This window comes from Bacillus cereus group sp. MYBK101-2, from assembly GCF_051918845.1.
Classification (GTDB): domain Bacteria; phylum Bacillota; class Bacilli; order Bacillales; family Bacillaceae_G; genus Bacillus_A; species Bacillus_A paranthracis.
The window spans coordinates 632572-688626 of sequence record NZ_JBQAIE010000002.1; the positions used below are offsets into that span (position 1 = coordinate 632572).

The following is a 56055-nucleotide window of genomic DNA, read 5'->3' on the forward strand; positions in this document are numbered from 1 at the left end:
TCCATCGCTATTGCGTTCGTACTAAGATAGGGGAACTGAAATGAATATGGAATTATGGGCGGCGACGTTTTTTGCGTTTTGCCGCATTACTTCATTTTTATATTTTTTACCGTTTTTCTCTGGTCGATCTATTCCAGCGATGGCGAAGGTTACATTTGGACTTGCTCTATCCATTACAGTGGCCGATCAAGTTGATGTTTCTCACATTAAGACAGTTTGGGACGTTGCAGCTTATGCAGGTACGCAAATTGTAATTGGATTATCACTTTCAAAAATTGTAGAAATGCTGTGGAACATTCCGAAAATGGCCGGGCATATTTTAGACTTTGATATCGGTTTATCACAAGCAAGTTTGTTTGATGTAAATGCAGGTTCACAGTCTACTTTACTATCAACCATTTTTGATATATTTTTTCTCATTATTTTTATTTCACTTGGCGGCATTAATTATTTCGTTGCCACGATTTTAAAGTCGTTTCAATATACAGAGGCGATTTCAAAATTGTTGACGACTAGTTTTTTAGATAGTCTACTTGCAACGTTATTATTTGCGATTACATCAGCGGTTGAAATTGCTCTTCCGCTCATGGGAAGTTTGTTCATCATTAACTTTGTTTTAATTTTAATCGCAAAAAACGCTCCGCAATTAAACGTTTTTATGAATGCGTACGTTATTAAAATTACGTGTGGTATTTTGTTTATTGCAATGAGTGTACCGATGCTCGGTTATGTGTTTAAAAATATGACGGATGTATTGCTTGAGGAATATACGAAACTATTTAACTTTTTCTTAACGAAGTAGGGGGACGCGCATGGCAAAGGATAATAAAACAGAAAAGGCCACCCCGCAGAAGCGTAAAAAATCGCGTGAAGAAGGGAATATTGCCCGGAGTAAAGATTTAAATAATTTATTTTCCATACTTGTATTAGCAGTTGTCGTTTACTTTTTTGGAGATTGGCTCGGGTTTGAGATTGCCAATTCCGTATCGGTGCTGTTTGATCAAATTGGAAAAAATACAGATTCAACCGAGTATTTTTATATGATGGGGATGTTACTACTAAAAGTATCAGCACCGATATTAATACTCGTATACGCTTTTCATTTATTCAATTATATGATTCAAGTCGGTTTCTTATTTTCTTCTAAAGTTATTAAGCCGAAAGCGTCACGTATTAACCCAAAAAACTATTTTACAAGATTGTTTAGTCGTAAAAGTTTAGTAGATATTTTGAAATCACTGTTTTATATGGGATTAATCGGTTACGTTGCTTACGTTCTCTTTAAAAAGAATTTAGAGAAAATCGTGAGTATGATTGGATTTAATTGGACTGCGTCACTTACTGAAATTATAAGACAAATTAAATTTATCTTTTTAGCTATTTTAATTATATTAATTGTTCTTTCTATTATTGATTTCATTTATCAAAAGTGGGAGTACGAACAAGATATTAAGATGAAAAAAGAAGAAGTAAAACAAGAGCATAAAGATAATGAAGGGGACCCGCAAGTAAAGGGAAAACGAAAAAACTTTATGCATGCGATTTTGCAAGGAACAATTGCGAAGAAGATGGATGGTGCAACGTTTATTGTAAATAACCCGACTCATATTTCAGTCGTACTTCGGTACAATAAACACATCGATGCAGCACCAATTGTCGTTGCAAAAGGGGAAGATGAACTCGCATTATATATACGAACACTTGCCCGTGAACAAGAAATACCGATGGTGGAAAACCGTCCACTTGCTCGTTCTTTATATTATCAAGTCGAGGAAGATGAGACGATTCCAGAAGATTTATACGTAGCTGTAATTGAAGTTATGCGCTATTTAATTCAAACGAACGAACTTGAAGTATAATAGCGCGTTTGGAGGAGATCTCTTTGTTTAAGATAGATTCTGCAAGAACCTATTTTTCTATCTTTTTAGCAGCGTCATTCGTAGTGGCGCTCTTAATTCCACTTCCACCATTTATACTTGATATCATTATCGTTTTTCTACTAAGTATGTCAGTGCTTATTTATATGCGAGCGACAAGTATTAACGAGTGGGATGAATTAAAGTCATTTCCGACGATGTTGTTATTAATCGGGATTTTCCGTGTATCGATTAACGTATCGACGACGCGAGCGATTTTGACAAACGGAAATGCCGGACATGTTATTGAAGAGTTCGGTCAATTCGTAATTGGCGGGAACTTATTAATTGGTATCGTTATTTTTACAGTATTAATCATATTCCAGTTTATCGTTGCAAACGGTGCATCTCGTACAGCTGAAGTTGCAGCTCGTTTTACACTTGATTCTTTACCAGGGAAACAAATGTCGATCGATGCTGATTTAAACCAGCGTATTATTTCAGAAAAAGATGCACAAGCAAAACGAAAAAAATTAAATATGGAAACAGAGTTTTACGGAGCGATGGACGGTGCTGGAAAGTTCATTAAAGGGGACGTTATTTTCGGGATCGTCATTTTATTCGTAAACATTATTTTCGGTTTAATTGTTGGTATGATGCAGCAGGGCATGAGCTTTGGTGAAGCAGCTCTTCATTACACACAGTTAACTGTCGGTGACGGGATTGTAAACCAAATTGGATCGCTTATGCTTGCGATTTCAACTGGTATTATCGTAACTCGTGTATTTGACGGTTCACCGGATACAGTAACGGAAGGTATCTTTAAAGAGTTATTAGCGCATGAAGTCGTTGTATATGCGCTTGGTGGTTTATTTATCGCAATGGGTATTTTTACTCCGCTACCATTTCTACCGTTCGCACTCGTTGGTGGAACAATTATCTTCTTAGGAATTCGAAATAAAAACCGAATGAAGAAAGAAAAAGAAGATGAGCTTCAAAAAGAATTAGAAATGATTCAAGGCGAAGATGAGCAACTGCAACAAGTGGAAGATTCATTTGGCGTATTTACAGATAAATATCCAATTATTGTAGAACTCGGCTTAGATTTAGCAGCACTTGTAAAGCAGAAAATTAACGGGGAAACAGCTCGTGATAAAGTTGTTCTTATGAGGAAGTCGATTATTACTGACCTTGGTATTAACGTTCCTGGAATTAACTTTAAAGATAATACGAGTTTTAGACCACGCGGACGATACATTATTCGTATTAAAGGTGCGAAGGCAGCTGAAGGAGTTTTAAAATCAGGTTATTTATTAGCACTGAAAACACCGAATGTAATGGCCGATTTAGATGCAGAACCAGCGAAAGATCCAATTTTTGGCGAGGATGGATATTGGATTTTAGAGCATATGGTACAAGATGCACAAATGAAAGGCTATCAAGTATTAGAGCCACTTAGCATATTAATTACACATTTAGATGTTGTCGTTAGACGTAATCTTCATGAGTTAATTCAGCGTCAACATGTAAAAGACTTAATTAACTCACTTGAAAATGATAACGGCGTTTTATTAGAAGAGATTAAGAAGAAAGAAATTGATTTATCACTCGTTCAAAATGTTATTAAACAATTGCTAAAAGAAGGTATTTCTATTCGTGATTTACCAACTATTATTGAAGGTATTATTGACGGAAAAGAAATTTATCAAAATCATGTTGACGGTGTAACGTCATTCGTCCGTGAATGTATTTCAAAAGTGATTTGTGAAAATGCGAAAAATCCTGACGGGAAAATATATGCGGCGCTCTTCTCAGATTCAATTGAGTTAGATGCAGACGTTGTGAACAATTCTTATCAAGGTTATTTATTAAACTGGGATTTAGATTTAGAAACGCGAGTCGTTGAGCAAGTACAACGCGTATTGAAACAAGCGAGGTTAATGGGAAGAGAACCAGTATTATTAACGCGTAGAAAAGATTTCAGGTTTGCGATTGTAAGACTTCTTGAGCGTTATCAAGTAGAAGCGCAAGTACTTTGTATTAGTGAATTAGCACCAGAAATTGTTGTAGATCAAATTGCCTATATTGAATAGTAGGGGGTGAAGTAATGGAAAGTACAGAAAAGAAAGAAGCGTTAATGCGAATAAAAGCAGCTTCGAAAAATGAATTGTATCGAAAGTTATTTGACCAATATGGTACAGATTATTATTACGTTGTCGATGAAAGTGTAAAACGAAATATCCCGTTTTTTTGGAAAAAGAATTATGAAATGTTAGTTGCTTTTCCAGAGGATAAACAGGAAGAAGTGAACGAAGGAACAGCGCAATTTCATGAACAGTTAATGGATGTTGTGAATGACCCTTCAGAACAAATTGTGAAGGCGAACGGAATTCAATCGGTACTGCACAATTTAGAAAACGTGACGACTCCTATGTCATATGCGGCGATGCAAACAGGAAATAGTGAAGAATGGGCAAGAAAGAAAGAGAAGCTATTAAAGCTGTTTGAAAAAGGTATCGTCGTTGTGAGACAGACGGAAGAAACGAAAGTAACGAAAAAGCAAAAAGCTGTGAAAAAAGTCGTTCCTGTCAAGAAAGAAGAAGTGGTTGTAAAAAAAGAAAAGCAAGAATCTGTACCATTTATTATTCAAAAAGTAATTCGCATGCTAGAACAAAACGATGTAGAACAATACTTCATTCACGCATATGCTGAAAAGTTAAAAGTGAAGTTTGAAAGTGCAACGATGATTACAGAAGAAGAAGTAATCGAATATATATTGGAAGATATGAGCTCTCATTTCAATACGGAAAATGTATTTGAAAAAGAAGTACAAACAATTGCATTAATCGGTCCAACTGGTGTTGGAAAAACGACGACACTTGCGAAAATGGCGTGGCAATTTCACGGTATGAAAAAAACGGTTGGTTTTATTACGACAGACCATTCGCGCATTGGGACAGTACAGCAACTGCAAGATTACGTAAAGACAATTGGATTTGAAGTAATCGCTGTGCGTGATGAAGCTGCAATGACAAGAGCGCTTACGTATTTTAAAGAAGAAGCGCGCGTCGATTATATTTTAATTGATACAGCTGGGAAAAATTATCGTGCGTCAGAAACTGTGGAAGAAATGATTGAAACGATGGGACAAGTAGAGCCAGATTATATTTGTTTAACGTTATCAGCTTCGATGAAAAGTAAAGACATGATCGAAATCATTACGAACTTTAAAGATATTCATATTGATGGTATCGTCTTTACGAAATTTGATGAAACGGCAAGTAGTGGTGAATTGTTGAAAATTCCAGCAGTATCATCAGCTCCTATTGTATTAATGACAGACGGACAAGACGTAAAGAAAAACATACATATCGCTACAGCGGAACATTTAGCGAAACAAATGTTGCAAACATCATAGAAAAGAGGTGAAGGATAAGGCAACTGCCTTATTCAAACGAGTATGAACGGTCTTTATATAGGTTCTATGGGTATGATGAATTACATGCAGCGTATTAATGTTCATTCAAATAACGTTGCAAATGCCCAAACGACAGGATTTAAAGCAGAAAATATGACTTCAAAAGTATTTGATGTACAAGACACATATCGCCGCGGAGATGGTGCTGTAACAAATATCGGTTCGGTCGATTACGCTGTAGTACCAGCCGCAACGCATGTGAACTTAGTGCAAGGAAATATACAAATGACAAATAGTGCTACAGATTTCTTTTTAGATGACGGTGCAAACGGTACAACATCATTTTTCGTTACATCTAAAAACGATGAAACGTTTTTAACGAGAGATGGTAGTTTTACAATAAATAGTGATCGTTACTTGCAAACATCATCTGGTGCCTATGTTATGGATGTAAATAATGAACGTGTTCGTATTCCAGAAGGAGCGAAGATCGCTGTACAAGCAGATGGTACATTATATGATGAGGGAACACAAAATAATATTGCTCGCCTGCAAACAAAAACGGTAGATGCAGAAGCGAATTCTCGTCTAATGCAAAGAGAGAACAAAAGCTTTACACTAGCAGAAGGAAACATTGCTGATTTACCGAACGGAACAGGATTAGTGAAAAATCATATGCTAGAAAATTCAAATGTAGATATGACGAAAGAGATGGCAGATCTTATGACGGATCAAAGAATGATTTCAGCGTCACAACGTGTTATGACTTCATTTGATAAAATTTATGAAAAAGAAGCGAATGAAATATTGAGATAGGAGGCTCCTAATAAAGGAGTCTTTTATTAGTTTTAAATTTCAGAATTATCAATTGACTTTATAGAGCTTCTTTTTTATATTAGTAGGTATAATTATAACTACTAAAGAGGTGAGAGTATGACAACGGCATTATATTTAGAAGATGCATACAAAACGAGTTGCGAAACAGAAGTGATAAAAGTAGAAGGGAATAAAGTATTTGTAAAAGAAACAGTTTTTTATCCAACTGGTGGAGGGCAGGAATGTGATACGGGTGTCATTGTACAAGACGGGTCTGTATTTGAAGTTCAAAAAGTAAAGAAGGAGCAGGGAGAAATAGTTCACTATATAAAAGATGGAGCTCAAGTAAAATTAGGTCCCGTTAAATTAGAGATTAATTGGGAAAGACGTCATAATTTAATGCGGCATCATTCTTTACTGCATCTTATCGGAGCTGTCGTTTATGAAAAGTATGGAGCTCTATGCACTGGAAATCAAATTTACCCTGATAAAGCACGTATCGATTTTAATGAGTTACAAGAGTTATCGAGCGTGGAAGTAGAAGAAATTGTTAAGGAAGTGAATAAACTTATTAAACAAAATAAAGAAATTTCTACTCGTTATATGAGCCGCGAAGAAGCAGAAAATGCTGTAGGAATGATTAAGACCGCAATAAACCTCCTGCCAACTACTATACAAGAAATCCGCATTGTTACAATTGAAAATTTAGACGAACAAGCTTGTGGAGGCACACATGTGAAAAATACGAGTGAAATAGGAACACTTGTTATTGATAAAGTAAAAAGTAAAGGGAAACAAAATCGTCGCTTTGAAGTTAGAGCGATTTAGATTGTGAGGAGTACTAATGGATGAAATTATAAAGGAATTACAAAAATTAGGTTTTTCCCAGTACGAATGTAAAGCGTATATTGGATTACTAAAACATTCCCCAGTAACTGGGTATGAAGTGAGTAAACAAACAGGAGTACCTCGTTCTATGATTTACGAGGTACTCGGTAAGTTAATGGACAAAGGAGCGGTACATATTGTACCTTCTGAACCAGTGAAATATGTACCAGTACCAGCTACAGAATTAATGAATCGAATGCGAAAAGACTTTGAAAAGTCCTTTGAATTTTTAGACCAGAAATTAAATGGTTTAGAACAAGAGCGACAAATAGATGTAATTTCGCATATTCGCTCAAATGATCGTGTTTTAAAAGAAATATGCAATATAATTAATAGAGCGAAGGAAGAGTTATGGATTTCTGTATGGGAAGATCAAGTGCATGAAATTGAGCCGTACATTCATCAAAAGGAAGAGGAAGGTGTACATATATTTTCCATCTTATTTGGCGCTCCAGAAACAAAAATAGGAGCGACGTTTCACCATAATTATATGACGCCCCACGTTGTTGAAAAGAGAATGGGTGGTCATTTAACTGTAATCGCGCGTGACGGGGAAGAAGTATTAATTGCGAACTTCACAAATGATAGCACTTCGTGGGCTGTTACAACGTATGACCCAGCATTAGTTCTCGTTGCTACAGAGTATGTGCGGCACGATATTATGGTTGAAGAAATCACGAAGGAATTTGGAGCTGATAAGTTAGATACGTTATGGCGTGAAAATATAGATTTAGTTCATGTTGTAACAGGAAAACGAACTTTAGAAGGACTGGAGGATGATAAGGATGAGTAAAGCTGAGGCACATGTAGCTTTGCAAAGCGATGATACATTTCAGCAAGGAGTAAAAGATTGTTTACCAACTGTATTTGGTTATTTGAGCATCGGTATAGCAGCTGGCGTAATTGCAAAAACAGCTGGTTTCTCCATCATTGAAATTGCGTTTATGTCCACTTTAATTTATGCAGGTTCTGCCCAATTTATATTAGCTGGTATGTATGCAGCTGGTGCTCCTGCTTCCGCAATTATTTTTACTGTATTTTTTGTTAACTTACGCCACCTTCTTATGAGTGCTGCACTTGCGCCGTACTTTACGAAACTGCCTCTATTTAAAAACTTACTAATCGGTTCGCAAATTACAGATGAAACGTTCGGAGTTGCAGTACAGCATGCAGCGCAAAAAGGATATTTAGGCGAAAGATGGATGATTGGGCTAAATGTAACGGCTTATTTAAACTGGATTCTTGCTACTATTATCGGTGGGCTATTTGGTGAGTGGATACCAGATCCGCATACGTACGGGATGGATTATGCATTACCAGCGATGTTTATCGGGTTATTTGTACTTCAGCTTATAAGTAGTAAACCGAAGCTAGCAATTCATCTTACTGTTGCAATTATAGCGATTATACTTGCATACGTTTCACACTTATTTATGCCAGATAGTATAGCGGTTATTATCGCAACATTACTAGCTGCGACGATTGGAGTGGTGATTGAAAAATGGAAATGAGATTAGACGTAATATTACTTTTATTAGCAGCAGGAGCTGTTACACTCGTGCCACGTATTTTACCTCTACTCGTATTTAGCAAACTACAAATTCCAGACTGGGGTTTAAAATGGTTAAATTATATACCAATTGCGATATTAGCAGCACTTTTAGCACAAGTTTTATTTATGCATGAGACGATGCAGTGGGATTACCTGATCGCAGCAATTCCAACATTTCTTGTAGCGATATATACTCGTAGTTTATTAGGTACAGTATTAACGGGAGTGATTGTGATTATTTTGTTACGTTTCTTTTTCTAAAAAGGATTACGCTCATATAATAGCGAAAAGTGTAATAACATGAAAAATATAGGGGTGGTGTTATGATACTTTTAACGATAGGAGCAATTTTATTAACGTTGTTTATTTTCTTTATTATCGGCTTTATTACGTTTATGATGTTTGTTGATAGGGCGACACCTCAAATTTATTACACACCTTGTGAATCAGTGACAGTGAAATCTAAAGGTAAACATAAAAGGAAGAAAAGTTGAAAGTTGGCTTTTCTTCCTTTTGTTTTATCTGATTTTTCTGTATAATTTAAGTTAGTTATTTAACTAACTTAAAGGGTGGTTATAGAAATGGCAAAACCGAATGTTGTTAATAAAGAGAAGTTACTGGAAGCAGCAAAAAAAATTATTGCAGAGCATGGGATGGAAAAGTTGACATTAAAAGCAGTTGCAGAGAGTGCTCAAGTTACACAAGGTACCGTATATTATCATTTTAAAACGAAAGATCAATTATTACTGGAAGTAACTGAATCGTTTTGTAAAGCGTCGTGGGAACAAATAGGAAAGGATGTACAGTTAGAAAAGGCTTTGCAGTCTGCCGAAAGTAGATGTGTGAAAGATTCAATGTATCATCATTTGTTTTTTCAATTAGTAGCTAGTGGATTACAAAATGATGCGATGAAAAATAAAATTGGTGGATTGTTACATTATGAAAACCAACAATTAACAAGAGTGTTAAATAAAAATATAGGAGGTACAATGACATCTCAAATTTCAACTGAAACGTGGAGTGTTTTATGTAATGCATTAATTGATGGATTGGCCTTGCAAGCCTTATTCAATCCATCTTTTTCTAGCGACAAAGTATATGGTGAGTTGCACCTGTTATTGGAAAAGTTCATAGAGCTACAAAAGGGAGGTAATGGTAATGAATAATAAACTTTGGCTCACTATTTTATTTTCTATCGGCGTTTGGTTTTTTGCCTCAGCGTTCTTCATTATTTTCGGTTCTTCTGTTTTATTAGAATACACTTCAAATAGATTTCTTCTACAATTGACGTTTCTTGAATTAGCAACAGCGATAGCTTTATACTTTGTAATGTGGTTATACAAAAGACTAGATACTACAAAATATGCAGTAATTAAGTTAGGTATATGCGGTACAGCAATCGGTTTAATTTTAGATACTTACATTTTATATAATTCTTCTAATCTATTCTCACAATTCTCCTCACAGCAAATTATATCATTTACCATTTGGATGGTGATTGCTTACGCTCTTTATTTAATAATTCCTTTCGTTATGGAACGAAAAAAACTGTTATAAAGAGGATTTTTATCCTCTTTATAACAGTCACATCCCCGAAAGAACTAACAACAATAACCCAAATAAAAAACTAATAAAGGAAAGAAAACCGATACATATGGAGAACACACGGTTGTTTCTCCATTCGCGCCAGAAAGTGATAAAACCTAATATACAAAGGAAAAACCAAATAGGAAGAAATAGGAACTCGCTAATTTTCTCGGGAAGTAACGCATAAAAAGTTGATAAATATAAAATCCAATTTGTAAAAAATAAAATGCAAACGATAATAGATTGTAAGTAGGGACGTTTGGAAAAATCCCCCTTTTTTACAGTTGCTAAAATAATAGTTAGCGCTGAGAAAAAGGCAATGAATATGAAAATAAGTAAGAGTAATGTAAGTGTCATTTACATCTCCTTTATAAGAGTGTTTTTTACAAGAAATGAATCTATTAAATTATATGCTTGTTTTGTAGAGTGCCCGTTATATTTTTCAGTGTACGGATTTAGAAAACCATGTTCACCGGGTAGTTGCTGTATTTCTAATAAAGGGTTCTTTTGTTGCTGCAACGATTGAATGAAAGAGGATACTGAAAAACTAGCTTCTTTTTCAGGGAATATAAGTAAGGTAGCACATGTTGGTTTCATATGAATATAGTCACGTATACGGGAACCGTAGCATCCGATAATAAAATCTATGTTCGGATTGTTACTACATAGCCATGAGATGGTAGCACCAACACTAAAGCCGATAAGTCCAATATGTGTGTAACGACTAGAAAGATGAGTAATGAATGTTTCAATTTGCTTTTTTCCATCTTCAAATCCAATATGATTCATAAAAAAATGATATGCTTTTTCTTCATCACTATAAGGAAATGCATGTTGTGATTGTAGCAGATTAGGACAGAATACATCTATATGAGATGAAGTGAAGTGGTCAGTAACATGATGCATATGATCGTTCACACCATATATTTCATGAACAGCAATGAGAGCTAATTTTTTCTTCATATCTACAAAGTACCTCTATGAAACTTAAATTCTTTCTCAACAAGGCAGATACGTAGGTGGAAGTTTTCGTACCATTGCTCACGACCTCTTTTTTTCGCTTCTTTATGTAAGACGTTCTGTTTCCAATTTTCAATTGCTTCAAGTGATTCCCAATAAGAAATTGTGATTCCAAGCCCTGCATGATCTCGCGCACTTTCTACACCTAGAAATCCAGGTTGCTGCTTTGCGAGTTCCTCCATTTTATCGGCAACTGTACTATAATCTGCTGTATCATTAGATAAATTGGAAGTGAATATAACTGCATAATAAGAATTGTTTTTTTCTACATTAGATGCCATTATTTTTCCCCCTTAATGTATAGTGTGAATAATTAATCCATAGTTTGTATTTTAGCAGGTCACAAAAAGAAAAGAAGTAGAAAATTCTTATTTTTTCAGCTTCTGTAAAATAGAAGATAGAGGAAATGTATAATAAGTAATCTAAAAAAAGAAAAATGCCACTTCAAAAAAAATGAAGTGGCATTTCTTATATTTCCTCTAGGCTATTAACTGGAACTGTTAATTCGCGTCCTGGGTTTTTTACTTCATATATGCGGGCGGTTTCATTGCTCTCGTCGACGTGTTGAATCATAACAGGCATGCCTTGAAAACTAACATTCGCTTGCTCTGCTGACACAGAAAGCTCTTTTGCACGTTGAATATTCATTTATATTCCTCCCATCATTATTATCTTTGCTAAAAAAGAGGAATAATATACCATTTCGAGACATTCTTAAAGTTTTTGTATTATTTGTAATGTTTCTTTAATAAATGAAGAGAAGATCGAATCAGGATAGCTATCTATTGTTTGAACGGCTTCTTTTGCCTCTTTTAAGGCAGATTTTTTATCTTGAAGTTCTATATAGCAAAGGGCACGATAAGATCCAGCTGTTAATAACCACGATTGATCAAGTGGATGACTCATATAATCTGGTATGGTAGCGTGTTTTAATGCTTCCAAAGCTTCCTTATAACGTTTTAAACCATACAAAGATTTTCCTTTTTCAAGATAATACAGTCCGTCGTCTTGGAAAATTGGATCATTTTTTAGTTTTTCTCGAAATTGTTCTAGATGTTCTAATGCGATTGTATATTCATTCGTAATAGTGTTGTAGTAATAAGCTTTTAATATATCTATATTTGCAGCGGATAAAGTATCTTCTGTAAAAATGGCAAATTGCTCCGATTTTTTTATGTAATATAAATATTGTTCTTTATCAGTTGTGATGATTTTTTGATAAGATAAAATGCGATAAAATTCATCTGTTTTATAATACACTTGATGTTTTTTTGAAAATGCAAGTGCATCTAAAATGACTTTTTCACATTTTTCATAATTGCCATATGCGAGTAAAATAATTGCTTCTTTTAAGTATAGTTGTATATGTGTAATAAGATCCATTTCTAAATTCTTCGCTTTATATTCATCACGAATTGTGGCGATCATCTGTAAACATTCTTTATATTTTTTCTGCTTGAAGAGCATATAGTAAAACAGTAGTTTCGTTTCAGTACTTTCGCGATACAAAGTATATTTTTCAAATATAGAAACAGCTGCTTCAACGTAATATTCAATATTATAATCGTTCATAATAGCCGCTCCAGTTATGAACTGTTTATATAAACGTGCTGTATTTAAAGTTGGAGGTAAATCTGTTTGAACGATAGGTAGTAAAGTTTTGTATACTTCGTCGCCATTTGCCTTTATTAGTGGCTCCATTTTTTGAATGAGTTCTACAATTTTTCCTTCATCTTCTTCTAATAAAAAGCTCGGTTCACATTCAAGTTTTTCTGCAATATATTGTAACGTTTTCATAGAAGGTGTAGCTTTTCCATTTTCAATTTGACTAAGCATACTTTTTGTCAATTCTGAACCTGCTAGTTCAGTTTGTGTAAGTTTTTTTTCTTTACGTAATGCTTTAATTTTTTCGCCGAGAGTTGCCATATTGTAGCTCCTTTATAATCAAAAAGTTAAATACAATTAAACTTTTTTGTTGTAATAATTGGAAAGTTGATTATATAATAAGTTTAACACAATTTAACTTTTAAGGGGAGAGTGTCAGAATGGAAGATGTAAGTATAGATCAAAATGATTCAAGAATGAAGATTGCAACGAGAAATATCATTTTAATGATGATTGGAAAAATGACGTCTTTATTAGGCGCAGGTATTTATACGTTCGCAATGGGGTTATACGTATTAAAGACAACTGGTTCAGGGATGGGGTTTGCTACTACGCTCGTTTGCGGATCACTTCCAAGGATGATTTGTGGGCCGATTGCGGGTGCTGTAGCTGACCGTGTGAATCGAAAATGGCTTGTCATTGGTACTGATTTATTAAGTAGTTTAACGATGCTTATCATGTTTATCCTTGCTACTATATTTGGACCATCACTTCTTTTTATTTATATTTCAGCAGCATTATTATCAATTTGTGCAAGTTTTTATTCTGTTGCATTAACTTCGTCTATTCCTAATTTAGTAGATGAGGGGCGTATTCAAAAAGCGAGTGCTTTAAATCAAACGGCAGCTTCTTTATCAAATATTTTAGGACCAATTATTGGCGGAGTAATATTTGGTTTCTTTTCAATTCAGTCGTTCTTTTTGTTAAATAGTATTACGTTCTTTTTAGCGGTTATTTTGCAATTGTTTATTGTATTTGATTTATATAAAAAAGAAGTGGCTGAGAGTAAAGAGCATTTCTTGACGAGTATAAAAGAAGGTTTTTCATATGTAAAACGACAACATGAAATATATGGTTTAATGAAAATAGCATTGTGGGTAAACTTTTTTGCTTGTGGGCTAACCGTTGCACTGCCATACATTATCATACGTACATTGCATTTATCTTCAAAGCAACTCGGAACTGTAGAGGGAATGTTAGCAGTCGGAATGCTAATGGGTGCGATTACTTTATCAGTGCGTAAAGAAGTGAATAATCCGTTTCGTTCTATTTATACTGGACTGTTTTTGTTTGCAGGTTTAAGTTTATGTACAGTATTCCCGTTGTTAGTTACCATTCCAAAAGTAGCAAGTTTTATTTACTATATTGCTTTCATGATGTTAACTGGTATAGCAATTATGGTTGTCAATATTCCGATGCAAGTACATATGCAAAAGACGACAGATCCGAGCTACTTAGGGCGTGTATTTGGCCTACTTGAAACAATTGCGACTGCAATCGCACCGCTCGGTATGATTGTATATGGATTATTGTTAGACATGTTGCCAACTAGCATTGTTATGATGACAATAGGCGGAGGTTTATTGTTAGTTGTATTAGTTGGAGTAAGGCAACATATGGCGAAAAAACAAGTGGATGTGTCGGCTTAAAAACAAGAACATAATAAAAATGACCAAATTAGTATTTTAGTTTTTGAAACTCTTTTTCATGTATGTTACAGTATAGTGAGCAGGCAAAGAAAAGGAGACAACAGCATGAAAAAATTAAGTTTTGTTATGCTTTTTCTATTAGTCGTAATGGCTGGATGTAGCAATTATGACACATATATTGAAACAGGTATGCAATCATTGAAAGATGAAAAATATAGTGATGCAACAATGTGGTTTGAAAAAGCAGAAAAAGAGAAATCAGGAAATGAAGCGAAATCATATAAAGAAATAGCCGAGAAAATGGATCACGGAGCAACGGCATTAAAAGACGGTAAGTATTTAGAAGCGAAAGACATTGCAAATGAAGTGTTACAAATGAAAAAAGACGATGCGCTTGAAACAGCTGTAACATCAAATGCCGAAAATATGCTTCAAAAAGCAAAAGATGTAGAAGAGAAAGTGAATGAAAGAGTAGCAAAGCGTAGAAAAGTAGAAGAAGAAGGAATTGATAAACTTATTAAAGCTGTCGATAGTATAGATGATGTGAAAGAAAAAGAGAAAAAAGTTTCAGAAGCATTAGATAAGGCTGAAGAGGCACAAGCAAAAATTGAAGCGAAGAAAAATAAATAGAGTTATAGCTTAAAAGACTGTCGTGTAAAGCGACAGTCTTTTAATTTTTTGTTGCATAAGAAGTGATGTTATGTAGTAAAAAAGAAATAATTTTAGAATTCCACCTGTCCTCATGATGAATCGTATAAATGTTACGTTGAAATTCAAATTCAGGGATCGGTATGTAGCGTAGTTCATTTCGTTGTACTTCTTGTTCAATAGCAAGTTTAGAAATAAAGGCAACCCCATTACCGTATTTTAAAATTTGTTTCATCGTTTCTAATGAATCTAATTCAATTTCTGATTGGAATGTAATGTTATGAGCTAACATCCATTTTGTAAGTAAATCTCTCGTTGTAGATGGATTACGATGTAGTAATATGCGTTCCTTTTCGATATCTTGTAATGATAGATTTTCTTTCTTTGAAAAATGATGTTCTTTGGAGAAAGCAAGAACAAGTGTATCAGGCATTACATTCGTCTGTTTTAAAGATGATTCATCAAACGGTGCTGCGGAAATTACATCGAGATCAATTTCATGATTTTGTAGCATCGTTCGAATTTCAGGAGCTGTTTTTACCATGAGTGTTATTTTTATATTTGGAAATTCACATTGAAATTGATATACAATTTCTGGTAAAAGATAAGTCGCTGGTACATAGCTAGCGCCAATTGTTATAGCGCCTTTATGAAAATCTTTAAACTCTTGCGTGACCCGTCTAGCCTCTTTCATAAGTGCATCTATTTTACAAGCATAATGATGCAACGCCTCACCAGCCTCTGTTAAGAAATACCTTCCCGAACGTAATTCGAATAAAGATACACCGAGTTCCTCTTCTAAGCTTTTTATATGGAATGTAATAGTAGGTTGTTTAACACCTAGTTTTTCTGCAACGATCGTAAGCTTTTTGTATTTCTTAATAAGCACTACAATTTCTAATTTTAAGAGATTCATTATGAATTGCCGCCTTTTTTATTTTAACTATAGAAAAAATCTATAGAAATAAATAGTTTATTAGAAGTTTTTTAATTTAATCTTTACAGTACATTAACATTCAGTATAAATCTTCCATATAGAATGAAAGCAGGTTAAGAGTGAGGGGAGAGAGGTGAAACGATGGATATTAAAATTAGTGGATTAGAAAAATCATTTGGAAAAGTACAAGCGTTAAAGTCGTTACAAATTGTTATGAAACAAGGTGAATTCACCACACTTTTAGGACCTTCTGGATGCGGGAAAACGACTTTACTTAGAATGATTGCAGGACTGGAAGAGCCAGATAAAGGTGAAATATATTTTGGAGATACGTGCATGTATTCTTCTTCTAAAAAAATAAAAACATCTCCTCATGAACGTAATATAGGTATGGTATTTCAAGATTTTGCTTTATGGCCACACATGACTGTATTTGAAAATGTTGCATTTGGTTTAAGAGCTACAAAGCAAACGAATCAATTACGGGAAAAAGTAGAAGAGGCAATAAAGCGAGTTCGCTTGCAAGGAATGGAGAAACGTTATCCGCATGAACTTTCTGGCGGACAGCAACAACGTGTCGCATTTGCGAGAGCGATTGTAACGAAGCCACATTTCATTTTGTTTGATGAACCGCTCAGTGCACTCGATGCAATTTTGCGAGAAGAAATGCGGTTAGAGCTTATGGATATCGTTCATTCCATTGGTTTAACGGCATTGTATGTAACCCACGATCAAACAGAAGCGATGTCAATGTCAGACCAAATTATTGTCATGAAACAAGGAGAAGTATTACAAAAAGGAACACCAGAAGATATTTATGTGAAGCCATCTCATGAATTTGTTGCAAAATTTGTTGGTAAGGCAAATTGGCTTGTAGAGGGGAAACAAATGGTTCGTCCAGAGCATGTGAGCTGGACAAAAAATGAAGTGTGTGAAATGTATACAGGTGAAATCCAGAACGTTACATATGTAGGAGAGCGTTATGAAGTGAAAGTAAATATGGGGACACTCGGAATATGGACAGCTTATCACAATAGTAAGCTAAGCATCGGAAAGCCAGTATCGTTATATGTACCGAAAAAATGTATTCACCATATAGGGGGAGAATCGTATGAAGAAATTCAGTTCGCTTAAGTCGTTATTTGTATGTACTTTATTATTTTCTGCCGTAGTAACAGGGTGTAGTTCAAAGACAGGTAATGCAGATGCAAAAAGTAAAACTACGAATGAAAAGAAGATTGTTGTATATAGTGCAGGACCAAAAGGATTAGCAGAAAAAATTCAAAAGGACTTTGAAAAGAAAACGGGTATAAAAGTGGAAATGTTTCAAGGAACAACAGGTAAAATTTTAGCGCGAATGGAAGCCGAAAAGAAAAATCCAGTCGTTGACGTAGTCGTACTTGCATCTTTACCAGCGATGGAAGGATTAAAAAAAGATGGACAAACGTTAGCTTATAAAGAAGCGAAACAAGCTGATAAGCTTCGTTCTGAATGGTCGGATGATAAAGGACATTATTTTGGATATAGTGCTTCAGCGTTAGGAATTGTGTATAACACAAAAAATGTGAAGACAGCGCCTGAAGATTGGAGCGATATAACAAAAGGAGAATGGAAAGGGAAAGTGAATCTTCCAGATCCAGCACTTTCAGGTTCAGCTTTAGACTTTGTGACAGGATATGTGAAAAAGAATGGAAAAGATGGATGGAATTTATTTGAACAGCTTAAGAAAAATGAAGTTACAGTAGCAGGGGCAAACCAAGAAGCGTTAGATCCAGTTGTAACAGGAGCAAAAGATATGGTCATTGCGGGTGTTGATTATATGACGTACAGTGCAAAAGCAAAGGGTGAACCAGTTGATATTGTTTATCCAAAAAGCGGAACAGTTATTAGTCCACGTGCAGCAGGTATTATGAAGGATAGTACAAATGTAAAAGGTGCAAAAGAGTTTATTGATTATTTATTATCAGATGATGTACAAAAACAAATTTCTAAAGCGTATTTATTACCCGGTAGAACAGATATAAAAGCGGAAAATAGACCGAATGTGGAAGAGATTCCAGTATTACATATTGATTGGAAAACAGTTGAGAAAGAACAAGATGAAATAGGAAAACAATTTAAGAAAGTATTTCAATAAGATGGTGATTACATGGTAAATCGATTTGGATCAGTAAGGCAAGTTGGGATGACGGTAGCGTTGTTACTTGTGGCGATGTTAATCGTCATTCCGCTTTTTCTCATTTTACTTTCTAGTGTATATGAAAATAGTAGTTGGAATTTTTTAAAGCCGTTTGAAGTGATGCAGAGTGGTGGATTAGCTGGAATTTTTCTGAATTCGATGCTTCTAGGTGTACTCGTAGTAATAGGGGCAACTATCTTTGCATTTCCACTAGCTTTCATTATGAGCAAAACAGATGTTGGAAAGCATAGCAAGTTAGATATTGTTTTTATGATTCCATTTATGACACCGCCGTATATTGGATCGATGGGCTGGATTTTGTTCATGCAACCGAACGGATATTTTGAACAGTTTTTTCCGATGCTAAAGACGGTTTCATCTTCGTTCTTTAGCTTAGGAGGTATGGTTTTAATTATGAGTCTGCATTTATTCCCATTTCTTTACTTCATGTTGAAGAATACATTACTTCAAATTGGGAGTAGTAAAGAAGAAGCGGCAGCAGTTCATGGCGGAAGCTTTTTCTATCGTTTAAGAAAAATAATATTACCGTTATTAGTATCAAGTTATGTAATGGGTGCTTTACTCATTTTCGTAAAGACGATTGCTGAATTTGGAACACCGGCTACATTTGGACGAAGAATCGGATTTCATGTGTTAACATCAGAGATTCATAAATTTATTTCGAGTTGGCCAATCGATTTTAGTAGTGCAACAGCATTATCTTCTTTATTACTTAGTGCATGTATGCTCATTTGGTATATGCAAAACGTATTAAATCGAAAGTATTCATATGCAATGGTTAGTGGAAAAGGTGTGAAATCTAAAAGGTACACTTTGTCTATATATGTGCGCGTTGTAGCATGGGTTTATGTAATTGGTTTATTAATCGTATCAATTGGAATCCCGTATTTTTCTATACTGATTGCTTCTTTGTCAAAATTAAGAGGCGGAGGCTTACAGTTACATAACTTTACAACGAGTCATTATGAAGCATTATTTACAATCGGATCTCCAGGATTAGAAGCTCTATGGAACAGTTTTCTTTTTTCACTTATAACAGCGATTATTGCTGTTATGATTGGCGTCTTTTTAGCACTTATGATTCGAAAGGGGAAAAAGTCCTCTGAAAAATGGCTGGATATGTGCGGTATGTTACCGAACATGGTACCAGGAATCGTAATGGTTGTAGGGCTTATTTTATTTTGGAATTCCCCCTATATGCCCCTGTCCATTTACAATACACCAGTCATGGTAATCGTAACGTACGTTGTTCTTTTTTTACCTTATACAGTGCAGTATGTAAAAGCATCGCTCGGGCAAATTGATGATTCTCTCGTGCAGGCAGGAAGTATTTTTTCTGGGAATTATATGTATATTTTTAGAAAAATAATATTCCCTCTTATCATCCCGGGTATTCTTGCCGGATGGGCGATGACATTTACAATCTCGATAAGGGAGTTAGTAGCATCGCTTCTCGTACTACCTCCATCGGTAGAAACGTCAGCAACATTTATTTTTGCTCAATTTGAACAAGGAGAAGTATCTATTGGAATGGCGATGGCTGTCGTTTCAGTTGGACTTACAACACTATGTTTATTACTTCTGCAGCATATGGAGCACAAACGAAAAGGGGTAGCATGATGAGGGTAGAAGTGTGGGGAGGAGCGGGAGAATACGGTCGTTCCTGCTATTTCGTAAAAAATAAAGAGACAAAAATATTATTTGATTGTGGTATTAATCGGTCATATGAGGATAGTTATCCAAAAATAGAACGAGAAGTTGTACCGTTTTTAGATGCAGTATTTTTGTCACATATTCATGAAGATCATACGATGGGCTTACCTTTATTAGCGAAGTATGGATATAAGAAAAAAATCTGGACAACTCGTTATACGAAGGAGCAACTCCCAGCTTACTATGAAAAATGGAGAAACTACAATTTGGCGCAAGGATGGCATGTACCTTATACCGACCAAAATGTAAAAGATTTAAATTATGTATATATTGATGAGATTAGCAATCCGAATGAATGGGTACAGATTACTCCTACATTGCGTTTTCAATGGGGGTATAGTGGGCATGTATTAGGAGCTGTTTGGTTTTTAGTGGATATGAGTCATACATATGTATTCTATTCTGGCGATTACTCAGCAGAGTCTAACATACTACGAGCGAATTTACCTGAGAAGTTGCACGGCGATATAAAAGTCGCAATCGTAGATGCCGCTTATCATACTGATGATGTTTCGCAACATGAACGAATAAACGAACTATGTACAGAAATTGAACGCGCCGCCGGGAATAAAGGGATAACATTACTACCATTGCCCCCCCTTGGTAGGGCGCAAGATATCGTATTGTATTTATATAAAAAATATAAAGAACTCCCTATTATAGTAGATCAAGAAATTTTGGATGGATTTCAACAGATGTTCGCATATAAAGATTGGATCAAAAATAATGAAGAACTTGAAGAGCTAATGGAGAGTTTAAAAAGAAACATAATAGTTATGGATGATGACGGCGGTGCGCAACATAGTTATGGAATAGTTGTAATGAGTGATGCGAATATGCAAACGAAGCGAGCACAGTTATATTATGAACAACTTCGGCATGAAAAGCGAAATTCTATTATCTTTACTGGACATATTGCGAAAGGGAGTTTTGCAGAAAAAGTTTTGAAGGAACGTGTAGGTAAAGAATGTAGGGTGAAGCGAGTTCCATATAAAGTTCACCAAAGTATAAGAGATGTGAAAGAGATGTTAAATACATTATCACCAGAACATACGGTGTTAGTACACGCTTTGAAAGAGGATACGGATCGATTACAGAAAAAGCTTAGCACCGCAGGGTATGAAAATGTATATTCACTTACTATGGAACGAATAGAAGTCATTTGAAATGTAAAGGGGATAGGTATATGAAAAGCGTATTTGTATTCGTAAGTATTTTCTTTTGTTGTTTCCTTTATAACGTTAAGGAAGGATTTGCCGCTAGTCCAATGACACCTAGTTTTGAAGTGAAGTTATTATTAAAGCCAGAACAAGTACTAGGTCCTAACAAAGAGATGAAGCAAGATGTACTAGAGCATTTCCAGGCTGGTACAAATTATGAAAGAATACAAGTACAGTTTTTAGATACTGCAAATAAAAATTTAAGTAATGAAGGCTGGTTTGCCAGAATACGAAAGAAAGAATTTAGTAAAGATTTTGAGCTAACATATAAAAAAAGATATCCTATTCCAAATGGTGTAATTCAAGATGCACTAGAAGTAGCTAAAAAAGAAGGATTCGATAGTAATACGGATAGTTATGAGGCGGAAATAGACTGGGGATTTGAAAAGAAAACGTTAAGTATTTCAAATAAGAAAAGTTACAGTGCGAAAGGATATGGAGTACTTGATTTACCAAACGAAAAAGCTGCTCAAAACATGTTAGTAGAAAAGTTACCGGGGAAAATGAACAAATGGTTGTATACGAATTGGGGAGAAGAGATGTTAAGGGATTCCCGTATTTACGGTCCGGTATTAATGAAAAGGTATACAGGGGAGTTTGAAAATAGTAAAACGAATATTGAAGTTTGGCCACTAAGTAATACAGGGAAAATAGAAGATGATTTCGTAATAGAAGTGTCGTTTAAAACAAATGAGGAAAGTATAGCAAAAGAAAAAAGAGAATTATTAATGAAGAGTTTAGAACAAAAAGGATGGCTGTTACCAAAAGATAGTTTGAAGACAGAGCTTATTTTTCAGTAAATAGTAAAAAGGAATCCATATGCCATGGATTCCTTTTTATATATGAGTATTAAGCTAAATCAGCTGACACGAACATATCACTATTTTGAAGGTTTTTAGAGCGTAAACTATAAGCAACGACCTTCTTTTTATATTGCTTTACAACATCAACATGCTCTTCATGACTATAAATATAAAATGTAAAATCTTTTTTGCCGCGTTTTGCATTAATAATTAGAGGCGTACCCTCATTATGTGGCGGTGCGTAATAGCGATCTAAAAATAAACCTTCGTTAAAATCATGAATAATTTTGGATTTTTGTTCGCCTTCTAAGTTATTTCCATTGATTGTAACAGTCGCATTCTCTTCTTCCAGTTGCGGATGTGTTTCGTACTTGCTAATAATGGATTCAATAACAGTGTTAGGAAGGCTCGAAACGATAATTTTAAATGCCCCAAATACAACTAACATAACAATAAACCAAGTCGTCATAGTATATCATCCCCTTTTTCCTATTAAATAATATAACTCATATGATAATAGTACATATGGTGAACTTTTGTATAATTTGTGAAAAATTTTCTTTTTTTGAACGTTTTTTAACAAATGGAGCTTTGTAAAGAATGAGAGGGAATATTTGGTATGATAAAAATGTAAAGACGTTATATATTTTATAAGGGGGTTATAAAATGGGAAAATTAGATGGTAAGGTCGCTTTTGTTACAGGAGCTGCGATGGGGAACGGAGCTGGAATTGCACATGTATTTGCAGAGCTAGGGGCGAAAGTATTACTTGTTGATATTTCAGAGACAGTTCATGAAACTGCCAAAAATATCGTAAGTAAAGGGTTAGATGCTGCGAGTTATGTAGTCGATGTAGCTGATATGAATGCTGTTAAAGAAGTAGTGAAAGATGCATATGAGAAGTACGGAAAGATTGATGTGTTAGTAAATAACGCCGGTGTTATTCGACTTGCAAATTTTTTAGATATGTCAGATGAAATGCGTGATTTTCAATTTCAAGTAAATATTAATGGGGTATGGAATTTTTCTAAAGCGGTATTGCCATATATGATTGAGAAAAGTTACGGAAAGATTGTGAATATGTCTTCTGTAACAGGAACATTGGTTGCTGATGAAGGTGAAACTGCATATGCAACGACGAAAGCAGCAATTTGGGGATTTACAAAAGCATTAGCACGAGAAGTTGCAAAACATCATATTACTGTAAACGCAATTTGTCCAGGTTACATTATGACACCAATGGCAGAGCAAATAGCAAATGAATCTGATCCAAATGAGCCGAGTAATGTAATCGATGGAATTGCTTCAGGTGTTCCTTTAGGACGTTTAGGGAAAATTGAAGAAGTAGGTCAGTTAGCAGGTTTTTTAGCATCCGATGAATCAAGCTACATAACAGGTACACACATTGTCATTGATGGTGGTAGCACATTGCCAGAAACAGTTTCAGTCGGTGTAAAGTAAAAGGACTATGAATGAGAGTTTTAGTTCTTTCAATTATAACGCTAGAAGGAATCAGAAAGAGATTTCTTCTAGTATTATAATGTTATGTACTATTATTAGAAAAATCAATTTTGTTACAAAAAGTTGAAATCGAAGTATTTTAAAAGAAAAAGGTTTATAATAAAAATATAACTAATAACCACATTACTAATTATAAGGAAGTGTAACTATGAGTACTGTAGCAATCGTATATGGTATTATTCTTTCCACAATTATTGTTTTGTTTTTTGTTGGGGTTTCACGTTATATTCATAAATGGAAAGAAGGCGTTGCGAAATTAAATCACATTGAAGAAGAACTTAGTGATTTAATGTTACATCATGGTAAGTAAAAAGTTTATTTTTAGCTAAATAATGTGAAGGATATCACAAAGCATGTTCTCATTATGAGGCATGTTTTTTTGTTATGTGAATGATAGGCACATTCATACATTTTTTCCATACGATACAGTGTGAAAGCCGAAATGTTCGGAGTGGAAAAGAGGGATAAAATGAGTAGTTCAGGTTATGTTCCAGATAATAAAAATTTAAAGAAAAGTTCAGGAACTCCAAATCTTTTTTTTGATTCAAGAAAAAATATCTTTTTTAAGAGGGATGAGAAAAACGTTGCATATGAAGTTACGTCAACGCAGTTACCAGCGATGATAGGTGGAGCATTTGTTGATTTATTTATGACAAAAGGACATATGCGAGAACCGCATTGGCATCCGAATGCGTGGGAATTGGATGTTGTTGTATCAGGAGAAGCAGTTACATCCATCTTAAATCCGGAAACGAATCAATTGCAAAATTATCATGTAAAAGCGGGGCAAACTGTCTTTATTCCAATGGGATGGTGGCATTGGATCACAGCGGTAACAGAAGAAGTACACTTACATTTGTTCTTTAATAACGATCAGTTTGAAACAGCAGAAGGATCAGACATACTTAGATTAACACCGCCAGAAGTATTTCAAGCTGCATACGGTGTAAGTGCAGAAAAATTAGAGAAGGACCTTTCGCCAATTAAGGAGTCAGTTGTAATTGGTCCCCCTAACTTAAATCGAATAAAAGGTGTTAAAGAAAGTGGCGACTCAAATATAGTCGTTACGTTAAATGGGCAAATAACTTCATGTGAAATAGAATAACTCTTCCTTTTTAGGAAGAGTTATTCTATTTTGTATAATTTTGTAATTAGATTCGTTATAATTATAATATAGAAGGGAATATATGAGAGGGGGTATATTGTGAACATATTAAAAATTATAGGAATTGTTGCAGGATTCATTATAGTTCTAATGCAAATACAACATATTTGTTAGATAAGCTTGGAATAGAAAGAGTAAATGAAAGTATAAAAGAGTTAGAGCTTACCAGTCATGACAAGTTCTCTTCATATACTGCTTCATTATATATGAGAGGGTATGTAGAAAAAGAGCTTCATGAGCCAGAAAATCAATCGTTAGAAAAGATACGTAACATGTCACAGGATGAGTATAATCAACATGTGTTACAAATACATGAATGGATGAAAGACGAAGAAGAATGGAAAAAGCGGGATATCCCATTAAAGGTAGATATGGAATTTCAGCGAATTTGGTCAGATCGATTAGTGGGTGCAAATGCTAAAGATTATATGAGTATAATGGAAAAGATAAATAGTAGAAAGTATTTTCCAAAATCAATGCAAGAAGAAATCGAGAACATTTTCAAAGGAACAGTTAAAAATAATAAGTTCGAATATGCTGGTCAAAAAGGTGGTTCTACCGCATTCGTATTGACAAAAAGCTTGTATACTACAGATAAGAAAGGGAATAAAGTAGAAGCTGTCATTATGTTTAACGATATAGAAGATCAAATTGCATATCAAAAGTTGAGAAATAATGTAGACTATTTTATTCGAGATATTATAACAAGTGAGGAGTTTAGAAATAAATTATAATAGAATAATTTTATTATGTAAACAAGATGCTATTAAAGGTAGGTGTTAAGATGAGGTTGAAGGAGTATATGCTTGAAACGTTTCCAAATTTAGAACTTAGACCACCTAGAATACGACAGAAATAAAATTGATAAAGTATTTAATTGAATGTAGTCTATTTTAAATGAGGGAAATACCATATGGGGTGTTTCCTTTTTATTAATATGAAAATCAACATTTAAATTTGGCGGCACTTATTGTAAAAGTAAAGGGATTTGATGATAATGTATTGAATTTGGGTAGAAACGGAAAAAGGAGATGAATAAATGACAACAATATATTTCGTTCGCCATGCCCATTCTACCTATACAAAAGAAGAACGGGAGCGACCTTTATCTGAAAAAGGGCACTTAGATGCAGAGAATGTAACACGCTTACTAAAAGATAAACATATTGATGTTGTGATTTCTAGCCCGTACAAAAGAGCAATTCAAACTGTACAAGGAATTGCGAATACATATGATGTATCGATACAAATAGAAGAAGATTTACGAGAAAGGTTATTAAGTTCAGAGCCGGTAGCAGATTTTAATGATGCTATCGAGAATGTGTGGGAAGATTGGAGTTTTGCATACGAAGGCGGAGAATCGAATGATGTAGCGCAAAGGCGTGCTGTAATATGTATTCAAAATATATTAAAAAAATATGAAGATAAGAATATTGTAATAGGAACTCATGGGAATATTATGGTATTACTTATGAATTATTTTGACTCGAAATATGATCTTCAGTTTTGGAAAACCCTTCATATGCCTGACGTGTATAAATTAACTTTTGATAATAATTGTTTCATTTCTGCTGAAAGAATACAGTCTACAGATTATCAGATAAATAATTTGTAAAAGTTTATCAAAAAAAGAGGAAAGAGAGAAGTTATTGTAGAAGTATGACTTTGTAACATAAAAAATATGTTAAAGGAGGCTGTTTACATGTTTGAGAAAGAGAAAGAAGGGCTTATTGAAGTTCACAACGTATATGAAATTGTACCACCAGATGGAACAATTATTGGTATGGCAACGGAAGAAGAAATGGAAATTGCTGCTGAACTAGAGCTGCAGTACTATGCCCATTCTCGTTTGTTAGAAGCAAATATTCAGTTAGACGGTTCCTCCTACAAAGAGTTACTTCAGGAGTTCCAGGAGTACGAAAGAAAATCAATGAGCTTTTGGCGAGCAATACATAAGCGTTTAGCTGTGCCATGGGCATGGGTATTACGTATTGACGTTGCGAATGGTCCTATATATGTAAGTAATGGGAATGCGTATTACGAAGAAATCGATGATGAAGAAGATTATGAATAGATAAGTAAGGAAGCAGCTTTAGTTGCTTCCTTTTTTTATTCGTACAGATTGAACAGCTTCAATAATAATATCTGGTCGATCATTTTCTATACCATGACCAGCATGTTCGGCAAGTATATATTGGCTGTTTATTGAGATTTGTAATTGTTCATGAATCAGTTCTTGCCACATTGCTTCAAGTTGTGTCGCTTCCTCTTTTTGCATGCCGTCCTCAGTCAACTGAGTAATAGAATATTGAGGGTCTCTACCGATAACGATTAAAGGTACTTCTATTGTTTTATAGAGTTCTTTTATTGAGCGAGCACAATTTTTCCACTCCGATAGTTCAGAAGCTGTTGCTTTATATAATGTAGGAGAGGTAGAAAATTCAATTTGCTGTCTTGATTGATCGGCTAGCATAGTCTTTAGTTCATTAGAAAGCATCTCTACATCCATTTTGGAGTAGGTATTATATTTTTGAAGCCACATATCATCCGAATCAGTCTGATCAGAAATTGGTAAATGAAGTTCATCTAATCTGTGTAAGTTCATAGAAGTAGAATCAACTAAAATAAGTGATTGTAGCTTATTTTCATATAACATCGCAAAATGTTGTGCACATAAACCTCCATAGGAATGACCGATTAGAATGATTGGTTCGTGAATATCTAGTTTTTGTAGTAACATATGAAGTTCTTTTGTTGTTTGTAATGTAGTACGTGAATGATTCCCTAGCTCACTTTTTCCGTAACCTGGGCGATGGTAGGAAACGACTGTAAAGTGCTGTGAAAGCTTTTCTATAATAGGAAGCCAATCATAAAATGAGCAAGTCATTCCGGTTTGAATGACTACAGTTTGTTTACTACTTCCTTTCATATATACTTCTATAGTTTGCCCCAATACCTCTACAAATTTATAAATAGTAAACCCTCCTAACTAAGATTGAAGTAATTTTTGACAAGCAAAAACGATACACCAAACACCTATACCGAGTAGGACAGATGTACTAAGTGTAAATGAATTTTTCAAACCAATATAGACGATAAATAATAGTAGTGCGGATGCAGGAAATCCATATAATACACCTATAGCAAATTGACTTAATTCTTGTTTGTTCCCGCCTTCGAAAGAAATCCAAAATAGGCTCAGTAAACTTACGAGAGGAAGGGCAGCAATAAACCCGCCAATCGTACTATAATGTTTAGCTACTTCAGTAATAACACCGATAATAAGTGCCGAAACGATTACTTTAACGAGGAAATGCATATTTTGCCTCCTTCGCTAATAATGAAAAAGCTTTTTCAATTAATTGTTGTTCTTCTTTTGATAACTGTGATTCTAATATTTTTATCTTTTCTTTATCTAGTAAAGTATGCTTTTCTAATACTTCAATTCCTTCTTTCGTTAAAGTAAGGTTTACGACTCTTTCATCTTGTTTGTTTCTTTCTTTCATAATAAATCCTTTTTGAATAAGGCGTTTTACGTGCTCGGACGCTGTGTTATGAGAGAGAGTAAGTTCAGTAGCGACTTTTCCAATTGTTATATCTTTCTCACGAGAAACGATTTGTAAAATACGAATAGCTTGATGGGAAAGGTTGTCTTCATATTCGTATCGTAAGTGATAATAAATACTCTCCCAATGTTGATTGATGTCTTTCATAATAAATCCTCCTGTTTTTATATCGTATAATAAGATATATTCGCTATTAAAGAAGTAAAATCCTTTTATTTGGATAAAAAATGTTGAAAAAGTTTATTTTTATTGAAATATAAGGTAATCTATGTGTAAAGGTATACATTCAGCAAGAGAGAGGATGATAGCTGTGAATACATTCAAATGGATGAGTCATGAACAGATGTATGTAGATGAAATACATGTTGAAAAATGTGGTCCTCTTTCAGTCGGCGTATATGGGGGAAATCAAGAGAGTGATGCATATGAACGAGGAGATGCGGTGCTTGCTTGGTGGGATCCGGAATTACAATTTGAATTTGTTATGATTTTTGATACACACCACAAAACAAAAAATATTGATTATATAATAGAAGCCATTTCAGAAAGAAAAGAGAAACTAAAAGAGTTATTTTCCTACCCGATACATTTAGCTTTTCATCATACACATATGTACTTATTAGCGTTATTTACAGATGAGTTGTTTATTGAAAAATGTGATCAAGATGATGAAGAACTTGCATGTTTAATTTGTTTGAGAAAAGGCGAATTTTTATATTGGTTATCAGTTGGTGATTGCTTCGCATATTTATTCCATTCTGAGAAAACGAAGAATGGTAAAGGGCGATTAAATAAACGGAAGAATTACGAATATATTGGTAGGAAAAATATTTTTGCAGCAAATACACCTTGCTTTACGTCAGGTGTAAGAGGATTAGAAAAAGGAATGAATCACATCGTAATGGCAACGGACGGTATTTTAGAGTGTGATAAACGAAGGTTTGATGATGACCAATCTTTAATAGAAATATTACACGACGGAAGTTGCTTACAGATTGAGCCAGTATTAACAAATGTACTGCAGTGGAAAGGTAGAGATTGTGCCACAATTATTGGATGGTCCATTGACACTGAAAATAAACGATGTGCTAATTAATATAAAAGGAGTTCAAGGTTTTTATCCTTGAACTCCTTTTTTTAAGCAATATGGATGTGATACGTTTTTAACCATTCATTTACTTGTAGCATATACTCCATAGCACTTCTTGCTTCGAAATTGTTAATTTCTTTATTACTTTGATTGGCAATAGCAAGTAATGTGGAATGATTAATAAGTGAGAAAATAGGATTGTTTTTATTACTACACATGTCGAGTGATAAATGACGGATTGTTTGTAAATAATGTGGGTCTTGTGAAGTTGGATACGCACTTTTTCTTCTATTCCGTACATCGTCAGGTAAAGCAGGCTTTAATGCTCTACGTAAAATGCCTTTTTCAATATTATCAATGCTTTTTATGTTGAAAGGAACGTTCCATAAATATTCAACTAATCGATAATCGCAAAACGGTACACGAACTTCAAATCCTACAGCCATACTCATACGGTCTTTACGGTCAAGTAAGAATGGAAGAAATCTCGTTAAAAATAAATAAAACATTTGACGTTGTTTCGCGGATTTTTTACTTTCGCCTTCAAGAGTAGGTACTTCAAGTATCGCTTCTTGGAATCGTGTATCAATATAGTTTTCTAGATTACATTGGTTACTTACTTCATTTAGTAGAAGAGGAGATGTATTCTTCCAATTTGTTAGCCACGGAAACTTATCTACATATAGTAATTCCTCTTGATGAAACCAAGGGTATCCACCGAATACTTCATCAGCAGATTCGCCGGATAAAGCTACGGTCGCATCTTTTTTCATTTCGCAAAATAGTAAATATAGTGAAGTTTCCATTTCACCAGCACTCGGTAAATCTTTTGCACGGAGGGGAACGAATAAGTGATTTGCTAATTCTTCAGCATTCACAATAATATCATGATGAGATGTCCCTACATGTTCAGAAACGCGTTTTACCCAAGGAGCGTCTAAACCAGTGCGAGCAAATGTCAGCTCGAAATCTTTTGCACTATTTACAAAGTCAACGGAATACGTATGAAGTGTTTTATTTTCAGCAGCAAATTCTTTCCCTGCTAGTGCAGTAATCCCGCTAGAATCTAATCCTCCTGATAACATGCAGACTAGAGGAACATCGGCAATTAATTGTCTTTTTACTGTATCTTGTAAAATAGATAAAATATGTGATGCTGTATCTTCAGTAGAGTCTGTATGAGCTTTACTTTCTAAATTCCAATACTTCGTAACTACTTTTTTATCACGTGTAAATGTTATAGAATGTCCAGCACGCACTTCTTCAATATGTTTAAAGACGCCACATCCTGGAGTTCGAAATAAGCCTAATCCAAATATTTCATTTATTCCATCCGCATCAATTTCAGCAGGGACAGATGGATGTGCTAATAATGCTTTTATTTCAGATCCGAAAATAATGCTGTCATTTCTTTCTGTATAAAAGAGTGGTTTTACGCCTAAATGATCACGTGCTAAAAACAGTTGTTGCTTCTGATCATCCCATAAGGCGAAAGCGAAAATGCCGTTTAAATGTTGTACGCAGTCTTCTTTCCATTCTAAATACGAATGTAGTAACACTTCTGTATCTGAATGCGTTTCAAATGAATGACCACATCTTTGAAGTTGTTCCCTCAGCTCACGAAAATTATAAATTTCTCCATTATAAGTAAGAGCATACGTATAATCACCAGCACGAAATGTCTTCGGCTGCGTCCCGCCTTCTGGATCAATTACAATTAAACGCCGGTGTGCAAAGGCCGCACGAGGCGAAAACCAAAAACCTTCAGCATCAGGACCACGATGCTGAATACGATTTGCCATCTTTTCTAAAATAACATGTTCATTGGAAAGATCCTTATTCCAATTTACCCAACCTGTAATTCCGCACATACACATCTCATCTCCTAATTTTTAAAAGTAGATTAACGAAATAAAATATACACTAAGTTAAAGAATGACTATATAAATAGTGTACTACATGAATCAAATTGCAGACTTGAGAAAATTTTCTTTGAATGCATAGTTATGTGAGACAATGTCTAAGGGAAAGTATTCCATTACATACAAAAAATAATAAAAAGATGAGAGAAAATATTTTTTTAGACGTTATATAGGGTGTAAAAGCTTTTACAAAAAAATAAGGGGAATCGCTACATGAAATCAAATGAGAAAAATTATATAAAAAGATTACAGCGACAAAAAGAAGATGCGCTAGAATTTGTTGTCGATACATATTTACCACTCATCAAGGGAATCACGCATAAAGTTCTTTTTCCAGTTCAAAATGATGGATTAATAGAGGAATGTGTAAATGATATATTTCTTTCCATTTGGAATAACGCAAATAAATTTCATGGGGAGCCGAGTGATTTTAAAAAATGGATTGCAGCGATTGCGAAGTTTAAAGCAATTGATTATTACCGGAAGGCAACTAAAAAAGTAGAAATTATTTCGGATGAGTTTCATATTAGTACGGAAAAGTCAGCGGAAGATGAATTAATTGTTATGGAAGATAGAGAAGAATTATTGATGCTTATTAATCAATTAGAACCGTTAGATCAAAAAGTGTTCATTATGAAATATTTACTCGGTATGAAGACAGAGGAAATAGGTGACAAGTTAGGGTTAACCCGGGCAGCGATCGATAATCGAGTGTACCGGGGGAAAAAGAAACTACAACAAAATGCTACGAATATTAGTTTTGGAGGTAGTGCCATATGAAAGACATTTATGAACTATTAAATGATATTGATATAGATGAAAAAGAATTTGAGGAAATTGAGGCTTCTGAAATTGAAAAAGAAAAAGTGAAGCGCAACTTAAAACAATCTATTCGTACGAAGAAAAAGATAAAAAGTTGGAAAAAAGGTGTCGCTGCTGCATCTATTTTAGTAGGATTATCAGTTGCAACGCTCGGTATCGGGTTTCCTACATATGCTGGGGGATTGCCAATTGTAGGTGATATATTCCGATTTTTAGATAATGGTAGAACAGGGTTATATGAAAATTATAAAGAGTTTTCGACTGAATTGAATATGACGAGGGAGAGTAATGGGGTTAAGGTTACCATTAATGATGCTGTGTTTGATGGTAGAACAATTACAATCACATATTCTATTGAAAGCGAAAAAGATTTAGGAGAGAAGCCGTTCCCATTTGGAAGTCCGCAAGTTAGGGGCTTTAATGGCGGAGGAGGTAGTTCAAACGTTACAAAAGTTGGAGAGGGGAAATATGTAGGTATGACTACGATGAGTGGTCATGGTAGTGAAAGATTAGATGTTGCAAATGTTTGGTGGGATATAGAGGCAATTGAGTTGGATTATGAAGGTAATGTAATAAAGGGAAACTGGAATTTCGCACTTAGTTTAAAAGCAATGGATAGTAAAGAAGTAAAGGTTAATGGGGTTTCTGAAAATGAATTAATAAAAGTAAATATAGACAAAATGGAAGTAACTCCGATGTCATTTATCGTTTTTTTCAATCAGGAAGAATCTAAAGTATTAAGAAGTATATGGGATAGCGCTGATGTGGAATTAGAAATAAAAGATGATTTAGGAAATCATTATGCTGGTGAAGGAAATGGCGGAAGTAGTACAGTAGCAGAACCGCACAAAAGTAGTTGGAGTTCCACATTCCAAAAGTTAAATGAAAATGCAACAAAACTTATCGTTACACCTCGCGTACACTTACGAGTGCATACACCTGAAAATCATGGTGGAGTGGAGTATGTGAATGGGAAAGAGAAGAAAATAGAAGTACCGAAAAAAGAAGCGAAAAGTCAAGATATTGTATTAGATGATATCGTAATTGATTTAAAGAAATAAAAGAAAGACTGCCTAAAACGATTAGGCAGTCTTTTTCTCCTTAAGAACTAGTAACAAGTAAAGCATGCGGGTGTTGTGTTTTATACTCATCTTTCCATGGAATGTTTAGCTGTTCCCACGATTCGCCGCTATCAGTGGATTGAAATACGCCATTGTTATTTAAAGTGTAAAACGTATGTGGTTCTGCTGGATTTGTCGCAAACATTGAAATGACTGTACCGATTGCTGATGGTAGACCTTGCTGTACTTGCTGGAACGGAGTATCTTTCGTTTTACGATAAATATAAGATTCATAAGGAATACGGTGATGAGCGAGGTCAGCGCTTGGTGCGGCAGAAACGAGAATTGTATCACAATCAGCTGGATCGATAGCCATGCTGTATAAATAATGATGTTCAAGTCCTTCGCTGCATGAAATCCAGCTGTTTCCGCTGTTATAACTTTCGAGGTATGCGCGATCAGGTCCGCCCATAAATCCGTCACCACATGATGCATAAAGGCGATTTGGAGCTTCAGGGTGCATAAGCAATTGATGAGCATCGATAGGAGCACCGAATTTTTTATCCATCCATGTATGCCCTCTATCATTACTTTGAATAACAGCACCAGCTTCAATTGAAACGTGGATTGTATTTGGATTGTTTGGATCAACTGTAATCCAGCGTACGTGATGAGTAAAAGGTCTAGGCGGGAAAGCCCACGTATAAGAAGATAATAATGATTTCATATTTTTTAGTTCCGTCCACGTTTCCCCACCATTTTCTGAACGGAATAAAGCGCTCGGTTCTGTGCCGACATAAACGACGCCATATCCGTTAACTTGTTCATTCGGGCTTATCGTAATGGAAGTGATCGAAGAATGTAAAATACCATCTTCTTTTGGAAAATCAAAGTAACGATAAGAATCTCCAATTGGTCTCCATGAATCTCCGCTATCGTCACTTAACCAGAGACCTCGTCCAAAAGTGCCGCAATATACACGATTCTTTTGAAATGGATCAACAGCGATACAAGTAGGCTGCATATTTTGTAAGTGATACGCCGCTTCATAGTTACCATATCGTTCTTTCACTACAACAAGTTCACGTTCCATACAGAGAAATAAACGTTTCATTTCAGAAACCTCCTTAAAAATTCTTTCATTAGTAAACAATATGAAGCCGAAAAAGAAGTAGTCTTATTTTTTGTTGAGAAAAAGGACTTGTTTGAAATGTAGCGAAGTGTGTATACAGAGGAAGCGGGATAAAAATGGGGAGTTTGTTTCATACTAATGTACAGATATTATCCTTAAAGGAGCCTTAGTATGGGACATTCACATAATCATGGTAATTCTAATAATAAAAAAGCGTTATTACTTGCATTTTTACTAACAACAAGTTTTATGATTGCTGAAGTTATTGGGGGATTTGTAACAAATAGCTTAGCACTACTATCTGACGCGGGGCATATGCTAAGTGATGCGGTATCGTTAGCGCTAAGTTTACTTGCGTTTAAGCTTGGAGAAAAAACAGCAACAGCTGCGAAAACATATGGGTATAAGCGAATCGAAATGTTAGCGGCATTATGTAACGGCGTCGTTCTTATAGTCATTTCAGTATACATTTTTATTGAAGCAATTCGCCGTTTTAAAGAACCAGTTGAGATTGCTAGTAATGGGATGCTCATTATTGCTGTACTTGGTCTGCTTATTAATATTTTATCAGCTTGGATATTAATGAGAGGCGGAGATGTGAAAGGTAATTTGAATTTAAGAAGTGCTTTCTTACACGTATTAGGTGATCTATTAGGATCAGTCGGAGCAATTATTGCAGCGCTATGTATTAAATTTTTCGGATGGACTGCTGCAGATGCGATTGCTAGTATTCTTGTGTCTATTTTAGTCATTATTAGTGGATGGCGTGTAACACGTGATACGGTCCATATATTAATGGAAGGTGCACCACAACACATAAATGTTGAAGAGGTAAAAAGTACATTATTAAATATTCCGGTTGTAAAAGAAGTTCATGATTTGCACATATGGTCTGTCACATCGGATTTTCAAATATTAACTTGCCATTTGATTATTAAAGGAAATGAAACGCAAAGTGTATTAAAAGAGGCTACGGACGTATTAAAAGAGAAGTTTCATGTAGAACATGTCACCATTCAAGTAGAGATAGATGGTGAATTTAATCATAGTGAGACAACTTGCAAAGTATGAAAGAAAAAGGATAAGAAAAAGTGTCATAACATTTTTCGCACGACATACATATATATAATGTGGCCACAAATACTTTGCAAGGTAAATATTTCATGAAATTACTTTACTTATAAAGAGTCATCTTTTATAATCAAAAGTGGTAATTGATAAAGATTATCATTTTCGACGATCGTAGAAAGGAGTTTTTTAAAAGATGAGTAGTCAACTCCGTTTTGCTGTTGAAAATCGTAAGAGGCATTTAATCGATGAGTTAATTGGAGCAGGTGTGTTTAAAATTCGCGACCGACAATTATACGAGCTGTCTTTAGAGGAATTGGAAAAAGAGTACGAAGATATGGAAGATTATGCAGATATTCAGGCGTAGCTATATATATTAGTAAAAAGAGAGCTGGTTACGATTTTGTGTAGCCAGCTCTCTTTTTATTTCGTAGAAATTATTTTTTGTATTTCTTTCATTGGACGGAGCCAGTTTTGAGTCATCATTTGTTCCATTTGTTTTTCATCCTGCTTCTGTAGTGCTTGAATGATAGAGTGATGTTCTTCAATAGATTGACTTGCTGGAACAAAGTTTTGGAAAAATAAATATTCAAGGCGTAAGACGTGAAGTTGCATATTTTCTAGAAAGGGTTCAATATATTGATTTTTAGCAATAGAAGAAATGGTATTGTGAAATTGTATATCTAGTTGTAAAGCTTGTTTTGTGTTTTCTTTCTCTATAGAGTACTGAAAGTCATCATTTATTTCAGAAAGTAGCTTCAGATCAGCGTCTGTAATGTTTTGAAGTGCTTGTTTTCCTATAATAGAGTGAAGACCAGCCATCGTTTCATAAATGATCGGAATGTCGTCTAACTGAATAGGAGCAATTTTTGTTTTTTGTCCAGGTACCATTTCCACTAATCCAGAAAGCTCTAATATTTGAAGCGCTTCTCTTACAGGTGTTCTGCTTACTCCTAGTGCTTCAGCCAGTTCCCCATCATTAATTTTTTCATTGGGCTTCAGTACACCTTCAATAATCCAATCTTGTAGTTGATTTAAAACGAGTGATTTTGCTGAAACTCTTCCTAGTTTTTTATTATTTTGAGGGATAGGCATAGTGAATTCAATCCTTTCATTGTATATTTTCCTTTTTCTCATGAACAAGCTTTAATTTGGGTTTCCCTTCATCCGGTTTTTGGCTTAAGATAAGCACCATTACAATGACACAAAGGGCCCCTAATAACTGAAAAGATTGAAATGGTACATGTAATATAAGTACAGAAGAAATAATAGCTGCGAGTGGTTCTGTACAACCGAATAATGTCGTTTCTTTCGGGGTTAAGTATCGTATGCTGTCTAAGTATAAATAAAAGGCAATAAGTGTCCCAAAAATGACGACAAATGTGATGAGCGGTAGAGTACTTAATTTTACATATTTCACAGTTGATAATAAAATAAATTCTTTCGTAGAAATAAAGTGTACAATCGTTACACCCATACCCCCAATAATCATGCCCCATCCAACGATAACAGAGGAAGACCATCTTTCTAGTAATCCCTTTGAATATAAACTATAAAAAGCGAGAGATAATCCAGATAAAATCCCCCAAATAATAGCTGGTGTAGAAACAGCTAAGTTATGCACAGACCCGTTTGTTAGTAAGAGGAAAGTACCTACTAATGAAAGGGTAATTGAAATAAAATCAATTTTTGATGGACGAACGTTCCATTTGAAAAGTAAGTATATAGTAATAAATATAGGAGCTAAATATTGCAATAATGTTGCAACGGCAGCATTTCCTTCTTTAATAGAAGCGAAGTACGTGTATTGTACAGCAAGCATACCGAATAGGCCAAACAATATCATTTTAGTAGCATCAGATCTTTGTTTCCATATGCTGAATATTTCTTTTTTTCTCGTTCCGAATGATGAAATAATGAGTAAGATAACGCCCGATATAAGCAATCGAATTGTAACTAACCATTCAGTAGAAATATTGTCATATTGAAAAAGTTGTTGTGCAGCTGTTCCGGACAAGCCCCATAAACAAGCACCGATGACAACCATAATGATTCCTTTTAAACGATTTGGATCCATCATGTATAGAGTCCTCCTTTCAGAAAATATATTGTATACAATATGCAATATATCACGAAATGAATAAAAAATAAACTGAAATTTCTGTACTGCGAAGTAGGAATTATAGTATTTTCAGTTACGTTTACGATACAAGTGAGTAGGTTAAATAAAGAGAGATAAAATTATAAAATTAAATCATAATCAACAGGATAAAAAAATAAAGATAAGAGTAATTTGGTTTGTTAAAAATATGGGTAGAAGGAGATATGCGATGAGCTGGGTTACTCATAAACCAACATTTGAATTTGATAATTATAGCCATTTTATTCGGGCAAATACGGCGTGGATTGGGCATTTAGACTTTGCATATGATTTAGTAAGGTTTGAAAAGCCAGAAGTATTAGTCGAGTTAGGTACACATTTAGGAGCTTCTTTTTTTAGTTTTTGTCAAGGTGTAAAGGATGGGGGATTAGCTACAAAATGTTTTGCTGTAGATACTTGGACGGGAGATGGGCATACAGGTCCATATGGAGAAGGCGTTTATCAAATCGTAGAGAAAGTCGTAAATACGAGTTATCCCAATATAGGTAATTTAATTCGTTCTACTTTCGATGAGGCCGTTGATCAATTTCAAGATGGAACGATAAACTTGTTGCATATTGATGGCTATCATACGTATGAAGCAGTTTCTCATGATTATAAAACATGGTTACCGAAACTTGCGAATAACGGTATTGTGTTATTTCATGATATTGAGGTGAAAGATCGAAACTTCGGCGTGTATAAGTTTTGGGATGAAGTCACAGCAAAGCACCCTCATTTTCAGTTCCAGCATTCATATGGACTCGGCGTATTATTTCCGAAAGGTTGTAGCGATAAGTTTGTGGAAATACTTAAAAATAAAGAAGAAATACAAAATATGTATAAATAAAAGTGGAGCATGCATCATTTGAATGATGCGTGCTTTTTTGTGTGGGGAATAACGATATTCCTTTAAACGGTGAGGATAATAGTAAAAAGTTTTATGTTGGCAAATATTAAAAAAGTTACCCTTTGATTGTTAAATATAAAAAATGTAACATTTTTTATATTTTCCATTGCGAAAAGTAGCATCTACTTTTACAATAGAAAAGGTGTCCAATATATTATACTGGAAAAATAAATCGAAATAATATGAAAATTTTGTTTTGTCTTCGCTAATTGTATATTACATACATGTAAGACGACACACGTCATGTTATCGACTTGTAAGGAGAGAAAAAAATGAAAAGTGTAAGATTACCATCGATGCTAGAAATCATAGTTCTTTTATTATTATTTCTTGCTGTTGTCTTTTCCTTCCAAACGATTTTTGATCTCCCAATTCAATTAGCGCTATTTATTTCATGGTTTTTAGTAATTGCGCTTGGATTAAGATTAGGATTTCGTTATCAAGAATTGCAAGATGCAATTACGAAAGGGATTTCTAACGGATTAGAAGCAATACTCATTTTAGTTGCAGTAGGTGCTTTAATTGGAACATGGATTGCTGGTGGGATAGTACCAACATTAATTTATTATGGATTAGAATTTATTCACCCTAGCATATTCCTATTAGCAACATTAATTATTTGTTCGATAACTTCTATCGCGACAGGAACATCATGGGGAACAGTTGGAACAGCAGGTATTGCAATGATGGCGATTGGTGAAGGTCTTGGGTTACCATTACCACTTGTTGCTGGTGCAGTTCTTTCAGGTGCTTATTTCGGGGATAAATTATCGCCACTTTCTGATAGTACAGTACTTGCAGCATCTATGGCAAAAGTAGATGTTATTGCACACGTACGAGCTATGCTTGTATTAGACGTTCCAGCGTATATTATTACTAGCATTATGTTTACTGTAGCTGGTTGGATGTATGGCGGAGATAACGTAGATTTAAATCGAGTAGAATTTTTAAAGGAATCATTATTAAAACACTTTGATATTAAAATATGGATGTTAGTTCCGGCGATTATTGTCATTGTACTATTAGCAATGAAGAAGCCTTCTATGCCTACAATTGCAATGGGAGCTTTACTTGGCGCAATTTGGGCAACTGTTTTCCAAGGAATGCACTTTGGAGACGCAATTGGAACAGCATATAACGGATTCTCAATTCAATCAGGCGTTGAGTTTGTCGATAAGTTATTAAACCGTGGCGGAATTAACGGTATGCTCGGTTCAGTAGCCGTAATTATTTTTGGTTTAGGGTTTGGTGGATTACTTGAAAAATTAGGTGTTTTAAAAGTAATCGTATCAAAATTCGAAAAGAAATTAAATTCTGCTGGTAATGTAACATTATCTACATTAATCGTTGCATTTTTAGCGAACATATTTGGCTGTGCGATGTACGTATCACTTATTTTAACACCGAAAATTATGCAAGAAAGTTATGATAAACTAAAAATCGACCGCCGCGTATTAGCGCGTAACTCAGAAGTAGGTGGAACATTAACTTCAGGTATGGTTCCATGGTCGGATAACGGTATTTTTATGGCTGGTATTTTAGGTGTTGCGACGATATCATACATTCCATTTATGTGGTTAAGCTTCGTATCGTTAATTTTAGCAGTTATTTACGGATATACAGGCAAGTTCATTTGGTATGTAGATGATGCTGAAAAAGGAAAAGAAGCATCATAAATAAAAAATCACCTTCTACGTGTTGTAGAAGGTGATTTTTTATTTTGTAATAGGAGTTGAAGAGGTGATCTCATCCTCATATTTAGCAATTTTTTGTTGTATCTGTTTCTGCTAATTGACGAACAAGTTCATATCCAATTCCTTTATTTGCAACTGTTATGAAAGCATATTTTTTCATATTGAATTCCTCCAGTATTGTTATAGTAGGTTACAAAGGAAAGAATACAACCTAAACTTAAGTTTAGGTCAAGAGGAGTTTTTAAAATAAATATAAAATATCTATTTATATGAGTGAGAATTCTTATCATTTAAAGGGAAGTCTGTTATTATAAGAAATGTAGGTATTTTATTTTCAAGGGGATGAAAAAATGGAGTACAGAATTGAAAGAGATACAATAGGAGAAATAAAAGTTCCAGCTGATAAATTATGGGCAGCACAAACACAACGTAGTAAAGAAAACTTCCCGATTGGAACAGAGCAAATGCCGCTTGAAATTGTAAAAGCATTTGCCATTTTAAAGAAGAGTGCAGCACTTACTAATAAAAAATTAGGAAAGCTATCAGAAGAAAAAGCAGAAGCAATTGTGACAGCAGCTGACGAAGTGATAGCAGGGAAATGGAATGAACATTTTCCACTTGTCGTATGGCAAACAGGTAGTGGTACGCAGTCAAACATGAATGTGAATGAAGTAATTGCAAACCGAGGGAATCAAATTTTGAAAGAGAAAGGGTTTGACGTACATATTCATCCGAATGATGATGTGAACATGTCTCAAAGTTCAAATGATACTTTCCCAACTGCGCTTCATGTAGCATGTGTACTCGCAGTAGAAAATCACGTGTTACCAGCAATTACGAAATTAAAAGAAACGTTAGCAGAAAAAGTAAAAGCATTTGAACATATTATAAAAATTGGTCGTACACATTTACAAGATGCGACACCGTTAACATTAGGACAAGAAATTAGTGGATGGCACCGTATGCTTGAAAAAACAGAGCGTATGATTGCAGAGAGCAATACATATATGAAAGAGCTTGCGATTGGTGGTACTGCAGTTGGAACAGGTATAAACGCCCATCCTAAATTTGGTGAGATGGTATCTGAGGAAATTAGCCAATTTACAGGTAAGCAATTTATGTCTGCACCAAATAAATTCCATGCATTAACGAGTCATGATGAAGTTGTATATACGCATGGGGCATTGAAAGCATTAGCAGCGGATTTAATGAAGATCGCTAACGATGTGCGCTGGCTGGCAAGTGGTCCACGTAGTGGGCTAGGAGAAATTATTATTCCAGCAAATGAGCCAGGAAGCTCTATTATGCCAGGTAAAGTAAATCCAACGCAAAGTGAAGCGTTAACGATGGTTGTAGCACAAGTAATGGGAAATGACGCAACAATCGGATTTGCAGCGAGCCAAGGCAATTTTGAGTTAAATGTATTTAAACCTGTTATTGCATATAACTTCTTACAATCTGCTCACTTATTAGCAGATGCAATTGTTTCATTTAATGATAATTGTGCAGTTGGTATTGAAGCAGATGAAGAAGTCATTAAAGAGAATGTGAATCGTTCATTAATGCTTGTTACTGCATTAAACCCGCATATCGGATATGAAAATGCAGCGAAAATTGCGAAGCATGCTCATAAAGAAGGGTTAACTTTAAAAGAAGCAGCATTGCAATCTGGATTACTAACAGAAGAACAATTTGATGAAATTGTCGATCCGAAAAAAATGATTGCTCCGAAAGAGTAATAAAAACGCCAAGATTCTTTGTTTAGAATCTTGGTTTTTTTATTACTGTAAGTGCCAAAATATATTATTTGTTAGCAGACATATTCAATATTTTCATATGTGGGCAGTTTGCTTTTAAAAGTGCAATGAATTTTTCTTCTTCTTGTGGTACGAAAGTTGTCACAGAGTCGAATAAATTATAATGGATTTCTAATTGCTGTCTAGTCCATTTCTTTGAATGAAGTTTTTTACCAGAGTATTTAATGTGGCGAATATCTTCAAAGGGAATTTCAGTACGCAGTATGAAACCATGTTTTACGAAAAGAGATGATTCCGTTACGTTATAGTGAGAGAAATAGAATGAAGAAAGATTCACGATATTTAGCAGCATCATGAGGGTGAAAAAAATAGAATTTTCATTTTGGAAAAATAGTGAAATGAAAAAAATCATGATAAATAATGTAATAAAAATGACGTGAAACGGATTTTTTTTCGCTTTAAATTTCAAGTTAGTCACCTCGGTATACGTGTACTTTAACTAAATTAAATCATAACATCGTAATAAAACGTGTGAATATGCATAATTGCATATTCACACGTTTTATTGCTTCATGTCCTTTTTAAAGAATATTTTATAGACGTTTTTTATAAAGGTTTGAAAAATAGGTAAACGAAACATTGAAATGTTTATTTCGTTTATGTTAAGATGATGAAGTGATAATAAACGTTATTGAAATTTGTTTATTTTAAAACGGACATTTTAAAGGAGTGTTTAGTATGAGCGATATTTCGGAGAAGTTTTGGGATGCGTCGGTAGAGGAATTGAAAAAAGGGTATGTGTTTGATGAGGAAACGGAAGAGTATATTTGTTTAGCTTGTGGAGAAACGTTTATTAAGGGTGTTATTTATCAAGATAATCAAGTTTTGTATGAAGCAGAGAAGTTTGTACAATTGCATGTGCAAAACGAACATACATCTATGTTTGACTATTTATTAAACCTTGATAAGAAGTATACGGGTTTAACGGATTTGCAAAAGAAGATGGTTCAGTTTTTCCATATGGGGCTGAATGACAAAGAGATTGTGAAAGAGATGGATGGCGGAAGTACTTCAACCATCCGCAATCATCGTTTTACACTTCGAGAGAAAATGAAGCAAGCGAAAGTGTTTTTAGCGTTAATGGAACTGTCAGAAGAAAAATCAAAAGTACAAACGAAATTTGTACCCATTCATAGAACAGCAACGATGGTAGATGATCGTTACAATATTACAGAAGAAGAAAATGATGAAGTATTAAAAACGCATTTTACAGAGGGATTAGATGGACCGCTTTCTAAATTTCCAAAAAAGCAAAAGCGTAAATTAATTATATTACGTCATTTAGTGAAGAAGTTTGATAGTCATAAAAAGTACACTGAAAAAGAAGTAAATGCTATTATAGAAAGCGTATATCCGGATTTTGTAACTTTAAGAAGATATTTAATCGAATACGGGTTTTTAGATAGAACAGCTGATGGAAGCCAATATTGGGTGAAGTTATAATAACATAGGAAAGAATATGAATAGAAGCACACCATTACAACAAATATACAAAAAGATGTAAGTTGAAAAACAGATTTTTAATAAAAGGAGAAATGAAATTTGAAACCACCTACAAATAACAATAAAGAAGGTGCGGAGTCACATAAGTTAGAAAGTGAGAGTAAACCGATTTGGAAATCGATGTCCATGTTTTTAGTACCGTTACTATTAAGTAATGTACTACAATCAGTTGGACAATTATTCGGTATGGTAGTAGTAGGAAGATGGCTTGGAGTGAATGATTTAGCGGCCATATCGGCATTCTTTCCTCTATTTTTCTTACTCGTTTCATTTGTAATTGGTATTGGTTCAGGTAGTTCTATTTTAATAGGTCAGGCATTTGGGGCAAAAAACGAAGATCGTTTAAAAGCGATTGTTGGTACGACGTTGACATTTACTTTTATTATTGGAGTTGTGTTAGCGATAGTAGGTAGTATTTTTGCAATGGATATTATGCGCCTTATGGGAACGCCAGAAAATATTATTGAAATAAGTGTACATTATGCACGTATTTTATTTATATCGATGCCAATCTTATTTTTATATTTCGCATACACAACGTTTATGAGAGGTACAGGAGATTCTAAAACGCCATTTTACTTTTTAATTGTAAGTACAGCGCTAAATATGATCTTATTACCAATCCTTATTTTTGGATGGTTAGGAGCTCCGAAATTAGACGTTTATGGAGCAGCCTATGCCTCTGTTATATCTACAGTTATTACGTTTATTGTCATGTTAGTGTATTTAAAGAAGAAAAATCACCCACTACAATTAGATAGTACGGTAAGGAAATATCTTCGAATGGATTGGGGTTTATTAAAGCTATTACTACGACTCGGTATTCCAGCGAGTATTAATATGATATTAGTTTCATTATCAGAAATTGCGGTAATCGCGTTTGTAAATCGTTACGGTTCGGATGCAACAGCGGCATATGGCGTTGTGAACCAAGTTGCAAGTTATGTACAAATGCCAGCCGTTAGCCTTGGTATTACAGTCTCCATTTTTGCTGCACAATCAATTGGTGCGAATCAATTTGATCGATTGCAGAAAGTTGTGAAGGCTGGAATTATTATGAACTACGTCATCGGTGGTGTGCTAATATCTCTCATTTACTTGTTCTCAAGAGACATTCTAGCACTATTTTTAACGAGTCAAACTACAATTGAAATTGCTCATAGCCTAGTTATGATCACATTATGGAGTTATTTAATTTTCGGTCATGCGCAAATTATTAGTGCGACAATGCGAGCAAGCGGTACAGTATTATGGCCAACTGTTATTGGCGTCGTATCAATTTGGCTTGTTGAAGTACCTGTAGCGTATTACCTTTCTTACCATACAAGTCTTGGCATAGAAGGGATATGGATTGGATACCCAGCAGCATTTATTGTCAGCTTAATCTTGCAATATGCATATTATAAGCTTTCATGGCAGAAGAAACGAATTACACGATTAGTGAGTTAAATATTGAAAATGTCCCTAAGTTATTTTACTTAGGGACATTTTTTTGTAAAGGTATGTTTATAAATAGCTTTTTAAAGTAATATCAAAATGTTGTCTAATGAGTTTATTATCACTCATGTAAAACTCCCACGCTTTTTCTGGTTCACCGATAATTTCAAAAGATTCTTCTGTAATATATAAGGCGCAATTATCCTCTAGTGCAATGCCTTCTATATTACCTTGATGATTTTGTAAAAAGGAATGGAAGGCGTTCATTCTATTTAATTGATTATAATGTGGACAAAACCTTTTGTTCACAATGCCCCAGCCGTTGCTCTCTATATAACCAGAACCTCCATAATCTGAGCGGATACTAGATGTGAACCAGCACATAGCGCCAGCGCTGTATCCTGCAATGAGTGTTCCTTGCTGCAGAGCCGATAGTAATTTTTCATCGAGCTTATGTTCTTTCCATTCTGTAATCATTTGAATATAGTTTCCGCCACTGAGATAAATTAAATCAGCAGACTGAATCATTTCGTCTATTTCATATTTAGAAGGTGTATCGGCTATAATACGTAAAATTTGTACGTCACAGTGTAATTGTTTTTCGAATGTGTCTAAAAATAATTTTATATAGCTTTCATCATCATGACTAGCTGTAGGAATGAATAATACTTTCGGATACTGTTTATTTGTTAATTCTATAAGTCGCTCATTAATAGGCGAGTGATTTGAATCTTGTAAATCACCGCCACCAATGACAGCTAATTTCATAGTAAAGCACCACCTAATCATTTTCGTTATATAAAAATTCGATAGAAGAGAGTTACATTCCTTCTGTGATGTAATGATTAAGTAGAAAATATAGTTTAAATATATCGGAATAGTAAAGCAAAGGCTGGTTATATTGGGAAATGAATTAGAAACAATTTATTAATATATAATACTTCATACTATTGTTTCAAAATATGGAAACAATATGTTTAAATGGATATAAAGAAGCATGTATTCATATTGAATGAGTGCTTATCCTTTAAAAAAGAATTGGAAATAATAGAGATTTTACAAATGAGTTTTTACTTTTAATAGGAAGTTGTATTACAATATGGTAAAATTATTTCAATATATTTATTTAATATAAAAATACAAAGAGGGAGCGTGAAAAAAGTGGATTTTCGATTTGAATTTACAACGAAGGTGAAGGAATACTTGGATGATGAGAAGGATGAAAAAATAATAAAAGATGGACATAGAGATATCATTTTTCAGTATTTATATCCGCTAGAGAGTGAAATTGGTATTTATAAAAATCCTAACTTTACTTTTTTTGCATCAGGAAGACGCTCACATATCGTATTAGAAAACATTGAATTTAAAACAGAGGTAAATGTAAAAAGTAACATCATTGAAATTACAAAAATAGTGGATAATGTCGTTATCCCGTTAGATACTATCGTAGCGAAAGATCGGGAATTGTTTGCACTTGGACGTAATGAGAAGTTTAGTGTACAAATATTAGAGCAGTATCTCTTTGATACATTTGGTGAAAAATTAGGTTTAAAATGAATGGAATTGCCTATGATAGGTAGTTCATTTTTGTATATATCATTTACGTTTGACCTTTCATGTAATTTGTACTACAATTCGTAGTGTGAAAGGAGCCGCATTATGTTTACTCAAAACTATAAGCTAAATGAGCAAGGGTTAAATCATTTCTTTGGACCGCTTGAAGCAAAAATTATGGAGATTGTTTGGTCTAGCGAGGGTATTACGATTAAAGAAGTACAGCAGAAATTAAGCGAAGAATCACCTGTGAATTTTAATACTGTGATGACAGTTATGAACAGGTTAGTAGAGAAATTACATTTAGAAAAACAGACTGTGAAAAGAAGTGGCATATATCGTGCTGTACAAACAAAAGAAGAATTCTTATCCAATCAAACGAAGAAAATGACACAGGAATTGATGGGGGAATTTGGAGATTTAGTTGTAAATCATATGCTAGATGAGTTAGAGCAAGTTGATCCGACTTTAATAAAAAAGTTAGAAGATAAATTGAGTCAGTTAAAAAAAGAGGATTAATGAAATGAAATGGCAAATGCGTAAAATCGTATTGTTAGCAGTCATTGTTAGTTCCCTCTTTTTTAGTATGCTATTGTATTACGTTACATATCCATTTCTGTTTCAAAATAAGGCGTTCTTTCTTTCGAATTTTTGCTTGTTTCAGTTAGAAAAACATATGAAAGAATTATCGCTCATTCGTATTATAATTGCTGGATTTTTACTACTTAATGTGTTTATCGTGTGCAAAAGAATATGGCGACAATTTTTCGATACTAAAAGATTACAAAAAGTACTTATCGCCTTCGTTCGAAAAGGAAAACAAATATATATATTGCCGACTGCGGAAGTTGCGGCATTTACAATTGGATTATTTCGTCCGAAAGTTGTCGTGTCAGAAGGGATGCTTCAAACATTTTCAGATGAAGAAATGGATGCGATTATTTTTCATGAAGAATATCATCAAAACAATCGAGATCCGCTAAAATTATTTTGTTTTACGTTATTAGCAGAAGGAATGATGTACATACCGGTCTTAAAAGGCTTGTTACAGCGGTATCATACGTATCAGGAGCTAGCTGCTGATAAATATGCGATGCAAAAAATGGAGTCTTCGTTTGAGTTAGGTAGCGCGTTATTAAAATTAATTAAAATAAAGACAATGGAAAATCGATGTGTTACAGCTTCATTTGCAAAAACAGCAATCAATTTACGAATTGAGCAAGTGTTACATGAAAAAGTTGTTAAGCTTACTATTCCGTTACATACGAATTCGGTATATGTAACAGTAGGTTTATTCTGTATGTCGGTTGTACTAATTGTTGGAGAGTGCATATAGCCTCTTTTTTTTAAGAATTAACACTACTTTATGTAGTGTTTTGGGAGGAAGAAAAGTGAAGAAACTAATTGCCATTATACTGGCTGGGGCATTAATTTGGGCCGGAGTGAATTTTTATAATACAAAGAAAGAAGAAAAAGAAAGAAAAGCGAAACAAGCGGAATTACAGAAAACAGAAGTATTACCACAAGTAGGATTTAAAGCACCAGACATAACATTAAAAGGATTAGATGGGAAGCTGTATTCGTTACATGATGCAAAAGGTAAACCATATCTTATTAATTTTTGGGCATCATGGTGTGGTCCATGTGAAATGGAGGCACCTGACTTAGTTCGTATGTATGATAAATATAAAAAGGATGTTGAAATCTTTGCGGTAAATGCAACAATAGGAGATCCAGTGCAAGAAGCGAGCGCTTTTGCGGATCGTCACGGATTTAAGTTTCCTGTTTTACTAGATATGGACGGAGTAGCCGGATTAGATTATAAAGTGTTTTCTTTGCCAACGACATTTTTTGTTAATAAAGATGGAATTATCGTAGAGCAAGTACGAGGCGTACTACCTCCAGATCAATTAGAAGAGAAATTTAAGAAATTAATTGAGAGTTAAGAAGGGATTTCATAGTGATGGAGTGGATCGTGAGGTTACAACCCGTATCTCTTATAATTGGAAGTTTATTTGGATTTATGTTGATGAAACGAAAGATGAAGAACGAAAGTGTACCATATGAAAAAATGATGGATGCAGTAACAAATACTTTTCTTATCATCGTATTTGTATGGAAATTTGCACCGGCAATTTTAAATCCAGTATGGGCTATTAGGTCGCCACTGCAAGCATTATTAGCTATAGGAAGTACGAAACATATTGTAGTAGGATGCATAATTGCAAGTGTATACATTGTTTGGAAAAGTAAAAAGGGGCAATTTTCGCTTCGTACTTTACTTGATGCATTACCTATTGCGCTATGTATGAGTATTATTTTTTATTTTCTATTCCACCAAAAAGTAGGAGTACAAACGACATTGCCTTGGGGTGTGAAAGTATATGAATCTAATTTTTTATATCATCCTATATTCGTATACGAGATCATTCTGGCTCTTTGTATAGTGGGCTTGTTATGGATGAAAAATGAAAGGCTTGGAAATGGAAAGAATATAAGTGTTTTTCTAATTATTGAGGGGTTTGCTCATATTATTATTTCGCTTGTTAATGAACAGAATTCGGTTCTATTTGGTTTATCGATGCAGCAAATACTAAGTTTTTGTGTTATGAGTTTAGGGATTTTGTACGTGCCGAAAAGATAAAAATAGCCATGTGCGGAGGAATCCGCACGTGGCTATTTTTATTACATCTATTAAAAAATCGGCGGAGTAACAGAAAATAAAACAATGGCATTTTTCTCGAATTGATTTACCCATTTATGTTTTAAATAAGCGGGTATTTTTACGCTATCACCCGTTTCTAATATGTATTCTTCTTCATTTAAATGTAATGTGATTTTCCCTTCTAATACAAATGCTAATTCTTCACCTTTATGTTCTAGTACATTTTCTGATGAAGCTGTATTCGGCGGGACGGTCATAATTGCTGTTGCTAAATTTCCTGTGAAATCAGGTGATAGCATTTCATATGATAAATTATCGATAATCATTTTTTTGCGTTTATGAGAACGTACAATTAAATCGTCTGTATTTGTATCCTCAAGTAAAAAGCTAAATGTTGGAACATCAAGAGCCTTAGCGAGTACTTTTAATGTTTGGATAGAAGGGTTAGCAGATCCACGCTCTATTTGACTTAACATAGATGGTGTAATATCAGCCATCTTTGCAAGTTCTTTACTCGTTAAACCTTTTTCTTTTCTTTGTTTTTCAATTTTTTTACCAATATCTATATTTTCCATAATGAAAATCTCCTTACTAATTATTAAATTATATTTAAATAAATTAAATTAAAATTAACAAAAGTGGATAATTTATGTTAAACTATATTAAAATTAATTTAATTATAATTTATTAAATCGCAAGCTACAAGGTGATGAGGAGGAAGAGGAATGAAGGAAATAGAGAAATTAAAAGAGGAATATCCACTATTAAATAAATTGATTGAAATAGAAGAAGTGTTTTGGCTGAATCCGAACATGGAAAAGTATGAAACGGCAATAAAAGATTCGCCACTCAGTGAAGAGAATGTAAAAGATGCGGAGGAGAGGTTAAAGCGTTTTGCATCATACATTGCGAAAGTTTTTCCTGAAACGAAAGACACAGGCGGTATTATAGAATCACCTTTAGTGAAGATACCTTCTATGAAACAGTCTTTAGAGAAAAATTACGAGCAACCTATATTAGGAGAATTATTATTAAAATGTGATAGTCATCTCCCGATATCAGGATCAATTAAAGCTAGAGGCGGCATTTATGAAGTGTTGAAACACGCTGAACAATTAGCTTTGCAGCAAGGTATGTTAACAGAAGAAGATGATTATTCCATTTTAGATAGTGATACATGTAGAGAGTTTTTTGCCAAATATTCAATTGCGGTCGGTTCAACAGGGAATTTAGGGCTAAGCATTGGGATTATGAGTGCGAAACTAGGTTTTAACGTAACGGTTCATATGTCAGCAGACGCGAAACAATGGAAAAAAGATTTATTAAGAAGCAAAGGTGTAAATGTTATTGAATATGAAGCTGATTACAGTAAAGCTGTAGAAGAAGGAAGAAGGCAAGCAGATGCAGATCCTAGCTGTTATTTTGTAGATGATGAAAACTCACATGATTTATTTTTAGGATACGCAGTAGCAGCATCGCGTTTACAAAAACAATTAGAAGAGTTAGAGATTGTAGTGGATGAAGAACATCCGTTATTCGTTTATCTACCATGCGGAGTAGGGGGCGGGCCTGGCGGCGTCGCATTTGGTTTAAAGTTATTGTATAAAGACAACGTACACTGTTTCTTTGCCGAACCTACGCATTCTCCATGTATGTTACTCGGTTTAATGACAGGACTTCATGATAAAATTGCCGTTCAAGATATCGGAATCGATAATGTAACAGACGCGGACGGACTAGCGGTAGGAAGACCGTCTGGATTTGTCGGTAAAACGATAGAACCATTTTTGAGTGGAAATTACACAGTAAGTGATGAAGAGTTATATAGATTGTTGAAAGAGCTAGCAGATACAGAAAATATTTATTTAGAACCTTCTGCATTAGCGGGTATGATAGGGCCAGTGAAAGTATTCAAAGAAGATACGTATTTAAAAAAACAACAGTTAATAGAGAAGATGAAGAAAGGTACTCATATTGTGTGGGGAACTGGTGGAAGTATGGTTCCCGAAGACGTGATGAATGGGTATTATAAAACAGGGGTGGAAGTAACGTATAAATAAAAATGGGGCTGTATAAACTGGTACCTATGTCAAGGACACACTAAAAAAAGAGATTAAGCAATTAGAAGATGATTCCTATATTGAATAGGGGTCATCTTTTTTAAGTTCCATTGATATCGATAATTGTTATAGTAAACCATATAATGGTTTATTTTTGCCTTTAATTAATTCTGCATCGCCTTTATCAGCTGCTCAAAAAAAACGGTCGTAAATGTCATAGGTATAAGAAGATGACCGTCTTAGATATTCTAGGGATTGTGTATAAAACGACGGTAAAGCATAGACAAGCTGCCTAGCGAAAAAATCGCATTTTAATAGGCTTCTTTAGCATGCCTACTTTTTTAACACTTGCTAGTTTTGAAACAAGAATCATTTCGTATCTAGTAATTTAATTGGTTAGCTTGATGGGCATGTGGTGCTACCCCAGGTTGTGAAATTATTACAAATAAAAAACTAGTGTTAGCTCCTTATAGGGGAATTAGAAATAATGTGCCTATATTCTAATAGAATTTTTGGTATAATTTAGGTGGAAATATATTTTTAACAAAGGAGATTCATAATGAGAGGTTTAAAGAAAGTATTTTCTTTAATTTTTAATAGTAAAAAGAAAGAAATTAAGAATAACAACCATAAAGAACTAGCCTCAAAAATAATGAACTATTTTATTGAACTAGAACATTTTAACTTTATGAATTGTGATAAAGAATCATTAAGCCTTTTTAATTTAAAAAATTATTTTCATAAAGAACCAACTATTGATTACTTCGACTTTATAAGGCCTAATGGTTCACCTCAAAATTATATGCAAATATTTCTACAAAAAAAGAGAGAAAGTGCAAAAGGTAAGTATTTAATGGATGCAAAAGCATCGTTATTCTATTTACCTGTTGCAAAAGAAGAAGTGTTAAGATACTTTTCTAATGAATTTGATAAGAAAATTAGTTTTACTGATTTTCAAGGATTTCCTAATAGTTTTCTTATTCATATTCAATTAGATCATATGCTTAAGCGAATAAAGGATACAACGATAGAATCCAGTGTGGTAGTTAGTCCTATAATTAAGTATTTTCTCCGACCTGGAAAAAGTTTGAAAGAATTAGAGATGGATTTAATAAGTACAATAACGTCAGTAATCGAAGGTGGAAATTATAGTAAAATAAGTAATGATTTAGAGTTTACTGAGTCTGAAGAACACATAGAATTGGCCAGGGCTATAAAATTTATACATGTTAGATATAAAAACTGGTTAGAACTTTCTCGAAACATTCAAAGCACATTGAAATCATACATAAAACATAGCCACTTCGATAAAGAGGGAGTTTTTCGATTTTCTAGTGATAAGAATTACGAAAAGAATATTCGACTTACATACAAAGAATATGTTGGAGTAAATAGTTTCTATATTGAAGATTTAGAGGAAGTAAAATATAACATTAAGCATGAAAAGGTAGGTAAAGCATTAAAGACATATTTAGCCTTAGATAACTGGGAACTATTAAAAAATTCAGGAGAAAGAGTAGACTTTTTTGATAATAACAGTGTTAGTGAGATAAAAAGAATTTTACGAAATATCCCAATAACAAGATGGCCTTCAGGTTTTCCTCTAGGACTTATGCAGCAGGTAGCTTTAAATCTTATAATTGCAAATTCAAAGGAAAAAGAGGGTTTTATTTTTTCTGTAAACGGTCCTCCCGGTACTGGTAAAACTACATTATTAAAAGATGTGTTTGCAAATATTATTTTTGAGAAAGTAAAGTTTTTAAAGGAAACACAGGATTTATTTACAAAAATACAATTTTCTGAGGGACAAGAGGATTATTATTATTCATTTCATTCAAAACTTAAAGAATACCGTATTTTAGTAACATCAAATAATAATGCTGCTGTTGAAAATATAAGTATGGATTTGCCTAAAGATGAGGACTTAATGAAAAACAATTACAAGTTTTTAGGATATAGTAAGGTCGAAAGTCGCTGGGGGAAAATATCAGCCGCAATGGGGAAATCAGCAAATATAAAGGAATATTTTCAAAATATTTCAGATGAGCTTAATGATCTGTGTAGTATACATGAAGATGCTGAGTATTCCTTTGATAGTTTAGAACAACAGATATCAAGTATGATTAAAACCGTGCAAGTAAACGATAACTTTGATGATATAGATGACGAAAAGTGGCAATCATCACAAAAACAATTTGTTAATATTGATGGTGATAATAAAGAAGATCGAATTAATTGTGTTCGGAGTAAGCTATTCAAAACAATGATGGATGAATATTGTACTTTCTTAATTGAAAATCAGGACAAAATAGAAAAAAATTTAACTTTAGCAAGGGCTTATTTTTTAGGTGGGAAAGAAAAAGCGAATCTTGATTCTCAAATTAATGAAAAGCAAAGGGAAGAATTCATTCAAGCAATGTTTGATACCATATTCCTACTTACACCTATAATTTCTTCAACCTTTGCGTCTGTTTCAAGATTTTTAAGGGATTTGAAAACGGAAGATATTGGTTGGCTGTTTATTGATGAGGCAGGTCAAGCTACACCACAATCTGCAATTGGAGCCATTTGGCGTTCTAGAAATGTTGTGGTGGTAGGTGATCCATTACAAATACCTCCGGTTGTAACGTTGAGTGATGATCAACTCAAATTAATAGCAAACGAAAGTGCTGGAATTACGAGTGAAAGCTCATTTTTCCATCATTTAACTAGAAGTGAAGTAAGTGTACAAGAATTTGCTGATCTTAATAACAAATTTGGTGGAACAATGATTGACTCCAAAAATAACACAAAGTGGTTGGGCTCACCGCTTCGTGTTCATAGACGTTGTGACAGCCCTATGTTTGAGATATGTAATAAAACAACATACCAAGACAAAATGTTACATGCGACTAAGAACAAAGATATGGTACAGGACCCAATGTACATGAGTCAATGGTTGAATATTGGAGGAAGAACTACTGGTTCAGGAAATCACTATATTTCAGAGCAAGGAAAAAAAGCAATTGAGATTGCCAATAAGTTTACGCAAAATAATCCAGGGAAAGATTGCTACATTATTTCACCTTTTGTAAGTGTGGTTCAAAAGTTAAAACAGTTAAACAAAAATTCAGTAGAAAACAAAAAAATAGAAATCGGAACGGTTCATACTTTCCAAGGAAAAGAAGCCCCATTAGTTATTTTAGTTTTAGGAGTAGATGATCAGCGAACAGGACCGTTAGATTGGGCATCCAGCACTCCGAATCTATTAAACGTTGCAGCAAGCAGAGCAAAAAAATATTTTGTTGTAATTGGGAATTCAGATACTTGGGGAAAAAAGGAATATTTTGATACAGCTTTTAAATATTTATCGAAAGAAACTATAAAGATAGAATAAGGGTGTTACCTTATTTTTTCTATCTTGATTTTATTGAAGTTGCTAACTAATTTGGTATAAGAGATATAAAACTAAGAATCTTATAAAATAAAAAAGAGATGTAGAATAATCTACATCTTTTTTGTGTATTAGAAATATAACTTAACTCTGTATTATTATTAGGAACAGCAAAATGTTGCTTTTCTAAGAGAAATTTTTGGAATATAAACTTTACCGTTTTCAATTTTGTATTCAATATCATTCTCTTTTAATTTTTCAGTGTCGACAGTATGTATACTATCGCCCCATCTAACGAATTCTTCATTTTGATTATTTTGATAAAAATAATATGCTATTAACAAACAAAAAATTAACAAGCATAAAAGAATAATAATTTTCTTTTTCAAATCTATCCCCCTAATTGATTTAAATTATAACATCGTTTATTGGACTGAACTTCCTGTTAGCGGAAGAAGAAAAACTGAAATAATAACATTTTGATTCAATTTTTTTATAAACGGTACGACATTATTTCGATTTTACATTAAGGGGTACCAACGTAAAAACGCGGCTATTATATACTAAGATATTTTTAGAAGTAAAAACCCTAACATAAAAAAAATTATTTACGACGCCTTCTCCTTGCTTTTTTTCGCTTATTTATTTGACTATATTTTTTCATATGAGTGCTTTTGTTCCTACAAAAATTAGGTAACTTAAATATAAGAACAGAAATCGCAGAAAAAATGCAAAATATAAGCATTGCAATCATCCAAAGGTTAATATCATAGTCATATAGGGGTCACCATATCATTTCGGGAAAATTGTACGCTAAGGACTACAAAACCTTATCTTTAAAGGATTTTCATAGATAATTACATGTTCAAAAAGAAAAAAATCAAGTTTAATTGAACATTTATTTACACGCTTTATGAACACGATTATAGATAAAAAACGTTGATATTATTGATTTTCACCCTCTGTTCATAAACATACAATTTTCTGAACACTAAAAAATGCCCACATTCTTTTAACTTTATAACACATATAGAAAACATTACTTTTTGTACATATATTGTTTTTTTATGTTCATCTTTCCTTAGGAGGAATAATCAAAAAATAAATAAGGTTTTTCTAAAATCAAAGAAAAAAATTATGAATTGACAAACTAGAGGACAAATTGTATCCTAAAAAAGACCAACCAGACGGTTTTTTTATTCTGGGAGATTTGAATAAACCTATAAAAGAAAGGAGAAAGTAAAATATGCTATCAAAATCTGACCTAAAAAGAAAACTTATATTAGATACCACTAGTGAATTTATAACCGAAAATGGGATTCATGCTGTGACTTTGGATGCTATAGCTAAGAAAGCGGGTATTAGTAAAGGGGGTTTATTACATCATTTTCCAAATAAAGAATCTTTATTAAAGGGGATAGCAGAATATATTTGCCATGAATATGAACTTGCTATCTATAAACAAGCTGAGAGCGATCCAATTTCATTAGGGAAATGGTCCCGTGCATTACTTTCAGTTGCTGAATCTGACTTAGAACATAATGCTCAATTAAACACAGGAATACTTGCAACCTCTTTGT

61 protein-coding genes and 3 pseudogenes (2 of these 64 cut by a window edge) are annotated in these 56055 nt (G+C 34.1%); 44 read left to right on the forward strand and 20 right to left on the reverse strand.

Annotation, left to right across the window (positions count from 1 at the left end; all coding sequences use genetic code 11):
* The 13 genes from ACTFSI_RS08635 to ACTFSI_RS08695 all read left to right on the forward strand — a co-directional run.
* Nucleotides 1-25, forward strand: the end of a protein-coding gene (locus ACTFSI_RS08635; RefSeq protein WP_001098085.1) for a flagellar biosynthetic protein FliQ. It extends 251 nt beyond the left edge of the window; only the last 25 of its 276 coding nucleotides appear in the window; its start codon lies beyond the left edge, outside the window; it ends in the stop codon at nucleotides 23-25.
* A gap of 15 nt (nucleotides 26-40) precedes the next feature.
* Nucleotides 41-802, forward strand: a complete 762-nt coding sequence (locus ACTFSI_RS08640) for a flagellar biosynthetic protein FliR (RefSeq protein WP_001055697.1) — start codon at nucleotides 41-43, stop codon at nucleotides 800-802.
* 10 nt (nucleotides 803-812) lie between these two features.
* Nucleotides 813-1859, forward strand: a complete 1047-nt coding sequence (flhB, locus tag ACTFSI_RS08645; RefSeq protein WP_001030106.1) for a flagellar type III secretion system protein FlhB — start codon at nucleotides 813-815, stop codon at nucleotides 1857-1859.
* A gap of 23 nt (nucleotides 1860-1882) precedes the next feature.
* A complete protein-coding gene (flhA, locus tag ACTFSI_RS08650; protein WP_000472544.1) occupies nucleotides 1883-3949 on the forward strand; it encodes a flagellar biosynthesis protein FlhA in 2067 nt (688 codons plus the stop codon).
* A gap of 14 nt (nucleotides 3950-3963) precedes the next feature.
* On the forward strand, nucleotides 3964-5274 hold the full coding sequence (gene flhF / locus ACTFSI_RS08655; RefSeq protein WP_440045324.1) for a flagellar biosynthesis protein FlhF: 1311 nt from the start codon (nucleotides 3964-3966) through the stop codon (nucleotides 5272-5274).
* Between the two features lie 42 nt (nucleotides 5275-5316).
* On the forward strand, nucleotides 5317-6090 hold the full coding sequence (locus ACTFSI_RS08660) for a flagellar basal-body rod protein FlgG (protein WP_001013945.1): 774 nt from the start codon (nucleotides 5317-5319) through the stop codon (nucleotides 6088-6090).
* Between the two features lie 117 nt (nucleotides 6091-6207).
* A complete protein-coding gene (locus ACTFSI_RS08665) occupies nucleotides 6208-6918 on the forward strand; it encodes an alanyl-tRNA editing protein (RefSeq protein WP_440045325.1) in 711 nt (236 codons plus the stop codon).
* 16 nt (nucleotides 6919-6934) lie between these two features.
* The gene (locus ACTFSI_RS08670) at nucleotides 6935-7771 is read left to right on the forward strand and encodes a TrmB family transcriptional regulator (protein ID WP_000343382.1); all 837 of its coding nucleotides are present in this window, start codon (nucleotides 6935-6937) and stop codon (nucleotides 7769-7771) included.
* Entirely contained in the window at nucleotides 7764-8489 is a 726-nt protein-coding gene (locus tag ACTFSI_RS08675) for an AzlC family ABC transporter permease (protein WP_000029965.1), read from the forward strand. Before ACTFSI_RS08670 ends, ACTFSI_RS08675 begins: the two co-directional genes overlap by 8 nt.
* Entirely contained in the window at nucleotides 8480-8791 is a 312-nt protein-coding gene (locus ACTFSI_RS08680; RefSeq protein WP_000425935.1) for an AzlD domain-containing protein, read from the forward strand. Before ACTFSI_RS08675 ends, ACTFSI_RS08680 begins: the two co-directional genes overlap by 10 nt.
* A gap of 62 nt (nucleotides 8792-8853) precedes the next feature.
* Nucleotides 8854-9024, forward strand: coding sequence for a DUF3951 domain-containing protein (locus ACTFSI_RS08685; RefSeq protein ID WP_000602240.1), 171 nt, complete (start codon nucleotides 8854-8856; stop codon nucleotides 9022-9024).
* An 87-nt stretch (nucleotides 9025-9111) separates the two neighbouring features.
* A complete protein-coding gene (locus ACTFSI_RS08690) occupies nucleotides 9112-9696 on the forward strand; it encodes a TetR/AcrR family transcriptional regulator (protein WP_001118314.1) in 585 nt (194 codons plus the stop codon).
* On the forward strand, nucleotides 9689-10087 hold the full coding sequence (locus tag ACTFSI_RS08695; RefSeq protein ID WP_001060578.1) for a DUF5367 family protein: 399 nt from the start codon (nucleotides 9689-9691) through the stop codon (nucleotides 10085-10087). Before ACTFSI_RS08690 ends, ACTFSI_RS08695 begins: the two co-directional genes overlap by 8 nt.
* A gap of 27 nt (nucleotides 10088-10114) precedes the next feature.
* Here the strand turns inward: ACTFSI_RS08695 and ACTFSI_RS08700 are convergent, their stop codons facing one another.
* The 5 genes from ACTFSI_RS08700 to ACTFSI_RS08720 form a co-directional block, all read right to left on the reverse strand.
* Nucleotides 10115-10474, reverse strand: coding sequence for a hypothetical protein (locus ACTFSI_RS08700; protein WP_044790335.1), 360 nt, complete (start codon nucleotides 10472-10474; stop codon nucleotides 10115-10117).
* The gene (locus ACTFSI_RS08705) at nucleotides 10475-11080 is read right to left on the reverse strand and encodes a dienelactone hydrolase family protein (RefSeq protein WP_139895807.1); all 606 of its coding nucleotides are present in this window, start codon (nucleotides 11078-11080) and stop codon (nucleotides 10475-10477) included. It lies immediately after the preceding gene.
* Nucleotides 11081-11082: 2 nt separating this feature from the next.
* Nucleotides 11083-11418, reverse strand: a complete 336-nt coding sequence (locus tag ACTFSI_RS08710; RefSeq protein ID WP_044790333.1) for an antibiotic biosynthesis monooxygenase family protein — start codon at nucleotides 11416-11418, stop codon at nucleotides 11083-11085.
* Between the two features lie 187 nt (nucleotides 11419-11605).
* Nucleotides 11606-11785, reverse strand: a complete 180-nt coding sequence (locus ACTFSI_RS08715; RefSeq protein ID WP_001025740.1) for an H-type small acid-soluble spore protein — start codon at nucleotides 11783-11785, stop codon at nucleotides 11606-11608.
* A gap of 66 nt (nucleotides 11786-11851) precedes the next feature.
* Entirely contained in the window at nucleotides 11852-13063 is a 1212-nt protein-coding gene (locus ACTFSI_RS08720) for a helix-turn-helix domain-containing protein (RefSeq protein WP_440045326.1), read from the reverse strand.
* A gap of 119 nt (nucleotides 13064-13182) precedes the next feature.
* On the opposite strand from ACTFSI_RS08720, the gene ACTFSI_RS08725 reads away from it, so the two are divergent.
* On the forward strand, nucleotides 13183-14451 hold the full coding sequence (locus tag ACTFSI_RS08725) for an MFS transporter (RefSeq protein WP_270363522.1): 1269 nt from the start codon (nucleotides 13183-13185) through the stop codon (nucleotides 14449-14451).
* Between the two features lie 105 nt (nucleotides 14452-14556).
* The gene (locus ACTFSI_RS08730; protein ID WP_000736427.1) at nucleotides 14557-15081 is read left to right on the forward strand and encodes a DUF4398 domain-containing protein; all 525 of its coding nucleotides are present in this window, start codon (nucleotides 14557-14559) and stop codon (nucleotides 15079-15081) included.
* 40 nt (nucleotides 15082-15121) lie between these two features.
* On the opposite strand, the gene ACTFSI_RS08735 is transcribed toward ACTFSI_RS08730, so the two are convergent.
* Entirely contained in the window at nucleotides 15122-16015 is an 894-nt protein-coding gene (locus ACTFSI_RS08735; RefSeq protein WP_440045327.1) for a LysR substrate-binding domain-containing protein, read from the reverse strand.
* Between the two features lie 162 nt (nucleotides 16016-16177).
* Here ACTFSI_RS08735 and ACTFSI_RS08740 point away from each other — a divergent pair, with 162 nt between their 5' ends.
* From ACTFSI_RS08740 to ACTFSI_RS08760, 5 genes are read left to right on the forward strand one after another with little or no spacing between them, the layout of a single operon-like run.
* A complete protein-coding gene (locus ACTFSI_RS08740; RefSeq protein ID WP_440045328.1) occupies nucleotides 16178-17170 on the forward strand; it encodes an ABC transporter ATP-binding protein in 993 nt (330 codons plus the stop codon).
* Nucleotides 17148-18173, forward strand: a complete 1026-nt coding sequence (locus tag ACTFSI_RS08745) for an ABC transporter substrate-binding protein (RefSeq protein WP_440045329.1) — start codon at nucleotides 17148-17150, stop codon at nucleotides 18171-18173. The genes ACTFSI_RS08740 and ACTFSI_RS08745 overlap by 23 nt, the downstream gene beginning before the upstream one ends.
* Nucleotides 18174-18185: 12 nt before the next feature.
* Nucleotides 18186-19856: an ABC transporter permease gene (locus ACTFSI_RS08750; RefSeq protein WP_044790328.1), complete on the forward strand. Its 1671-nt coding sequence runs from the start codon at nucleotides 18186-18188 to the stop codon at nucleotides 19854-19856.
* Nucleotides 19853-21115, forward strand: a complete 1263-nt coding sequence (locus ACTFSI_RS08755) for an MBL fold metallo-hydrolase (protein ID WP_440045330.1) — start codon at nucleotides 19853-19855, stop codon at nucleotides 21113-21115. Before ACTFSI_RS08750 ends, ACTFSI_RS08755 begins: the two co-directional genes overlap by 4 nt.
* A gap of 20 nt (nucleotides 21116-21135) precedes the next feature.
* The gene (locus ACTFSI_RS08760; RefSeq protein ID WP_000843592.1) at nucleotides 21136-21969 is read left to right on the forward strand and encodes a hypothetical protein; all 834 of its coding nucleotides are present in this window, start codon (nucleotides 21136-21138) and stop codon (nucleotides 21967-21969) included.
* Nucleotides 21970-22018: 49 nt separating this feature from the next.
* On the opposite strand, the gene ACTFSI_RS08765 is transcribed toward ACTFSI_RS08760, so the two are convergent.
* Entirely contained in the window at nucleotides 22019-22441 is a 423-nt protein-coding gene (locus ACTFSI_RS08765) for a YfmQ family protein (protein WP_000214597.1), read from the reverse strand.
* Between the two features lie 197 nt (nucleotides 22442-22638).
* Here ACTFSI_RS08765 and ucpA point away from each other — a divergent pair, with 197 nt between their 5' ends.
* The 6 genes and pseudogenes from ucpA (at nucleotide 22639) to ACTFSI_RS08795 (ending at nucleotide 26732) form a co-directional block, all read left to right on the forward strand.
* On the forward strand, nucleotides 22639-23433 hold the full coding sequence (gene ucpA, locus ACTFSI_RS08770) for an SDR family oxidoreductase UcpA (RefSeq protein ID WP_042512953.1): 795 nt from the start codon (nucleotides 22639-22641) through the stop codon (nucleotides 23431-23433).
* 208 nt (nucleotides 23434-23641) lie between these two features.
* Nucleotides 23642-23803, forward strand: coding sequence for a hypothetical protein (locus ACTFSI_RS08775; protein WP_000108701.1), 162 nt, complete (start codon nucleotides 23642-23644; stop codon nucleotides 23801-23803).
* A gap of 159 nt (nucleotides 23804-23962) precedes the next feature.
* Entirely contained in the window at nucleotides 23963-24598 is a 636-nt protein-coding gene (locus tag ACTFSI_RS08780) for a cupin domain-containing protein (protein ID WP_138322215.1), read from the forward strand.
* 134 nt (nucleotides 24599-24732) lie between these two features.
* Nucleotides 24733-25392: pseudogene (locus ACTFSI_RS08785) on the forward strand (serine hydrolase); the annotation flags it as partial.
* Nucleotides 25393-25697: 305 nt separating this feature from the next.
* Entirely contained in the window at nucleotides 25698-26273 is a 576-nt protein-coding gene (locus ACTFSI_RS08790) for a histidine phosphatase family protein (RefSeq protein WP_138322214.1), read from the forward strand.
* Between the two features lie 87 nt (nucleotides 26274-26360).
* The gene (locus tag ACTFSI_RS08795; RefSeq protein WP_000461775.1) at nucleotides 26361-26732 is read left to right on the forward strand and encodes a hypothetical protein; all 372 of its coding nucleotides are present in this window, start codon (nucleotides 26361-26363) and stop codon (nucleotides 26730-26732) included.
* An 18-nt stretch (nucleotides 26733-26750) separates the two neighbouring features.
* On the opposite strand, the gene ACTFSI_RS08800 is transcribed toward ACTFSI_RS08795, so the two are convergent.
* Genes ACTFSI_RS08800 through ACTFSI_RS08810 form a run of 3 tightly spaced genes read right to left on the reverse strand, consistent with a single transcriptional unit; the run spans nucleotide 26751 to nucleotide 28371 of the window.
* On the reverse strand, nucleotides 26751-27611 hold the full coding sequence (locus tag ACTFSI_RS08800; RefSeq protein ID WP_000531706.1) for an alpha/beta fold hydrolase: 861 nt from the start codon (nucleotides 27609-27611) through the stop codon (nucleotides 26751-26753).
* 36 nt (nucleotides 27612-27647) lie between these two features.
* The gene (locus ACTFSI_RS08805) at nucleotides 27648-27977 is read right to left on the reverse strand and encodes a DUF3147 family protein (protein WP_440045331.1); all 330 of its coding nucleotides are present in this window, start codon (nucleotides 27975-27977) and stop codon (nucleotides 27648-27650) included.
* Entirely contained in the window at nucleotides 27961-28371 is a 411-nt protein-coding gene (locus ACTFSI_RS08810) for a MarR family winged helix-turn-helix transcriptional regulator (RefSeq protein WP_000651930.1), read from the reverse strand. The genes ACTFSI_RS08805 and ACTFSI_RS08810 overlap by 17 nt, the downstream gene beginning before the upstream one ends.
* Before the next feature lie 121 nt (nucleotides 28372-28492).
* Here ACTFSI_RS08810 and ACTFSI_RS08815 point away from each other — a divergent pair, with 121 nt between their 5' ends.
* Entirely contained in the window at nucleotides 28493-29320 is an 828-nt protein-coding gene (locus ACTFSI_RS08815; protein ID WP_016717104.1) for a protein phosphatase 2C domain-containing protein, read from the forward strand.
* A 41-nt stretch (nucleotides 29321-29361) separates the two neighbouring features.
* Here the strand turns inward: ACTFSI_RS08815 and asnB are convergent, their stop codons facing one another.
* A complete protein-coding gene (asnB, locus tag ACTFSI_RS08820; RefSeq protein WP_440045332.1) occupies nucleotides 29362-31185 on the reverse strand; it encodes an asparagine synthase (glutamine-hydrolyzing) in 1824 nt (607 codons plus the stop codon).
* A 264-nt stretch (nucleotides 31186-31449) separates the two neighbouring features.
* Between asnB and ACTFSI_RS08825 the strand changes: the two genes are divergently transcribed.
* Complete coding sequence (locus tag ACTFSI_RS08825; RefSeq protein ID WP_139867874.1) at nucleotides 31450-32016, forward strand: sigma-70 family RNA polymerase sigma factor; 567 nt, start codon at nucleotides 31450-31452, stop codon at nucleotides 32014-32016.
* Nucleotides 32013-33119 (forward strand): DUF4179 domain-containing protein, encoded by a 1107-nt coding sequence (locus ACTFSI_RS08830; RefSeq protein WP_440045333.1) that lies wholly within the window; start codon nucleotides 32013-32015, stop codon nucleotides 33117-33119. The genes ACTFSI_RS08825 and ACTFSI_RS08830 overlap by 4 nt, the downstream gene beginning before the upstream one ends.
* A gap of 40 nt (nucleotides 33120-33159) precedes the next feature.
* Here the strand turns inward: ACTFSI_RS08830 and ACTFSI_RS08835 are convergent, their stop codons facing one another.
* Nucleotides 33160-34233 (reverse strand): WD40/YVTN/BNR-like repeat-containing protein, encoded by a 1074-nt coding sequence (locus ACTFSI_RS08835; RefSeq protein ID WP_044790524.1) that lies wholly within the window; start codon nucleotides 34231-34233, stop codon nucleotides 33160-33162.
* Between the two features lie 189 nt (nucleotides 34234-34422).
* Between ACTFSI_RS08835 and ACTFSI_RS08840 the strand changes: the two genes are divergently transcribed.
* The gene (locus ACTFSI_RS08840; RefSeq protein WP_275894556.1) at nucleotides 34423-35322 is read left to right on the forward strand and encodes a cation diffusion facilitator family transporter; all 900 of its coding nucleotides are present in this window, start codon (nucleotides 34423-34425) and stop codon (nucleotides 35320-35322) included.
* Between the two features lie 193 nt (nucleotides 35323-35515).
* Nucleotides 35516-35686, forward strand: a complete 171-nt coding sequence (gene fbpA / locus ACTFSI_RS08845; RefSeq protein WP_000098301.1) for a Fur-regulated basic protein FbpA — start codon at nucleotides 35516-35518, stop codon at nucleotides 35684-35686.
* 56 nt (nucleotides 35687-35742) lie between these two features.
* Here fbpA and ACTFSI_RS08850 read toward each other — a convergent pair whose 3' ends face one another.
* Together ACTFSI_RS08850 and ACTFSI_RS08855 are read right to left on the reverse strand one after the other, a co-directional pair.
* The gene (locus ACTFSI_RS08850; protein ID WP_070807286.1) at nucleotides 35743-36414 is read right to left on the reverse strand and encodes a GntR family transcriptional regulator; all 672 of its coding nucleotides are present in this window, start codon (nucleotides 36412-36414) and stop codon (nucleotides 35743-35745) included.
* Between the two features lie 16 nt (nucleotides 36415-36430).
* Nucleotides 36431-37396, reverse strand: coding sequence for a DMT family transporter (locus ACTFSI_RS08855; protein WP_440045350.1), 966 nt, complete (start codon nucleotides 37394-37396; stop codon nucleotides 36431-36433).
* 253 nt (nucleotides 37397-37649) lie between these two features.
* Here ACTFSI_RS08855 and ACTFSI_RS08860 point away from each other — a divergent pair, with 253 nt between their 5' ends.
* Together ACTFSI_RS08860 and nhaC are read left to right on the forward strand one after the other, a co-directional pair.
* Nucleotides 37650-38309, forward strand: coding sequence for a class I SAM-dependent methyltransferase (locus tag ACTFSI_RS08860; protein ID WP_000119201.1), 660 nt, complete (start codon nucleotides 37650-37652; stop codon nucleotides 38307-38309).
* Nucleotides 38310-38641: 332 nt separating this feature from the next.
* Nucleotides 38642-40045, forward strand: a complete 1404-nt coding sequence (gene nhaC, locus ACTFSI_RS08865; protein ID WP_000843974.1) for a Na+/H+ antiporter NhaC — start codon at nucleotides 38642-38644, stop codon at nucleotides 40043-40045.
* Nucleotides 40046-40145: 100 nt separating this feature from the next.
* Here nhaC and ACTFSI_RS08870 read toward each other — a convergent pair.
* Nucleotides 40146-40223 (reverse strand): annotated as a pseudogene (locus ACTFSI_RS08870) (SDR family NAD(P)-dependent oxidoreductase); the annotation flags it as partial.
* Nucleotides 40224-40413: 190 nt separating this feature from the next.
* On the opposite strand from ACTFSI_RS08870, the gene fumC reads away from it, so the two are divergent.
* Nucleotides 40414-41802 (forward strand): class II fumarate hydratase, encoded by a 1389-nt coding sequence (gene fumC / locus ACTFSI_RS08875; protein WP_000456601.1) that lies wholly within the window; start codon nucleotides 40414-40416, stop codon nucleotides 41800-41802.
* A gap of 64 nt (nucleotides 41803-41866) precedes the next feature.
* Here fumC and ACTFSI_RS08880 read toward each other — a convergent pair whose 3' ends face one another.
* A complete protein-coding gene (locus ACTFSI_RS08880) occupies nucleotides 41867-42289 on the reverse strand; it encodes a PH domain-containing protein (RefSeq protein ID WP_000669079.1) in 423 nt (140 codons plus the stop codon).
* Between the two features lie 269 nt (nucleotides 42290-42558).
* Here ACTFSI_RS08880 and ACTFSI_RS08885 point away from each other — a divergent pair, with 269 nt between their 5' ends.
* Both ACTFSI_RS08885 and ACTFSI_RS08890 read left to right on the forward strand, forming a co-directional pair.
* Nucleotides 42559-43323: a DUF2087 domain-containing protein gene (locus ACTFSI_RS08885; RefSeq protein WP_440045334.1), complete on the forward strand. Its 765-nt coding sequence runs from the start codon at nucleotides 42559-42561 to the stop codon at nucleotides 43321-43323.
* A gap of 99 nt (nucleotides 43324-43422) precedes the next feature.
* Nucleotides 43423-44832 (forward strand): MATE family efflux transporter, encoded by a 1410-nt coding sequence (locus tag ACTFSI_RS08890; RefSeq protein WP_044790523.1) that lies wholly within the window; start codon nucleotides 43423-43425, stop codon nucleotides 44830-44832.
* A gap of 57 nt (nucleotides 44833-44889) precedes the next feature.
* On the opposite strand, the gene ACTFSI_RS08895 is transcribed toward ACTFSI_RS08890, so the two are convergent.
* The gene (locus ACTFSI_RS08895) at nucleotides 44890-45588 is read right to left on the reverse strand and encodes a peptidase E (protein ID WP_044790522.1); all 699 of its coding nucleotides are present in this window, start codon (nucleotides 45586-45588) and stop codon (nucleotides 44890-44892) included.
* Between the two features lie 393 nt (nucleotides 45589-45981).
* Here ACTFSI_RS08895 and ACTFSI_RS08900 point away from each other — a divergent pair, with 393 nt between their 5' ends.
* The 5 genes from ACTFSI_RS08900 to ACTFSI_RS08920 all read left to right on the forward strand — a co-directional run bounded on the left by ACTFSI_RS08900 (nucleotide 45982) and on the right by ACTFSI_RS08920 (nucleotide 49021).
* The gene (locus ACTFSI_RS08900) at nucleotides 45982-46380 is read left to right on the forward strand and encodes a DUF3942 family protein (protein ID WP_001983153.1); all 399 of its coding nucleotides are present in this window, start codon (nucleotides 45982-45984) and stop codon (nucleotides 46378-46380) included.
* A gap of 102 nt (nucleotides 46381-46482) precedes the next feature.
* Entirely contained in the window at nucleotides 46483-46896 is a 414-nt protein-coding gene (locus ACTFSI_RS08905; RefSeq protein ID WP_000495065.1) for a BlaI/MecI/CopY family transcriptional regulator, read from the forward strand.
* Nucleotides 46897-46900: 4 nt separating this feature from the next.
* Nucleotides 46901-47713, forward strand: a complete 813-nt coding sequence (locus ACTFSI_RS08910; RefSeq protein WP_139895822.1) for a M56 family metallopeptidase — start codon at nucleotides 46901-46903, stop codon at nucleotides 47711-47713.
* Between the two features lie 55 nt (nucleotides 47714-47768).
* Nucleotides 47769-48323 (forward strand): TlpA family protein disulfide reductase, encoded by a 555-nt coding sequence (locus ACTFSI_RS08915; RefSeq protein WP_139895823.1) that lies wholly within the window; start codon nucleotides 47769-47771, stop codon nucleotides 48321-48323.
* Nucleotides 48324-48340: 17 nt separating this feature from the next.
* The gene (locus tag ACTFSI_RS08920) at nucleotides 48341-49021 is read left to right on the forward strand and encodes a prolipoprotein diacylglyceryl transferase family protein (protein WP_139895824.1); all 681 of its coding nucleotides are present in this window, start codon (nucleotides 48341-48343) and stop codon (nucleotides 49019-49021) included.
* Nucleotides 49022-49071: 50 nt separating this feature from the next.
* Here the strand turns inward: ACTFSI_RS08920 and ACTFSI_RS08925 are convergent, their stop codons facing one another.
* Nucleotides 49072-49617 carry a helix-turn-helix domain-containing protein gene (locus ACTFSI_RS08925; protein ID WP_000427640.1) on the reverse strand — a complete coding sequence of 182 codons (546 nt, stop codon included), beginning with the start codon at nucleotides 49615-49617 and terminating at the stop codon, nucleotides 49072-49074.
* 150 nt (nucleotides 49618-49767) lie between these two features.
* On the opposite strand from ACTFSI_RS08925, the gene dsdA reads away from it, so the two are divergent.
* Complete coding sequence (gene dsdA / locus ACTFSI_RS08930) at nucleotides 49768-51102, forward strand: D-serine ammonia-lyase (protein ID WP_440045335.1); 1335 nt, start codon at nucleotides 49768-49770, stop codon at nucleotides 51100-51102.
* 53 nt (nucleotides 51103-51155) lie between these two features.
* On the opposite strand, the pseudogene ACTFSI_RS08935 reads toward dsdA, so the two are convergent.
* Nucleotides 51156-51254, reverse strand: a pseudogene (locus tag ACTFSI_RS08935) (IS3 family transposase); the annotation flags it as partial.
* 407 nt (nucleotides 51255-51661) lie between these two features.
* Between ACTFSI_RS08935 and ACTFSI_RS08940 the strand changes: the two are divergent.
* Nucleotides 51662-54478, forward strand: a complete 2817-nt coding sequence (locus ACTFSI_RS08940) for an AAA domain-containing protein (RefSeq protein WP_440045336.1) — start codon at nucleotides 51662-51664, stop codon at nucleotides 54476-54478.
* 158 nt (nucleotides 54479-54636) lie between these two features.
* On the opposite strand, the gene ACTFSI_RS08945 is transcribed toward ACTFSI_RS08940, so the two are convergent.
* Nucleotides 54637-54864 (reverse strand): hypothetical protein, encoded by a 228-nt coding sequence (locus ACTFSI_RS08945; RefSeq protein WP_044790517.1) that lies wholly within the window; start codon nucleotides 54862-54864, stop codon nucleotides 54637-54639.
* Between the two features lie 857 nt (nucleotides 54865-55721).
* Between ACTFSI_RS08945 and ACTFSI_RS08950 the strand changes: the two genes are divergently transcribed.
* Nucleotides 55722-56055, forward strand: partial view of a TetR/AcrR family transcriptional regulator gene (locus tag ACTFSI_RS08950; RefSeq protein ID WP_000949575.1) — the 5' portion only. 215 nt of this gene lie beyond the right edge of the window; only the first 334 of its 549 coding nucleotides appear in the window; its start codon is at nucleotides 55722-55724; its stop codon lies off the right edge, out of view.

Excerpts from the sequence above, each read along its gene's own strand:
- ACTFSI_RS08640 (WP_001055697.1), top strand. The coding sequence starts at position 41 with ATGAATATGGAATTATGGGCGGCGACGTTTTTTGCGTTTTGCCGCATT.
- flhB (WP_001030106.1), top strand. The coding sequence starts at position 813 with ATGGCAAAGGATAATAAAACAGAAAAGGCCACCCCGCAGAAGCGTAAA.
- flhF (WP_440045324.1), top strand. The coding sequence starts at position 3,964 with ATGGAAAGTACAGAAAAGAAAGAAGCGTTAATGCGAATAAAAGCAGCT.
- ACTFSI_RS08660 (WP_001013945.1), top strand. The coding sequence starts at position 5,317 with ATGAACGGTCTTTATATAGGTTCTATGGGTATGATGAATTACATGCAG.
- ACTFSI_RS08665 (WP_440045325.1), top strand. The coding sequence starts at position 6,208 with ATGACAACGGCATTATATTTAGAAGATGCATACAAAACGAGTTGCGAA.
- ACTFSI_RS08670 (WP_000343382.1), top strand. The coding sequence starts at position 6,935 with ATGGATGAAATTATAAAGGAATTACAAAAATTAGGTTTTTCCCAGTAC.
- ACTFSI_RS08675 (WP_000029965.1), top strand. The coding sequence starts at position 7,764 with ATGAGTAAAGCTGAGGCACATGTAGCTTTGCAAAGCGATGATACATTT.
- ACTFSI_RS08680 (WP_000425935.1), top strand. The coding sequence starts at position 8,480 with ATGGAAATGAGATTAGACGTAATATTACTTTTATTAGCAGCAGGAGCT.
- ACTFSI_RS08685 (WP_000602240.1), top strand. The coding sequence starts at position 8,854 with ATGATACTTTTAACGATAGGAGCAATTTTATTAACGTTGTTTATTTTC.
- ACTFSI_RS08690 (WP_001118314.1), top strand. The coding sequence starts at position 9,112 with ATGGCAAAACCGAATGTTGTTAATAAAGAGAAGTTACTGGAAGCAGCA.
- ACTFSI_RS08695 (WP_001060578.1), top strand. The coding sequence starts at position 9,689 with ATGAATAATAAACTTTGGCTCACTATTTTATTTTCTATCGGCGTTTGG.
- ACTFSI_RS08700 (WP_044790335.1), bottom strand. The coding sequence starts at position 10,474 with ATGACACTTACATTACTCTTACTTATTTTCATATTCATTGCCTTTTTC.
- ACTFSI_RS08705 (WP_139895807.1), bottom strand. The coding sequence starts at position 11,080 with ATGAAGAAAAAATTAGCTCTCATTGCTGTTCATGAAATATATGGTGTG.
- ACTFSI_RS08710 (WP_044790333.1), bottom strand. The coding sequence starts at position 11,418 with ATGGCATCTAATGTAGAAAAAAACAATTCTTATTATGCAGTTATATTC.
- ACTFSI_RS08715 (WP_001025740.1), bottom strand. The coding sequence starts at position 11,785 with ATGAATATTCAACGTGCAAAAGAGCTTTCTGTGTCAGCAGAGCAAGCG.
- ACTFSI_RS08720 (WP_440045326.1), bottom strand. The coding sequence starts at position 13,063 with ATGGCAACTCTCGGCGAAAAAATTAAAGCATTACGTAAAGAAAAAAAA.
- ACTFSI_RS08725 (WP_270363522.1), top strand. The coding sequence starts at position 13,183 with ATGGAAGATGTAAGTATAGATCAAAATGATTCAAGAATGAAGATTGCA.
- ACTFSI_RS08730 (WP_000736427.1), top strand. The coding sequence starts at position 14,557 with ATGAAAAAATTAAGTTTTGTTATGCTTTTTCTATTAGTCGTAATGGCT.
- ACTFSI_RS08735 (WP_440045327.1), bottom strand. The coding sequence starts at position 16,015 with ATGAATCTCTTAAAATTAGAAATTGTAGTGCTTATTAAGAAATACAAA.
- ACTFSI_RS08740 (WP_440045328.1), top strand. The coding sequence starts at position 16,178 with ATGGATATTAAAATTAGTGGATTAGAAAAATCATTTGGAAAAGTACAA.
- ACTFSI_RS08745 (WP_440045329.1), top strand. The coding sequence starts at position 17,148 with ATGAAGAAATTCAGTTCGCTTAAGTCGTTATTTGTATGTACTTTATTA.
- ACTFSI_RS08750 (WP_044790328.1), top strand. The coding sequence starts at position 18,186 with ATGGTAAATCGATTTGGATCAGTAAGGCAAGTTGGGATGACGGTAGCG.
- ACTFSI_RS08755 (WP_440045330.1), top strand. The coding sequence starts at position 19,853 with ATGATGAGGGTAGAAGTGTGGGGAGGAGCGGGAGAATACGGTCGTTCC.
- ACTFSI_RS08760 (WP_000843592.1), top strand. The coding sequence starts at position 21,136 with ATGAAAAGCGTATTTGTATTCGTAAGTATTTTCTTTTGTTGTTTCCTT.
- ACTFSI_RS08765 (WP_000214597.1), bottom strand. The coding sequence starts at position 22,441 with ATGACGACTTGGTTTATTGTTATGTTAGTTGTATTTGGGGCATTTAAA.
- ucpA (WP_042512953.1), top strand. The coding sequence starts at position 22,639 with ATGGGAAAATTAGATGGTAAGGTCGCTTTTGTTACAGGAGCTGCGATG.
- ACTFSI_RS08775 (WP_000108701.1), top strand. The coding sequence starts at position 23,642 with ATGAGTACTGTAGCAATCGTATATGGTATTATTCTTTCCACAATTATT.
- ACTFSI_RS08780 (WP_138322215.1), top strand. The coding sequence starts at position 23,963 with ATGAGTAGTTCAGGTTATGTTCCAGATAATAAAAATTTAAAGAAAAGT.
- ACTFSI_RS08790 (WP_138322214.1), top strand. The coding sequence starts at position 25,698 with ATGACAACAATATATTTCGTTCGCCATGCCCATTCTACCTATACAAAA.
- ACTFSI_RS08795 (WP_000461775.1), top strand. The coding sequence starts at position 26,361 with ATGTTTGAGAAAGAGAAAGAAGGGCTTATTGAAGTTCACAACGTATAT.
- ACTFSI_RS08805 (WP_440045331.1), bottom strand. The coding sequence starts at position 27,977 with ATGCATTTCCTCGTTAAAGTAATCGTTTCGGCACTTATTATCGGTGTT.
- ACTFSI_RS08810 (WP_000651930.1), bottom strand. The coding sequence starts at position 28,371 with ATGAAAGACATCAATCAACATTGGGAGAGTATTTATTATCACTTACGA.
- ACTFSI_RS08815 (WP_016717104.1), top strand. The coding sequence starts at position 28,493 with ATGTGTAAAGGTATACATTCAGCAAGAGAGAGGATGATAGCTGTGAAT.
- asnB (WP_440045332.1), bottom strand. The coding sequence starts at position 31,185 with ATGTGCGGAATTACAGGTTGGGTAAATTGGAATAAGGATCTTTCCAAT.
- ACTFSI_RS08825 (WP_139867874.1), top strand. The coding sequence starts at position 31,450 with ATGAAATCAAATGAGAAAAATTATATAAAAAGATTACAGCGACAAAAA.
- ACTFSI_RS08830 (WP_440045333.1), top strand. The coding sequence starts at position 32,013 with ATGAAAGACATTTATGAACTATTAAATGATATTGATATAGATGAAAAA.
- ACTFSI_RS08835 (WP_044790524.1), bottom strand. The coding sequence starts at position 34,233 with ATGAAACGTTTATTTCTCTGTATGGAACGTGAACTTGTTGTAGTGAAA.
- ACTFSI_RS08840 (WP_275894556.1), top strand. The coding sequence starts at position 34,423 with ATGGGACATTCACATAATCATGGTAATTCTAATAATAAAAAAGCGTTA.
- fbpA (WP_000098301.1), top strand. The coding sequence starts at position 35,516 with ATGAGTAGTCAACTCCGTTTTGCTGTTGAAAATCGTAAGAGGCATTTA.
- ACTFSI_RS08850 (WP_070807286.1), bottom strand. The coding sequence starts at position 36,414 with ATGCCTATCCCTCAAAATAATAAAAAACTAGGAAGAGTTTCAGCAAAA.
- ACTFSI_RS08855 (WP_440045350.1), bottom strand. The coding sequence starts at position 37,396 with ATGGATCCAAATCGTTTAAAAGGAATCATTATGGTTGTCATCGGTGCT.
- ACTFSI_RS08860 (WP_000119201.1), top strand. The coding sequence starts at position 37,650 with ATGAGCTGGGTTACTCATAAACCAACATTTGAATTTGATAATTATAGC.
- nhaC (WP_000843974.1), top strand. The coding sequence starts at position 38,642 with ATGAAAAGTGTAAGATTACCATCGATGCTAGAAATCATAGTTCTTTTA.
- fumC (WP_000456601.1), top strand. The coding sequence starts at position 40,414 with ATGGAGTACAGAATTGAAAGAGATACAATAGGAGAAATAAAAGTTCCA.
- ACTFSI_RS08885 (WP_440045334.1), top strand. The coding sequence starts at position 42,559 with ATGAGCGATATTTCGGAGAAGTTTTGGGATGCGTCGGTAGAGGAATTG.
- ACTFSI_RS08895 (WP_044790522.1), bottom strand. The coding sequence starts at position 45,588 with ATGAAATTAGCTGTCATTGGTGGCGGTGATTTACAAGATTCAAATCAC.
- ACTFSI_RS08905 (WP_000495065.1), top strand. The coding sequence starts at position 46,483 with ATGTTTACTCAAAACTATAAGCTAAATGAGCAAGGGTTAAATCATTTC.
- ACTFSI_RS08910 (WP_139895822.1), top strand. The coding sequence starts at position 46,901 with ATGAAATGGCAAATGCGTAAAATCGTATTGTTAGCAGTCATTGTTAGT.
- ACTFSI_RS08920 (WP_139895824.1), top strand. The coding sequence starts at position 48,341 with ATGGAGTGGATCGTGAGGTTACAACCCGTATCTCTTATAATTGGAAGT.
- ACTFSI_RS08925 (WP_000427640.1), bottom strand. The coding sequence starts at position 49,617 with ATGGAAAATATAGATATTGGTAAAAAAATTGAAAAACAAAGAAAAGAA.
- dsdA (WP_440045335.1), top strand. The coding sequence starts at position 49,768 with ATGAAGGAAATAGAGAAATTAAAAGAGGAATATCCACTATTAAATAAA.
- ACTFSI_RS08940 (WP_440045336.1), top strand. The coding sequence starts at position 51,662 with ATGAGAGGTTTAAAGAAAGTATTTTCTTTAATTTTTAATAGTAAAAAG.